Source organism: Parapedobacter koreensis (assembly GCF_900109365.1).
Taxonomy (GTDB): domain Bacteria; phylum Bacteroidota; class Bacteroidia; order Sphingobacteriales; family Sphingobacteriaceae; genus Parapedobacter; species Parapedobacter koreensis.
Map to the genome: position 1 here is coordinate 115343 of NZ_FNZR01000006.1, position 57671 is coordinate 173013.

At 46.7% G+C, this 57671-nt stretch carries 48 protein-coding genes (2 of these 48 running past the window's edge); 33 read left to right on the plus strand and 15 right to left on the minus strand.

Features of this window, described 5'->3' with window-relative positions; genetic code table 11:
* From BMW65_RS15260 to BMW65_RS15275, 4 genes are all read right to left on the minus strand, one after another.
* On the minus strand, positions 1-160 hold the beginning of the coding sequence (locus BMW65_RS15260; RefSeq protein WP_090606650.1) for a LytR/AlgR family response regulator transcription factor. Its footprint begins 602 nt before the window's first position; 160 of the gene's 762 nt are visible here — the first part of the coding sequence; the start codon lies at positions 158-160; its stop codon lies beyond the left edge, outside the window.
* Positions 157-1224, minus strand: coding sequence for a sensor histidine kinase (locus BMW65_RS15265; RefSeq protein ID WP_143053898.1), 1068 nt, complete (start codon positions 1222-1224; stop codon positions 157-159). Before BMW65_RS15265 ends, BMW65_RS15260 begins: the two co-directional genes overlap by 4 nt.
* Before the next feature lie 114 nt (positions 1225-1338).
* A complete protein-coding gene (locus BMW65_RS15270; protein WP_090606653.1) occupies positions 1339-2121 on the minus strand; it encodes an NIPSNAP family protein in 783 nt (260 codons plus the stop codon).
* Between the two features lie 69 nt (positions 2122-2190).
* A complete protein-coding gene (locus BMW65_RS15275; RefSeq protein ID WP_090606655.1) occupies positions 2191-2547 on the minus strand; it encodes a winged helix-turn-helix transcriptional regulator in 357 nt (118 codons plus the stop codon).
* Positions 2548-2693: 146 nt separating this feature from the next.
* Between BMW65_RS15275 and BMW65_RS15280 the strand changes: the two genes are divergently transcribed.
* The 3 genes from BMW65_RS15280 to BMW65_RS15290 all read left to right on the plus strand — a co-directional run bounded on the left by BMW65_RS15280 (position 2694) and on the right by BMW65_RS15290 (position 8661).
* Positions 2694-3692 carry an aldo/keto reductase gene (locus BMW65_RS15280; RefSeq protein WP_090606657.1) on the plus strand — a complete coding sequence of 333 codons (999 nt, stop codon included), beginning with the start codon at positions 2694-2696 and terminating at the stop codon, positions 3690-3692.
* A gap of 288 nt (positions 3693-3980) precedes the next feature.
* On the plus strand, positions 3981-6092 hold the full coding sequence (locus BMW65_RS15285; protein WP_090606659.1) for a M3 family metallopeptidase: 2112 nt from the start codon (positions 3981-3983) through the stop codon (positions 6090-6092).
* A 97-nt stretch (positions 6093-6189) separates the two neighbouring features.
* Positions 6190-8661 (plus strand): YfhO family protein, encoded by a 2472-nt coding sequence (locus BMW65_RS15290; RefSeq protein ID WP_090606661.1) that lies wholly within the window; start codon positions 6190-6192, stop codon positions 8659-8661.
* Here the strand turns inward: BMW65_RS15290 and BMW65_RS15295 are convergent.
* Positions 8648-9244, minus strand: coding sequence for a ribonuclease HII (locus BMW65_RS15295; RefSeq protein WP_090606904.1), 597 nt, complete (start codon positions 9242-9244; stop codon positions 8648-8650). The genes BMW65_RS15290 and BMW65_RS15295 overlap by 14 nt on opposite strands.
* Before the next feature lie 192 nt (positions 9245-9436).
* Between BMW65_RS15295 and BMW65_RS15300 the strand changes: the two genes are divergently transcribed.
* The 4 genes from BMW65_RS15300 to fabD all read left to right on the plus strand — a co-directional run bounded on the left by BMW65_RS15300 (position 9437) and on the right by fabD (position 15343).
* Positions 9437-10174, plus strand: a complete 738-nt coding sequence (locus tag BMW65_RS15300) for a hypothetical protein (protein ID WP_143053899.1) — start codon at positions 9437-9439, stop codon at positions 10172-10174.
* 67 nt (positions 10175-10241) lie between these two features.
* Positions 10242-13103, plus strand: coding sequence for an outer membrane beta-barrel protein (locus BMW65_RS15305; RefSeq protein ID WP_177181151.1), 2862 nt, complete (start codon positions 10242-10244; stop codon positions 13101-13103).
* Between the two features lie 55 nt (positions 13104-13158).
* Positions 13159-14385: a M16 family metallopeptidase gene (locus BMW65_RS15310; protein WP_090606665.1), complete on the plus strand. Its 1227-nt coding sequence runs from the start codon at positions 13159-13161 to the stop codon at positions 14383-14385.
* A 73-nt stretch (positions 14386-14458) separates the two neighbouring features.
* Positions 14459-15343, plus strand: coding sequence for an ACP S-malonyltransferase (fabD, locus tag BMW65_RS15315; protein WP_090606666.1), 885 nt, complete (start codon positions 14459-14461; stop codon positions 15341-15343).
* Here fabD and metK read toward each other — a convergent pair.
* On the minus strand, positions 15338-16591 hold the full coding sequence (gene metK / locus BMW65_RS15320; protein ID WP_090606668.1) for a methionine adenosyltransferase: 1254 nt from the start codon (positions 16589-16591) through the stop codon (positions 15338-15340). The two genes, fabD and metK, sit on opposite strands and share 6 nt — an antisense overlap.
* A gap of 302 nt (positions 16592-16893) precedes the next feature.
* Here metK and BMW65_RS15325 point away from each other — a divergent pair, with 302 nt between their 5' ends.
* The gene (locus BMW65_RS15325; protein WP_090606905.1) at positions 16894-17772 is read left to right on the plus strand and encodes a diacylglycerol/lipid kinase family protein; all 879 of its coding nucleotides are present in this window, start codon (positions 16894-16896) and stop codon (positions 17770-17772) included.
* 61 nt (positions 17773-17833) lie between these two features.
* Positions 17834-18178, plus strand: coding sequence for a translation initiation factor (locus tag BMW65_RS15330; RefSeq protein ID WP_090606669.1), 345 nt, complete (start codon positions 17834-17836; stop codon positions 18176-18178).
* Positions 18179-18578: 400 nt separating this feature from the next.
* On the opposite strand, the gene BMW65_RS24590 is transcribed toward BMW65_RS15330, so the two are convergent.
* Positions 18579-18719 (minus strand): hypothetical protein, encoded by a 141-nt coding sequence (locus BMW65_RS24590; protein WP_245747660.1) that lies wholly within the window; start codon positions 18717-18719, stop codon positions 18579-18581.
* A 28-nt stretch (positions 18720-18747) separates the two neighbouring features.
* Here BMW65_RS24590 and BMW65_RS15335 point away from each other — a divergent pair, with 28 nt between their 5' ends.
* From BMW65_RS15335 to BMW65_RS15455, 24 genes are all read left to right on the plus strand, one after another.
* Positions 18748-19455 (plus strand): MotA/TolQ/ExbB proton channel family protein, encoded by a 708-nt coding sequence (locus tag BMW65_RS15335; protein ID WP_245747661.1) that lies wholly within the window; start codon positions 18748-18750, stop codon positions 19453-19455.
* Positions 19456-19535: 80 nt separating this feature from the next.
* Entirely contained in the window at positions 19536-20165 is a 630-nt protein-coding gene (locus BMW65_RS15340) for an ExbD/TolR family protein (RefSeq protein ID WP_090606672.1), read from the plus strand.
* Positions 20166-20201: 36 nt separating this feature from the next.
* Positions 20202-20714, plus strand: coding sequence for an ExbD/TolR family protein (locus tag BMW65_RS15345; RefSeq protein WP_090606674.1), 513 nt, complete (start codon positions 20202-20204; stop codon positions 20712-20714).
* A gap of 25 nt (positions 20715-20739) precedes the next feature.
* A complete protein-coding gene (locus tag BMW65_RS15350) occupies positions 20740-21573 on the plus strand; it encodes an energy transducer TonB (RefSeq protein WP_090606675.1) in 834 nt (277 codons plus the stop codon).
* A gap of 284 nt (positions 21574-21857) precedes the next feature.
* Positions 21858-22766, plus strand: a complete 909-nt coding sequence (locus BMW65_RS15360; protein ID WP_090606678.1) for a PstS family phosphate ABC transporter substrate-binding protein — start codon at positions 21858-21860, stop codon at positions 22764-22766.
* 32 nt (positions 22767-22798) lie between these two features.
* Positions 22799-24532 (plus strand): tetratricopeptide repeat protein, encoded by a 1734-nt coding sequence (locus BMW65_RS15365; RefSeq protein ID WP_143053900.1) that lies wholly within the window; start codon positions 22799-22801, stop codon positions 24530-24532.
* A 104-nt stretch (positions 24533-24636) separates the two neighbouring features.
* On the plus strand, positions 24637-25014 hold the full coding sequence (locus BMW65_RS15370; RefSeq protein WP_090606908.1) for an NADH-quinone oxidoreductase subunit A: 378 nt from the start codon (positions 24637-24639) through the stop codon (positions 25012-25014).
* 840 nt (positions 25015-25854) lie between these two features.
* Positions 25855-26079 carry a hypothetical protein gene (locus BMW65_RS15375; RefSeq protein ID WP_090606681.1) on the plus strand — a complete coding sequence of 75 codons (225 nt, stop codon included), beginning with the start codon at positions 25855-25857 and terminating at the stop codon, positions 26077-26079.
* A gap of 76 nt (positions 26080-26155) precedes the next feature.
* Positions 26156-26722, plus strand: a complete 567-nt coding sequence (locus BMW65_RS15380) for a hypothetical protein (protein WP_090606682.1) — start codon at positions 26156-26158, stop codon at positions 26720-26722.
* A 1-nt stretch (position 26723) separates the two neighbouring features.
* Positions 26724-27596, plus strand: coding sequence for a hypothetical protein (locus BMW65_RS15385; RefSeq protein ID WP_090606684.1), 873 nt, complete (start codon positions 26724-26726; stop codon positions 27594-27596).
* A gap of 205 nt (positions 27597-27801) precedes the next feature.
* Entirely contained in the window at positions 27802-29106 is a 1305-nt protein-coding gene (locus BMW65_RS15390; protein ID WP_177181152.1) for a S41 family peptidase, read from the plus strand.
* A 156-nt stretch (positions 29107-29262) separates the two neighbouring features.
* Positions 29263-29814 carry an NADH-quinone oxidoreductase subunit B gene (locus BMW65_RS15395; RefSeq protein ID WP_090606686.1) on the plus strand — a complete coding sequence of 184 codons (552 nt, stop codon included), beginning with the start codon at positions 29263-29265 and terminating at the stop codon, positions 29812-29814.
* Positions 29807-30310, plus strand: coding sequence for an NADH-quinone oxidoreductase subunit C (locus BMW65_RS15400; RefSeq protein ID WP_090606687.1), 504 nt, complete (start codon positions 29807-29809; stop codon positions 30308-30310). Before BMW65_RS15395 ends, BMW65_RS15400 begins: the two co-directional genes overlap by 8 nt.
* 11 nt (positions 30311-30321) lie before the next feature.
* A complete protein-coding gene (locus BMW65_RS15405) occupies positions 30322-31563 on the plus strand; it encodes an NADH-quinone oxidoreductase subunit D (RefSeq protein ID WP_090606689.1) in 1242 nt (413 codons plus the stop codon).
* Positions 31556-32077: an NADH-quinone oxidoreductase subunit NuoE family protein gene (locus BMW65_RS15410; RefSeq protein ID WP_090606690.1), complete on the plus strand. Its 522-nt coding sequence runs from the start codon at positions 31556-31558 to the stop codon at positions 32075-32077. Before BMW65_RS15405 ends, BMW65_RS15410 begins: the two co-directional genes overlap by 8 nt.
* Positions 32078-32089: 12 nt before the next feature.
* A complete protein-coding gene (gene nuoF / locus BMW65_RS15415; RefSeq protein WP_090606691.1) occupies positions 32090-33445 on the plus strand; it encodes an NADH-quinone oxidoreductase subunit NuoF in 1356 nt (451 codons plus the stop codon).
* Positions 33446-33473: 28 nt separating this feature from the next.
* Complete coding sequence (locus tag BMW65_RS15420; protein WP_090606693.1) at positions 33474-34487, plus strand: NADH-quinone oxidoreductase subunit G; 1014 nt, start codon at positions 33474-33476, stop codon at positions 34485-34487.
* An 11-nt stretch (positions 34488-34498) separates the two neighbouring features.
* The gene (nuoH, locus tag BMW65_RS15425; protein WP_090606695.1) at positions 34499-35536 is read left to right on the plus strand and encodes an NADH-quinone oxidoreductase subunit NuoH; all 1038 of its coding nucleotides are present in this window, start codon (positions 34499-34501) and stop codon (positions 35534-35536) included.
* A 20-nt stretch (positions 35537-35556) separates the two neighbouring features.
* Entirely contained in the window at positions 35557-36078 is a 522-nt protein-coding gene (locus tag BMW65_RS15430) for a NuoI/complex I 23 kDa subunit family protein (protein ID WP_090606696.1), read from the plus strand.
* Positions 36079-36105: 27 nt separating this feature from the next.
* On the plus strand, positions 36106-36603 hold the full coding sequence (locus BMW65_RS15435) for an NADH-quinone oxidoreductase subunit J family protein (protein WP_090606698.1): 498 nt from the start codon (positions 36106-36108) through the stop codon (positions 36601-36603).
* On the plus strand, positions 36604-36933 hold the full coding sequence (nuoK, locus tag BMW65_RS15440) for an NADH-quinone oxidoreductase subunit NuoK (protein WP_090606699.1): 330 nt from the start codon (positions 36604-36606) through the stop codon (positions 36931-36933).
* Between the two features lie 42 nt (positions 36934-36975).
* On the plus strand, positions 36976-38895 hold the full coding sequence (gene nuoL, locus BMW65_RS15445) for an NADH-quinone oxidoreductase subunit L (RefSeq protein ID WP_090606701.1): 1920 nt from the start codon (positions 36976-36978) through the stop codon (positions 38893-38895).
* A 24-nt stretch (positions 38896-38919) separates the two neighbouring features.
* Positions 38920-40377 carry a complex I subunit 4 family protein gene (locus tag BMW65_RS15450; RefSeq protein WP_090606703.1) on the plus strand — a complete coding sequence of 486 codons (1458 nt, stop codon included), beginning with the start codon at positions 38920-38922 and terminating at the stop codon, positions 40375-40377.
* A 21-nt stretch (positions 40378-40398) separates the two neighbouring features.
* Positions 40399-41778 carry an NADH-quinone oxidoreductase subunit N gene (locus BMW65_RS15455; RefSeq protein WP_090606704.1) on the plus strand — a complete coding sequence of 460 codons (1380 nt, stop codon included), beginning with the start codon at positions 40399-40401 and terminating at the stop codon, positions 41776-41778.
* A gap of 3 nt (positions 41779-41781) precedes the next feature.
* On the opposite strand, the gene BMW65_RS15460 is transcribed toward BMW65_RS15455, so the two are convergent.
* The 8 genes from BMW65_RS15460 to BMW65_RS15495 form a co-directional block, all read right to left on the minus strand.
* A complete protein-coding gene (locus BMW65_RS15460) occupies positions 41782-42726 on the minus strand; it encodes a transglutaminase family protein (protein WP_090606706.1) in 945 nt (314 codons plus the stop codon).
* 18 nt (positions 42727-42744) lie between these two features.
* Complete coding sequence (locus tag BMW65_RS15465; protein WP_090606707.1) at positions 42745-43683, minus strand: alpha-E domain-containing protein; 939 nt, start codon at positions 43681-43683, stop codon at positions 42745-42747.
* Between the two features lie 27 nt (positions 43684-43710).
* Entirely contained in the window at positions 43711-45165 is a 1455-nt protein-coding gene (locus tag BMW65_RS15470; RefSeq protein ID WP_090606709.1) for a circularly permuted type 2 ATP-grasp protein, read from the minus strand.
* A 203-nt stretch (positions 45166-45368) separates the two neighbouring features.
* Positions 45369-48632: a S41 family peptidase gene (locus BMW65_RS15475; protein ID WP_090606711.1), complete on the minus strand. Its 3264-nt coding sequence runs from the start codon at positions 48630-48632 to the stop codon at positions 45369-45371.
* A gap of 293 nt (positions 48633-48925) precedes the next feature.
* Positions 48926-50431, minus strand: a complete 1506-nt coding sequence (locus tag BMW65_RS15480) for a PAS domain-containing sensor histidine kinase (protein WP_177181153.1) — start codon at positions 50429-50431, stop codon at positions 48926-48928.
* A 117-nt stretch (positions 50432-50548) separates the two neighbouring features.
* Complete coding sequence (locus BMW65_RS15485; protein ID WP_090606714.1) at positions 50549-53020, minus strand: ABC transporter permease; 2472 nt, start codon at positions 53018-53020, stop codon at positions 50549-50551.
* A 65-nt stretch (positions 53021-53085) separates the two neighbouring features.
* Positions 53086-55509: an ABC transporter permease gene (locus BMW65_RS15490; protein WP_090606715.1), complete on the minus strand. Its 2424-nt coding sequence runs from the start codon at positions 55507-55509 to the stop codon at positions 53086-53088.
* Positions 55510-55629: 120 nt separating this feature from the next.
* Positions 55630-57671 carry the 3' portion of an ABC transporter permease gene (locus BMW65_RS15495; RefSeq protein WP_090606717.1) on the minus strand. 373 nt of this gene lie beyond the right edge of the window, so 2042 of the gene's 2415 nt are visible here — the last part of the coding sequence; its start codon lies off the right edge, out of view — the gene reads right to left on this strand; the stop codon is at positions 55630-55632.

Genomic DNA, 57671 nt, shown 5'->3' on the forward strand with positions numbered 1-57671 from the left:
GCAAATCAGGCTTAAGCGCTTCAATCCGTGCGAGGCCTTCCTCGCCATTGCTGGCCTCGCCTACCACGTGGATGGCCGGATAAGGCACCAGCAATTGGCGGAGCCGTTGCCGGGCAAGTGGCTCGTCATCGATAATCAGGGCGTTATACGTTGTCGTCATGCTTCAAGGGGTATGCTGATGGTCAATTGTTTATGCGGTGAATTAAGCAGGCTGACCTGATAGTCTTCACCATAGAGCAGTTGCAATTTGTCATAAGTGCTTTGCAGGCCATAGCCCGCTTTCAGTTCATCGGGAAAGGGCTGCCCGTTGTCCGATACGACGATGAGCAGTCGTCCACCCTGCCGTTTGAGCTGCACGTCGAGCAGGCCATTTTCTGTGACATCCTTCAGCCCATGTTTGAGTGCATTCTCCACCAAAGGCTGGATGAGGAATCGCGGCATGCGAACGGCCTCTAACCCTTCTTCCACTGCCACAGAAAAGCGGATACGTTCCCCGAACCGCACTCGCTCGATGTCGATATACGTATTGACGATATCCAACTCGCTGGCCACCGTGCCCCAATGTCCTTGTTCCTGATTAATGCTCTGCCGGAATAGGTTAGACAGCTTCACGGTCATCTCTTCGGCTTTAGCCGGATTGGATGGAATGAGGCTGGCGATGGAATTGAGCGCGTTATACAGGAAATGCGGGTTGATTTTGGATTGCAGCGCCGCCAGTTCCGCCTCGGTTTTGAGCTTGCCCATCCGCATGATGTCCATTTCCTTTTGCTGTAATACCGCCTTTTGGCGTTCCTTCATGCTGAAATAGATGTAGATGATTGTGCAGATTATCAAACAGATAATCGCGTTGAATTGCAGGTCTGCCAAGTGGAAAAACCGGAAAGGGATGTCAAACAGCCAAGCGGCCAATAAGTAGGTGAGCTCCACGCCCACGACCATGCCCGCTAAGCTCACGCCGTAGTAGACTAGCAAGAATCCCCAGCCGTAAGTGGCCTTCCGTTTACTGAAAAGACCTATTATGTGAATACTGTTGGCGATGCAGAGGCTAATGATAATGCCAAACATCAAGCTGATGAGCATGCTTCTGGATGAGGGCCAGCTTCCGCGCACCAGCGCGACACAGGTGGATATGATGAATGAAATCAATATACCCAAGAGGATGGACGCCAGATTGAGTCCCAGCCAGTAATAACGGCTTTTTGTGAAGTCTGTTGCAGTTTTCATAATCTGTTGGTGTTCATATTTTTCATGCAGCAAAGATGAACACCTTGGATAGTCCGATAAAGGAATCTCCGACGAGCGGTAGGATGAGTCGAATGAATGGTCTACATCATCGACTTAAAGATCGGAATAATCAGCCGGGTATAAAAAGATTTGCTGATTCCGGGATACGTTATGCTGGTATTCTGGCTTCGCGGATAGTTCTTTCCAATAAGCATCCTTGCTAAACGCTTCCCAATGTTCGTCGCGGGCCTGCTTATTTTCAAACGTGGTGAGGTACATCAAATTGGGCATGCGGCTTCCGGCGATCACTTCACCGTAGAAAACGGCGTTGAACCCTAAGCGCTTGAACAGTCCGACTTCATCGCCCTTATTGAACATCTCCACCTTATTACGGTAGTACGCCTCTGTAGCGCCTTCATAACTTCTTAGCTCATATACGCGCTCCGACTTGGGCGATGTGAGGTTGGGTGCCTCGAAATGTAGACTTCCCTCGAAAGCGTTTAAGAGGATAGTCTCCATCCGATCATAAGGTGGGTTGTCATACGGTGCAAGCAGGTAGGCTTTACCAGCTTCCTGATAGGCCTGATCGTGTTGCAATGTGGCATCCAACCCTGCAAATTGCTTGTAAGCCTTGAATGGGACAAACACATAAATCAGCGATTCATTTGCGGCATCGGCTGTTGCATCAGCAATGGGCTTGAATACACCAACCTTGCTTATCCCCGCCCGATGCAAAGCAGGAAGGTACGCTTTTTCAAGGAAATCATCTAACTGCGCTACCTGCTGGGCAGTCTTGAGGTGATAAATTTTCAATTGATAGAAATCGCGGTTTGCTGCTCCGGCAGCATAGGATAAGAAAGCCAACGCGGCAATGATGAGTAGTGTTTTAGTCCTCATGTTCGAAATTTAGTAATAACTGATTATACAAAGTAAATGTATTAGATTGATATTGCGTAATGCACGTAGCTAATCTGGGAAAACCATCTGGCCTTCTGCGAATTTGCAAAGGTGATCCAGGAGCTCACTGAGCTGATCGCCCGTGCCGGTAAGTGCATATTCGACCCGTACGGGCACGCTGTCAGCGTCTTCATGGCGCGTGATGAGTCCGTAATGTTCAAGCAGCTTAAGCCGATCGGCTAGGATATTGTCACTGATATACTTCAAATCTTCTTTTACACTCGAAAACCGCGTATTGCCTTCTTCGATGCTGAATAACACATCGGTGAGCCAACGTTTGCTTAATAGGTGGATGAGCTCATTCAACGCGCACTTGTCTTCGAGGTAAAGTTGGTTGTAATAATTGGTGGACGTCAATTTTCTCATGATATCGTTGTTTGTTGGTGTGTCTATCAATAACTCATTATTTCAGTAGTTATTGCCATTGCTTGGGCATATGCGTTATTTTGCAGCTGCTGTAAGGCCGTTTCTTACAGGCTAAGATACAAGTTATAGTTAAAAAATTAATCATTATGCTGTACAGAAAATTAGCTGGAACAGAATTAGACCTGTCTGTGATTACCTTTGGTGCCTGGGCTGCCGGAGGCTGGATGTGGGGTGGATCCGAGCGAAAGGATGCCGTCGAAGCCATTAAAGCATCGTATGATTTAGGCGTGAATACCATTGATACGGCACCCATTTATGGCCAAGGTACCAGCGAAGAAATCGTGGGTGAAGCCATCAAGGATATGGCACGTGATAAGGTATACATCCTTACCAAATACGGGATGCGCTGGGATTTGGCCAAAGGTGATTTTGGGTTCCATAGCAAAGACAATTCAGGCAAAGCAATCGACATCTACAAATATGCGGGCAAGGAAAGCATTATTAAGGAATGTGAAGACAGCCTGCGCCGATTGGGTACCGATTACATTGATCTGTATCAAATCCATTGGCCAGACAGAACCACGACTATTCAGGAATCCATGGAAGCCGTAGCCCAGCTTATCCAACAAGGTAAAGTGAGGTATGCGGGAGTATGCAACTACAGCGCTGACCAGCTGGCGGAAGCCACTAACTATGTGGATGTGGTCTCCAACCAAGTGCCTTATAGCATGGTCAAGCGTGGCATTGAGACCGAAGTTGTTCCTTATTGCCTGGCACATGGAAAATCCATTCTGGCTTACAGCCCCATGGAACGCGGATTGCTCACCGGCAAGCTAAAGGCGGACCATGCATTTGGTGAGGGCGACCATCGTGCAGGGCTTTATTTCTTCACCAATGAGAATATTCAACGCACAAATGCTTTCTTAGATCGCATCAAACCCATAGCGGATAGCAAAGGTATTTCCCTGGGGCAGCTGGTATTGCTGTGGACGTTGGCGCAGCCCGGCATCACGATTGCACTGGTAGGAGCGCGAAATACCGAACAGGCCATCCAAAATGCAAAAACAACAGCAGCCAACCTGAGTGCCGAAGAAGAGGCGATCATCTCGGCCGAACTACAGCAATTGGAATTGGTAAAGGCGTAACCGCCCCGGTATTGGTTCGTGATTGCTTCGTGACATTGTCGCAATTAAGGCAGGATTGATAAGTATGAAACAAAGGGTTGATGGGGGGTTAATAAAGGTCTAACCTTTGTCAACCCCCCATTAACCCCTTACTAAACCTCTATCAAACCCTTATCAATAGTGAATAGGATACGGCAATGGTCATAAGGAATTCCCTCCATGGGGTAGATACCGCCGCTATTTCTCCTTTTATGCTGGGTTTTCAAAAATAGCACGTACATTTGGCCGCAAAAAACGTATCAAACAACCATGAATAGCAAGCAAATTATACCTTTACTAATGATTTCAACCGCATTCATTGTATCCTGCGAAAACAATAAAACAACTTCGGAAAATCCGTTTTTAACCGCCTACGACACACCATTCGGCGTTCCGCCGTTTGATAAAATCAACATTGAGCACTTCAAGCCGGCGCTTGAGACCGGAATGCAACAGCATGAAGCAGAAATTGCAGCCATCGTTGATAACGCCGAGGCACCTACTTTTGAGAATACCATTCTCACACTGGAAAACGCTGGCGAGTTGCTTAGCCGGGTAAACACCGTGCTAAGCAACCTGAATTCGGCAAATACCAACGACTCGATTCAAGCCATTGTGAAGGAGATGGCCCCTGTGCTTTCCGCGCATCAGGACAACATTCGGTTGAATGAACAGCTTTTTTCACGTGTTAAAACCCTTTGGGACAGTAAGGAAGCCTTGGGTTTGAACCCCGAACAACTCAAATTGTTGGAAGATAATTATAAAGGTTTTGTGCGCGGCGGTGCAAACCTGCAAGGCGCAGATAAGGACAAACTCCGTAAAATCAATGAAGAGCTTGCCATATTGAGCGTCGAATTCAACCAAAATTTACTGGCGGAGACCAATGCGTACGAATTGGTCATCGAGCAGGAAAGCAACCTCGCGGGGCTTCCGGAGGGGCTGGTGGCCGCGGCAGCGGAAACTGCAAAGGAACGGGGCAAAGATGGAAAATGGGTATTTACGCTTTCCAACCCCAGTGTGATGCCATTTTTGCAATACGCGGACAACCGTGACTTGCGCAAGCAAATCTGGGAAGCCTATAAAAACCGGGGCGACAAGAACAATACACATGACAACAAGGAAATTCTGGTAAACATCGCGAACCTCCGCTTGCAACGGGCCAATTTATTGGGATATCCTACCCACGCGCATTACGTGCTGGAAGAAGCCATGGCCGAAAATCCGGACAACGTATATCAATTGCTCAATGACCTGTGGCGTCCAGCGTTGGCTAAAGCACAAACGGAAGCGGCAGACATCAAGCAGGAAATCGCAGCGACGGGCCAATCCTTTATCCCCGCGCCTTATGACTGGCGTTATTATACCGAGAAAATCCGCCAACAACGTTATGCATTGAACGAAGACGAGATCAAACCGTATTTCAGCTTGAAGCAGGTTCGTGAGGGTGCATTTAACGTCGCCAACCGCTTATATGGGCTTACATTCCATGCATTGGACGATGTACCGGTATACCATCCCGAGGTGGAAGTTTATGAGGTGTTTGACGCCGACGGTAGCCATTTGGGCATCCTCTATGCCGATTTCTTCCCCCGCCAATCCAAACGTGTGGGAGCCTGGATGACTTCGTATCGCAAGCAGAAGACCGCGGATGGCGAGCGTGTGGCACCTGTCGTTTCCATCGTATGCAACTTTACCAAGCCGGTGGGCGATAAGCCTGCCCTGCTCACGTTTGAAGAGGCCAGCACCTTGTTCCATGAGTTTGGGCATGCCTTGCACGGCTTATTGTCAAACGTCACCTATGAAAGTCTTTCAGGCACATCGGTATCACGAGATTTCGTGGAGCTCCCTTCACAAATTATGGAAAACTGGGCGGCGGATCCAGCGGTACTCAAGCTGTACGCACATCATTATGAAACCGGAGAACCTATCCCTGATGAGTTGATTGCCAAGCTGGAGCGAGCTGGTACGTTTGACCAAGGGTTTGCTACGGTAGAGTATTTGGCAGCATCATTGCTTGATATGGACTACCATACGCTGACCACGGCGATCACCGGTGGTGCAACCGCTTTTGAAAGTGCTTCCATGGCGAAGTATGGCCTCATTGACGAAATCATTCCCCGGTACCGGAGTACGTATTTCCAACATATCTTCAGCGGGGGGTACTCAGCTGGCTATTATAGCTATATTTGGGCCGAAGTGCTGGATTCGGACGCTTTTGCCGCATTCAAAGCGAAAAGCTTGTTTGATAAGGAGACTGCTGCCTCATTTCGTAAAAACGTACTCGAACGGGGGGGCACGGAAAAACCCGCGGTACTATATCGTGCTTTCCGGGGTACCGATCCCAATCCAGCGCATTTGATGAAGAAAAGGGGGCTGGATTGACGGGGCTATGGCCGATAAATTTTATTGAGCCGGAGTTCGTGAATGCCAAGCAATTTAGCTATGTTTGGCACTTTGTTATTACAACCATAGCGATTAAATGAAGACCTGGTTCAACAACAATTCGACCCACCTTGTAGTAATTGGCGTTTTTATTGCCATCTGTTTTCTCTATTTTACACCTGCTTGGCAGGGGAAGGTATTGTATCAGCAAGATGTGTTGCTTGCTCAGGCCGGGCAAAAAGAGATCTTGGATATCAAAGCACGCGACGGCGATATGCCGCTATGGACAAACTCCATGTTTGGCGGTATGCCATCGTATCAGGTGCTGATGGAGCTGCCGAGCAACCTGACGACTTATTTATTGAGAGGCTTCAAAGCGGTGTTTCCGCATCCAGTTGATGTGGTGTTGTTGTATTTGCTTGGAGCTTATCTGTTGTTCAGTGTATTAAAAGTAAAGCCGTGGCTGGCAGCTATGGGCGCTATTGCGTTTGCTTTTTCTTCCTACAATTTCATCTATATCGAAGCGGGCCATGCCAATAAAACCTATGCCATCGCGTTCATGGCACCTATATTAGCTGGCATACTGCTGGTATTCCGTGGCAAGCACCTATGGGGTGCTGTATTGCTGGCGCTTGGTATGGCGCTTGAAATCCGGGTGAACCACATTCAAGTGACGTATTACCTGTTTCTTGCGGTGTTGATTTTGGTAGGGATTGAATTGTATTTTGCTATCAGAGAAAAGCGGGTGCTGGAATTCGGTAAAGCCGTCGGCTACCAGGCTATCGCTGTCATCGTAGCATTGGCGGTAAATGCCTCGTTGCTATGGCCAACGTATGAGTACAGCAAAGAAACATTGCGGGGGAAAGCCAACCTCAAAACTGAAAATGTCCAGCGGGCGGATAATGGCGTAAGCAGGGAATACGCCTATCAATGGAGCCAAGGGGTGGGCGAAAGCCTGACGTTTTTGATCCCGAATGCGTATGGTGGCGGCATGTCGACCCAGCTGGATGAAACGTCGAATGTGGCTAAGGTATTGACTAACCATTCCTATTCACCAGAGGCTGCCGTCAATTTCGCTACGTATTGGGGCGAAAAGGAGTTTACGTCAGGACCTTGGTATTTCGGATCCGGGGTGGTCTTCTTATTTGTGCTGGGGCTTTTCGTTGTGAAGGGCAGGCTGAAGTGGTGGCTTTTTGCGACCACTGCCTTGGTTTTGCTATTGTCATTTGGTCGGCATTTTCCATTGGTATCCGATTTGTTCTTCAACTATTTCCCGATGTATAATAAGTTTCGGGCAGTTGAATCGATTTTGATTATCGCTACGCTATTAATCCCCATCCTGGCTATTTTGACGGTGAATGAAATCACCGTTCAGGGGGATAAGATCAAAAAACTGGATAAAAAGCTATTGTATGTGTTGTATGGTGTGGGGGGTATTGTTTTGCTTATTGCGCTGTTGCCCGACGTGTTCCTTAGCTTTAAGAGTTCCAATCACCAGGCGCTGATTCAACAGTATGCCCAGCAGCTCCGGGACAATACGTTTGCCAATGAGCTCATGGCTGCGCTGGTAAAAGACCGGGCGGCCTTGGCGAGGGCAGATGCCTTCCGCTCGCTGCTATTTATTATCATCACGTTTGGACTGATATGGTTGCTGGTGAAAAATAAACTGAAGGCACAGCCGGTCATCGTGCTGCTGGGACTTGTTACACTGATTGATTTATGGAGCGTGGATAAGCGCTATTTAAATGCCGATCGGTTTGTGGACAAACTGCAGCTAAACCGCCAGTTTATCCAGGAGCGTGAAGTGGATAGGCTTATCCTGATGGATAAAGACCCGAATTACCGCGTGTTTGACTTGACGACAAATCCTTTTGCCGACTCCCGGACTTCGTATTTCCACAAATCCATCGGAGGGTATCACGCGGCGAAGCTCATGCGTTACCAGGAAGTCATTGAAAGGCAGTTTTCAGGCGCTATCAATGAAGACGTGCTGGATATGCTCAACACCCGCTATATCATCACGCGTGATAATAACCAGAACAGTGAACGTATCCAACGCCGCAATTCGGCGGCGGGCAACGCGTGGTTTGTGGAGAAAGTCACGCTGGTGAAGGACAACGAGGAAGAGATGCAGGCCATCAATGGGTTTGATCCCCACAGTGAGGCATTTGTCCATGAAGAATTTAAACCGCTTTTGGACGAAAAGCGGCTGGGGCGCCCCGTAAATGCCACCATCGAACTTACAGCTTATCGGCCTGATCGACTGGTATACGAATATTCCACGCCCAATGATGCGTTGGCGGTATTTTCAGAAATATGGTATGACAAAGGCTGGAAGGCTTTCGTAGACGGGAAGGAACTCCCGATTTTGCGGGCAAACTACCTTTTGCGCGCATTGCAGCTGCCCGGAGGCAACCACAAGGTGGAGTTTAAATTCGAACCGCAATCCTACCATCTCGGGGAAACAATTTCATTGGTTGGCTCCATTATCTTGGTGCTCGGCATAGGGCTGGCCGTTTGGCTGGAAGTAAAAAAGAAAGCGGAGCCGAAGTTGGTTAAAAAAGCTTAAGCTGCGGATCCGTGACCCGGAATGTGCGGCGGTGATGGGGCGTAAACCCATGCTGCAAGATGGCGTTCCTGTGGTGGATGGTTGGATAGCCCTTATTTTGATGCCAGCCGTATTGGGGAAATTCTGCCGCGAGGTTTTCCATGTATTCGTCGCGGTATGTCTTGGCAAGTATGGATGCTGCGGCAATGGAGAGGTACTTGCCATCGCCCTTTATAATGCAGCAATGTGGGATTTGCTGGTAGGGGATAAACCGGTTGCCATCAACAATGATATACGCTGCCTTCAAAGTCAACATATCAAGCGCCCGATGCATCGCTAAATAGGAAGCGTTGTGAATATTAATCCGATCAATTTCTTCTGCAGTCACACTCGCGACAGCAAAAGCCAATGCGTTTGATTCGATGATGGGACGCAATTCGTGGCGTTGGGTGGCGGAGAGCTGTTTGGAATCCGTAAGTACCTCATGTGCGAAATCCTGTGAGAAGATTACGGCAGCAGCAAATACCGGCCCGGCTAAGCAGCCCCGGCCTGCCTCATCACAACCTGCTTCAATAAATGTATCTTGATACCTGGACAGTAGCATTATGCCAAACAGTTTCGTTAATCCGGGGGCAAACTTAGGTAAAAATATACTTTTGTCCGTATAAAAGGGTTTAATGCCCCTGTTGTAATAATTCTTATACAATTAAACTAATCAATTATGGCGGTGTCAAAATCACACATTACAGTACAAATGACTAGGAATACTTGTACGCTTTTGTTATTCATGCTTGCTTTGGCAAATCCGATCGCTGCGCAGCGAAATAAGGGTAATGTCCAACAATCGTTGGATCGGGCTACGGCGATCGTTATTGATGGAAAGCTTGATGAATGGGGGGATACACTAGTCTATGAACATGCCACACAAAAGTTTCGTTACCATATCAAAAACGACGACAAAAATCTTTACATCGCCATGCGGGTGGTTGACAAGGATCGGCAGATGCAGATTTTTGCGCAAGGGCTTGCCTTTATGACCAATACCAAAGGCAAGAAAAGGGAGGGGCCCACGGTATATTTCCCTGTTGCGGATCGATTGGCTTTTCGTTCGATCATGTCGGCAGATAATGATAATCGTCCTGACGATATGCGAAAAGGCGCACTTGCGGCCATACGTGCTATTTACGTGATGCGATTTGAAGATGTGCTCGATGGGCAAATTTCGTTGGAAAACACCTATGGGATCCATGCCCAAGCCACGTTGGATACCGCAGATGCGCTGTGTGTCGAGATGGCGGTTCCGCTTGAGCGCTTGCGGGTGTCTGTCCAGGACGGCGATGAGCTGGCGTTCAATGTAAAGATTAATGGCGTGATGATACCCGGCAGCGGCAGCTCGGCGAGCACTATGAGACGGGGTTATGGCTATCCCTATGGTTATGGCTACGGCTATCCTTATGGTTATGGGCAGGCGATGCCGTCAAAGCCAAGAGAAGAACCCGGTGTATGGGTGGTGGCACCTTTAGCTAAAGAATAATTTTTATTTATCAATAATGACAATCATCAATCAATCAGGTATTAGACAAACAATTACAGTAGGTCTTTTGAGCATACTATTTACGTCGCTCAGCATTGTGGGGTTTTCCCAAACCAATAAACGGGTACTAGGTACATTAGGTAACCAGAATGGAGAACCCATCGTGGGTGCATCCATCAAGCTGGTGTCAGACCTTGATTCCGTGCAAACAAGTTCCGGTGTCGGCGGATTGTTTACCTTTAACAATATCAAGGGTGAACGTTTCACGCTCACGGTGACCAGCTTGGGTTTTGATACATTGCAACGGAGCTTTGCTTTTGAAGGCAAAAATGAATTGAAGACGCCCGTAAGCCTCAACGAATCGAGCCAAATGCTTGCGGAAGTATCCGTGACCGGTGTGGCACCCATCACGGTAAAAGAAGATACTTTGGAATACGCCACAAAAGATTTGCGGCTACGGGAAGGCGCGTTGGTAGAGGATGCCTTGAAAAAGTTGGACGGCGTAGAAGTAGATAAAGATGGCAACGTGACGGCACAAGGAGAGACCGTGACCCGCGCCCGCATCAATGGAAAGGACTTTTTCGGAGGGGATATCAAGGCAGCTATCCAGAACCTGCCTGCCGAGATCATTGAAAAGATACAGATTGTGGATGATTATGGCGATATGGCCAATGTTACCGGAAACCGTACGGGTGATCCGGAACGGGTATTGAACTTGGAAATAGCCCCTGAACGGAACAATGGTGATTTCGGTAATTTCCGTGTAGGCGGAGGTACGGAAGACCGCTACCAAGCAACAGGATCGTATGGCATGTTTAAGGAGGGGGTGCAACTGTCCGTACTGGGCAACCTGAATAACGTGAATGCCAACTTATTTGATTTCAATATCCGTAGCGGTGGTGCCCGGCGCGCTCCGGGTGGCGGTAGTTTTGGCCGTGGCTTTGGCGGCGGCGCCGGAATGGGCTTTGGCGGCCCGGGGTTTGGCGGAAACAACGGCCTCACCAATACCCAGTCAATCGGGCTGAATTACAGGCAGGACTTTAATGACAAACTCACCATGTATGGGGAATACAGCTTTGGCCATACCGACAATGCGACGTTGAGCAACGAACTTAGGGAAATCATCAGCCCGGACGCGAGTACGTATACGACAAGTAACATGGACAACGGCAGTATTGGCAATGATCATCGTTTTAGCTGGAATATCGAATATAAACCGGATGACAAGAATTATATTAAATTTTCACCGAACTTCACCTACCGGCAGAACCGTGCAAATAACCTGTCATTAAGCACCAATAGCCGGGGGCAATCGCTGATAAACGACCTGACCAATAGGCAGCTGGATAAATCGTATACGCCAAACTATGGTGCCAGCGGTTTATACAACCGGCGGTTGAGCGAAAAGGGGCGGAATATCTTCATCAACTTTTCATTAAATACGGCAAGCACAGAACAGGATCAGGAACGGATACTGAACACGTTGGTGTATGAAACAGCGGTAGAGGATTTGGAAAGTGTATACCAGCAGCACTTGATCAACCTGGATAACAAGAACCTGAATGGTGGTACGACGCTGTCTTATATCGAGCCGTTGGGCCAATACAGCAATTTGGAGGTGAGTTACGACTTCAATTTTGCATCGTATGATAATAACCGCCAAGCCAATGCGTACGATGCGACAGGGATAATTATCGACAATCCTAATTATAACAATAATCGGGCATATGATTACACGTTTTACACCCATCGGGGATCGCTTACCTACCGCTATCGCAACGATAAGTGGAATTACTCATTAGGTGTGGCAGCACAGCCCAATTTATTACGCGGAGGTGCAAACATCGACGGGCAGGCCATTCCCATCAATAGAAATGGATTCAACTGGATGCCCGTTGCCCGGGTAGAGTATGAAATGTCACGTACCAAACGATTCAATATTAATTACTCAGGGCGTGCCAATGAACCCGGTGTGACGCAGATACAACCCTTCACCGATTATTCCAATGCGAATGCGCCGGTAACGGGAAATCCGAATCTGTCTGCTGAATTTACGCATGAACTGCGCATTAACTACCGGAATTTCAATATCGGCGAGGGCAATTCCTTTTTTGTGGGCTTGACGGGTTCATTGGCTGAGGATAAGATTGTGACCAACCGGACTACCTTTTTGGATGATTCCATTGGCGTGGTGCAGGCCACGGAATACCTCAATACCAATGGATTCTACAATACGAGGGGCTTTTATAATTTTTCAAAACCCTTTGCAAACCGCACCTATACCTTATCGTTCAATGGTATGGTAGCGTACAACAACAACGTATCGTATACGACCTCGGAGCTAAATGACAATACAGGAGAGCCCTATTTCAATACAGCGCGGAATATTGCAAAAAACTGGGTGCTTTCGCAAGGTATTAATTTCAGGTACAACCCCAAAGAGACCATAGAAGTCACTCCGGGTGTAAGGTACACTTACAACACAACGCGTAATACGGTCACTTCGGGGAGCAACCGCGATGTGTCTACCTGGGCACTCACGTTGAATGGTTCGGCAAACCTTACGCCTACCTGGATATTCGGCGCCGATCTGGCAAAAACGAGCAATAATGGCTATACCAGTTCGGTGGGTGCCAATCCGATGATTATCAATGCGTATGTTGAGAAGCAGTTTTTCAAAGGGAGGAACGGTGCTATCCGTTTCCAGGCGTTTGACCTGCTCAACGAGCAGACCAGCATATCACGTAATGTCACGGAAAATATGATTGTGGATAGCCGGAGCAACCGGTTGGCCCGTTACTTCATGCTTTCGCTCACCTATCGATTCTCCAACTTCGCCGGAGGCAACATGTTTGACCGTCAGGGTGGCCCAGGAGGTCCGGGCGGGCCAGGTGGATGGGGCGGCGACCGGAGGTCCGGAGGCTTCTAAAAAACCTGCCGGGTTTTTAAAAACCCGGCAGGTTTTTTTATTATCTTGCGTGGCAATGGAATATGAGCTCATTCATCTGCCAAATGGCATCCGGGTAATCCTGCATCATGCTGCTTCTCCGGTATCCCATGTATGCATGATCATCAACGCTGGGGCACGGGATGAGGGAGAAGGCCACTACGGATTGGCTCACCTCATCGAACACCTCCTGTTTAAGCAAACGGAAAAACGCAATACGACACAGATATTGAATAGGTTGGAAGCTGTGGGCGGGGATCTCAATGCCTATACGACGAAAGAGTATACCTGCGTCCACGCGTCTTTCCTGTCGCCGTATTTGGCACGCGCGCTGGATCTTTTTGAAGATTTGTTTTTCCATTCTGTTTTTCCGGAAAATGAGCTGGAAAAGGAAAAAGGGGTGATCCTGGATGAGATGGCCTCGTATTGGGATAGCCCTGAAGAAGCTATCATGGATGATTTCGAGGATCAGCTTTTTCGGGGGCATGCATTGGGACATAACATCTTAGGTACGGTAGATGACCTCAAGCGGCTTGCCAAGGCGGACATTGTTGCATTCATCCAGCAGCATTATAATACGCATGAGACGATAATCGGTATCAGCGGTGATTATACCTGGAAAGAAACCAACGGTATCGTCACCCGGATCTTGGGTAAGATTCCGGAAAACCAACGCCGAAAAAGAAAATCATCTCCTGCCGAGCATGAAAATACCCATGTTGTCATTAAAAAACCCATTAATCAATCCCACTACGTCATGGGTGGCCTGGCCTATGACAACCATCACGAATATAAAACCGGGCTATTGCTGCTCAACAATATCTTAGGCGGGATGGGCATGAGCTCCCGGCTCAATCTCATTATACGCGAGAAACATGGGATCGCATATACCATCGAATCCAACTATACGCCGTTTTCGGATACGGGCTTGTTCCATGTCTATTTTGGAACGGATGAGGAAAAAGTGGACAAGGCTGCGCGGTTGGTGACGCGTGAACTGAAAAAAATGCGTGACCAGAAACTAGGGGTAATGCAACTTTACCAAGCAAAGAAGAAATTCAAAGGCCAAATTGCACTGGGGGAAGAAAACAGGCTTAATCTGATTATCACATTGGCCAAAAGTCTGCTGGATTACAGCCAAGTACAAACCTTGGCGGAGGTTTTTGCGAAAATCGACGCGGTAACGGCCGATCAATTGCTGGCTATTGCCAATGAGATATTTGCTGATGGGCATCTTTCCAGCTTGCGCTTTGTCCCGGAATAAGCAAGGACTTCATGCGGTTTTTTGATATCTTTGCCGATATTTTGTCACCTATATTAATTAAACTGAACAACAAATGAAGCACGCGTATATATTCCCCGGACAAGGAGCTCAATTCGTAGGGATGGGCAGCGATCTGTATAACCATAGTGAAGAAACAAGGTTTCTGTTTGAACAGGCCAATGAAATTTTGGGTTTCCGCATTACGGATGTAATGTTTGAAGGCACGGACGAGGATCTGAAACAAACCCGCGTGACCCAACCGGCGATTTTCCTGCATTCGGTTATCTTGGCGAACGTATTGGGCCGGGCATTTAATCCGGATATGGTGGCCGGACACTCATTGGGTGAATTTTCGGCCTTGGTGGCTGCGGGAGCATTGGGCTTCGAAGACGGCCTGCGGCTGGTCGCTGCGCGTGCGAATGCCATGCAAAAGGCCACCGAAATCCAACCTTCTACGATGGCTGCCATCCTGGGACTTGATGATTTCACCGTAGAAGACATTTGCCAGCGGGTGAGCGACGTGGTGGTGCCTGCTAACTACAACTGTCCGGGGCAACTGGTGATTTCAGGAACGATTGAAGGGGTGGATAAAGCTTGTGAACTGCTGCTGGAGGCAGGTGCGAAGCGCGCCCTGAAACTCAATGTAGGGGGGGCATTCCATTCTCCATTGATGGAAGCTGCTAAGGTAGAATTGCAGACAGCTATAGAGGCCACGACGATCAATGAACCGGTGTGCCCGGTATATCAGAACATCGATGCCAAGCCCTATAGGGATCCGGCGGCCATAAAGCGCAATTTGATCGAACAGCTTACAGGGCCGGTACGTTGGACGCAAACGGTCCTGCATATGATTGAAGATGGCGCTGCTTCATTTACGGAAGTAGGGCCTGGCAACGTATTGCAGGGATTGGTGAAAAAAATAAACCGCCAAGTGGAGACAGCCGCTGCGACCTTATAGGTCGAAAGCGGCTTTCACGTTGTCTACATAATCTAATTTTTCCCACGTAAACAGCTCCACATCCAGCGAAGTGGTTTCCCCATTGCTGTTTTCGAAGGTTTTGGTCACGGTTCGCGGTTCGCGTCCCATATGGCCATATGCTGCTGTTTCTGAATAAATCGGGCTGCGGAGCTTGAGCCGTGTTTCGATACCATAGGGTGTCATGTCAAACAGCTCCTGGATTTTAGCGGCAATTTCGCCATCTGACAGCCCCACTTTAGCTGTGCCATAGGTATTGACGTATATACCAATGGGGTCTTTTACACCGATGGCGTAGGAGATTTGGACTAAAAGTTCGTCAGCCACGCCTGCAGCCACTAAATTTTTGGCGATATGCCGGGTTGCATATGCCGCAGAGCGGTCTACTTTGGAAGGATCCTTACCAGAGAAGGCACCACCACCATGGCCACCTTTGCCACCATACGTATCGACAATGATCTTCCTGCCAGTCAGCCCGGTATCACCATGCGGTCCGCCGATTACGAATTTGCCGGTCGGATTGATGTGATATTTGATGCTGTCGGTGAAAAGCTGCTGCAGCTCCGGCTTCAATTGTGATTTTACCCTGGGCATGAGAATGTCAATGATATCCCGTTTGATTTTCTCAAGCATGGCAGCTTCGCTGTCAAACTCGTCATGTTGGGTGGATACGACAATGGCATCAATGCGGGTAGGTCGGTGATTATCGTCGTATTCAAGGGTTACCTGCGCCTTTGAGTCGGGCCTCAGGTATTTTATTTCGTCATTTTCACGGCGCAGTGCGGCAAGTTCGTAGAGCAACCTGTGTGCAAGGTCAAGGGCCAAAGGCATTAGATTTTCGGTTTCATTGTTTGCATAGCCAAACATGATCCCTTGATCCCCTGCACCTTGCTCCTGCTTTTCTTTACGGTCTACGCCTTGGTTGATATCCGGGGACTGCTCATGGATGGCAGAAAGGATTCCGCAGGAGTTGGCCTCAAACATGTATTCAGATTTGGTGTACCCGATGCGTTCGATCACTGAGCGCGCGATTTTGGGTACATCCAAGTATATTTTGGATTTAACTTCACCGGCAAGCACCACTTGTCCGGTGGTGACCAATGTTTCAATGGCAACGCGCGAATCCGGATCCCACGCCAGGAAGTTGTCAATAAGCGCATCTGAAATCTGATCAGCTATCTTATCTGGATGTCCTTCGGAAACGGATTCTGAAGTGAATAAATAAGGCATACCGTTATTGTTTTCTAATAATAAATAATATAATATTTAAATGGTTGAAATGGGGGAAAGCATGTTTTTAGCACTTTTTTACCGTGGTTGCAATCCTATGAAGGCTCTGGAGGGCTATCATATGCAAATCAATCCACATTTCACGCTGCAAAGCTACAATACTTTTGTTGTTTTCAAAATGGCGAGTTGCTAGATTCATCATTCGGGACAGGATGGTATTAAGTTTTTATAAATTGTTGCCATACCCAATAGAATATATCATTATTGCTGATACATTTGTGCTAATAAACACGCCAAATAGCATGGTGGAGAAGAAGCGTATTTTATTTATTATTAATCCGATATCGGGCGGTAAGAAGAAAAAAGGGGTCGAGAAGGTCGTGCTGGAAGATCTTGATTTAGCACAATATGATCCTGAATTTGTCTTTACGGAATGTGTAGGCCATGCTAACGAGCTGGCGGCAAAGGCTGTAGCTGACGAGCTGGATGTCGTGGTAGCGGTGGGCGGAGACGGTACAATCAATGAAATTGCATCTGCCCTGAACGGTACCGGTACCGCATTGGGCGTGATTCCAGAAGGATCGGGCAATGGCTTGGCGCTATACTTGGGTATACCGCTCAATGAACGGGCAGCCGTGCGGCGATTGAATCGGTTTGAGCCGATGAAGATTGACAGCGGTGTCATCAATGGCTTGCCCTTTTTCAATATGGCCGGTATCGGGTTCGATGCTTCGGTAAGTGATCGGTTTGCCAATGACTCGCTTCGGGGGCCTATCGGATACTTAAAGGCGGTATTAGCCGAAATAAGTACCTATAAACCAGCGCGATGTGTGTTGGATATTGATGGAAAAATAGTTGAACGCGAGGCCTTTATGATAAGTGTTGCTAATTCGCCGCAGTATGGCAATAATGCATATGTTGCCCCGCAGGCATCCGTGACCGATGGCATATTGGATGTATGCATCGTCCATAAATTCCCGTTATATACGATTCCCATGATGGTGTTTCACCTGTTTAACAAGACGGCTGACCAATCGGAGTACGTAGAAATCATCCCCGGTCGGCAGATCCGTATCGAACGGGAATGTGCAGGGGCTGTACATGTGGATGGCGAACCGAAGGAAATGGGAGCCGTATTGGATATTGCTGTGAATCCTGGGTCATTGATTATCCTTTGTTGAGCCACCGTATCAATTTTGACGTTAAACGTAATTTATTCATAAAATAATCGTTTACTAAAGCATGAAGAAGAAACAGCGGTATAGCGGTGTGGTATATTCCACGGATGAAACATTCGCATACCACGTAGAAGAGGAATTTAAAGAAGAATCGACACCACCCAAGAGTAAGCAGAATCTGCGCGTTATGCTGGATAAGAAGATGCGGGGCGGGAAGATGGTGACACTTGTCAAAGGCTTCGTAGGTACATCGGAAGATTTGGAAGTGTTGGGTAAATTGCTAAAGCAGAAATGCGGCGTAGGAGGGAGCACCAAAGAGGGCGAAATCATCATTCAGGGTGATTTTAGGCAACGTATATTGCAGTTGCTGACGGATGAAGGGTATCGCGCTAAATTGGCAGGTGGGTGACGGCAACCTAATCGGAAGTAACAAAAAAAATATAATTGAGATTAAAAGCAGGTAGGCGTATCTTGGTTAACTTGTTTATAACTAATCACTTGTGGGTTGATCGACCGAAAGATTAAGGAGCCCATCAATGTTTGAACGCTGTTATACACTACCCAATCACTATTTATTTGAATGTTTAATTTGCAATTACAAAAAAAAATAGTTTTCATTGTAAAAAAATTGCTTTTGGATTACAGAAGTGATGTTTGTTTAGGGTGTGTTGATGCTGCTGCTGCGCACTCCTGGTAAGTAAAGAAGTTTAACTAAACAATTATTGACAAAGATTTTGTTTTTAGTATAAAACACTATATTTGCTTTGACCATTTTGATGGTTAATAAAGCATTAAATTGCACAATTTACTTAAAAATCATATTTAACAACGTTAAAATCTAAAAATTCAAAAAAAATGGCAAACGCACCAAAAACAAGTACAGCAAAAAAGGAAAAGAGCAATTCAACATCCAATGTTTTTGCAAGTCTAGCAATTATCTTTTGTTTCATTATCGGCGCATTGGTTTGGAGATTCATTATGGGAGATCCGAATAACTTCGTGGATGGCAACCCTGAAAACCGTCCTGTAGAAGGTAACTACCTTGGGATGGTATACCATGCTGGATTTGTAGTACCGGTATTGTTGGGATTATTCCTGATGGTATGGGTGTTCGCAGTTGAGCGTTTCATCGTGATCAGCCGGGCTTCTGGAAAAGGCAATGTGGGTAACTTCGTGCGGAAAATCCAATCGCTTATCGGCGGAGGCAACATTGATTCGGCTATCTCAGAATGCGACAAGCAACAAGGATCGGTAGCAAACGTGATTAAAGCAGGCTTGTTGAAATACAAGGATGTATCGGCAAATCCTGGCCTTGATACAGAACAAGCTACCGTGGCTATCCAAAAGGAAATCGAAGAAGCTACTGCGCTGGAAATGCCGATGCTTGAAAAAAACCTGACTATCATGGCTACCTTGGTATCCATCGGTACATTGACGGGGCTGTTGGGTACGGTAACCGGGATGATCAAGGCCTTCTCCGCATTGGCAACAGGTGGTGCTCCGGATTCAGCTCAATTGGCAAACGGTATCTCTGAAGCACTTATCAATACGGCAACGGGTATCGCAACATCGGCAATTGCCATCGTTTTCTACAATATCTTCACTTCTAAGATCGATACGTTGACTTATTCGATTGATGAGGCTGGTTTCTCTATTGTACAGACTTACGCAGCTACGCACAAATAGTAAAAAATTTCATCCGGTTTATGGAATACCGGATGGAAGTGCATCTTATCAATAAGTAAGCAATTAAAATTACACTAATTATGCCAAGGGTAAAAGTTAAAAGAGCAAGTACGACGATAGACATGACGGCAATGTGCGATGTGTCATTCCTACTGCTTACGTTTTTTATATTGACGGCCACAGCCCGGCAGCCCGAACCATTGCAGGTGGATACACCCGCTTCGGTGACACAGGTAAAACTGCCAGACGATGATTTGGGATTGATCACTATAGGTGACGGGGGCAAAGTTTTCTTTGGCGTGGTAAATAGGAATGCACGTGGCAGGATGCTCGAACTCATGTCAGAAAAGTATGCTATCCCGTTTACTCCAGAGGAAAAGGCTGAATTTTCGACGATGGAAAGTTTTGGTGTACCAATAGGTAGCCTGAAACAGCTCATCAATCTCGGCCCCAACGACCGGGTAAGGCCCGGACTGCAGCCAGGTATTCCCGTTGACTCTACTGATGCGCTCGGCAATGAGTTGTACCACTGGATTTATTCGGCCCGTGTAGCAACAAAGGAGTTGAAGAATGCCGAGATGAGGGTGTCAATAAAAGGGGATGCTGAAGAGAAGTACCCCGAGATCAAGAAGGTAATCGATGTATTGCAAAGCCAAAAGGTGAATAAGTTTAGCTTGATCACCAGTCTCCGCGCCGGAGAAGAATTGTAGGCAATACGGTTTTAATAGCATAAAGGATATAAAAAAATGGCAGAATTAAATACCGGTGGTAAGCAGCAGCCGAGAGTGGACTTGACAGCCATGGTGGACTTGGCGTTTCTCTTGATCACGTTTTTCATGCTTACCACTTCCATCAACAAACCCAATGCCATGGACGTGGCTATGCCAGATAAGAACGATGAAGATCCGGAAGATAGGCTTGAGGTCGCCGATACCCGAACATTGACGTTGTTGCTCGGTAGCAATAATAAGGTTGAGTGGTATCATGGCGATTATAGCAACCCGATTGAAGGACCTGAAATCGTAGATTATGGCAAAGATGGGATTCGGCCTGTCTTGATGAAGAAGATGGAGCAAATAAGTCAGCAGACCGGGAAGGATCTGATTATTGTGATACGTCCCAGTGAAAAGTCCACACACCGCAATTTGGTGGATATCTTGGATGAAATGAATATCATCAAAGCGCCGATTTATATGATTGGTACCATCAGTGATCCGGAGATAGAAGTGTTGCAGCGGGATAATTTGTATAATGATTGATGAATAACCACATAATACGATAGCTATGATAGGTTCAAAATTAGATATTTTTAAGAAAGAATGGCTCGATGTGGTATTTGACGGTCGGAACAAGACTTACGGTGCATACGATCTCCGTAAGTTGTCACCGAGGGCTACCAATATCGGGTTGTTTTCGGCTTCCGTTGCGTTTGTACTTCTACTCATGTCACCGGCTATTGCCCGGTGGATAGGAATAGACTTAGGTGGGAGCGAACCAACGGAGCAAATCATTGAGACCGAGGTGGTGCTCTCTGAGCCACCACCGGTGAACGAGGAGGAACCTCCTCCCCCTCCACCGGTAGAGCCTCCTCCTCCTCGCGTGGATCAGGTACGGATGCCCGAACCAAAGGTTGTCCCTGCCGAACAAGTACAGGATGAAGAGCCACCCACGGTTGAACAGCTTAAGTTGGCTGATCCCGGGTCAAAAACAATTGAAGGCGATCCGAATGCCGAAATCCGAATCGATTTGCCGGTGGGCGAAGGTGAGATAGATGCAGAGGTGACGGAATCGAGCAGTGACCAGATCTTCCAGTCGGTGGAGATTAACCCGGAACCACCGGGGGGATTGAAATCGTTCATGGAGTGGGTAGGTAAAAACTATGATTACCCACAGGCAGCTATTGAAGCTGGCGTGAATGGACAAGTTCAGATTTCGTTCGTAGTAGAACGCGACGGAAGCCTGACGGATATCCGGGTGGTAAGGGATTTGAAATACGGCACTGGAGAAGCAGCGTTGAAGTTGCTGCAGAAGGCACCTAAGTGGAGCCCGGGTATTCAGAATGGGCGGCCGGTGCGTGTCGCTTATACATTGCCCATCCGACTTAATCTTCAACAGTAGATAAACGCTGGTGTCAAGATACTACAGGGATAATAATGGCAGACAGAAATCGCCCACCAAGCGGTTTCTGTCTGTTTTGGGGCTATTTATGTTTGGTTTTTACTTTGCATTGGGCCTGATAATCATTTTTTGGAAGGATTTTCCGCTTGAATTAAGTAGTACCGTGCGTACACTGTTTGGAATATTATTGGTGGTCTATTCTTTTTTTCGTTTTGTCCGGCTTTTGCAAAATCGATAGGCAGGAACAATTAGTTTTAAAAAAAACGTGATATTTTTTCATAACAATGAAAAAATTTGTATTATTACCCCTCATTTCTTGCATTCTTGCTTTATTATGGGCATGCGGGGGTCGTCAGTCCGATGAAAAGCGGACGATAGTGAGTGGACGATTGCAGGTTTTGACAGATGAGACGTTGCTTCCTATTATGGAGGAGCAAGTGGCCGTGTTTGAGCATCTGTACGACCGAACAGAAGTAGCCTTGGCGAGTGCACAGGAAAACCAGATCGTCAGCAAGCTTTTGAACAAAGAAGTGGAGGTGGTCGTTTTAACAAGACTGTTGACTGAAGAAGAAAATGCGTTCTTTAAAGCGCGGAAATTTGCGCCCCGGATATACAAATTTGCAACAGATGCCGTGACCTTTGTGGTCAATAAGCAGGTCTCCGACTCTACCATTACGGTGGATCGTATCACGGAGATTATGAAAGGCAACGCGGGTGATGGACCGTTAAACAGGTTGGTATTTGACAATCCCAATTCAAGTACCGTGCGGCTGCTGAAAGAACTGGCTGGTGTGGATACGTTGCCTGCGACGGGTGTTTATGCATTGAAATCAAATGCTGACGTGCTCAAATATGTATACGAAACGCCGCAATCTGTGGGAGTGGTGGGGATTAATTGGGTGGTAAGGCCTGATAGCAGCACAAGGAAGTATGTCGAAGGGATTAAAGTCTTGGCTGTGAAAGGTCAGGAAGGTAAGATCGGTAGCGGAGGCTATTATAAACCCTCCCAAACAAACTTGGCGGATAGTCTATACGCGCTTGCTCGCCCGGTTTACATCATCAATGCAGAGCCACGGAAAAGTTTAGGCATGGGCTTTGCAGCTTTTTTGACAGGAGAGTCTGGTCAGCGGGTGATTTTGAAGTCCGGATTGATGCCGGATAGTGTACCGCCCAGGGAATTGATTATCAGATAGTAAATAAAGGTTGAACACTAAATAAAATGAAAATGATGAAAAAAGCAATGATATGGGGTATATCCCTTGCTTTTGTGGTTACGGGAGTACGTGCGCAGAGCTTGGACGATGCGAAGAAGGCGATTGATGCCGAGCAATTTGCCCAGGCCAAAGGAATGTTAGAGACACTTGTAAGTAACAAGCCCAAGGATGGAGTGAATTACTTTTATTTAGGGCTTGTGTATATACACAATGAGCACTTGGATTCCGCGTTGAACGTTTTTAATCAAGGTTTAACAGCGGATCCTAAAGGTAATTTGAACAAAGTGGGGCAGGGAATTGTGGACTTATACAAAGAAAATGGTAGTGCGGCTGCTACCAAGTTTGCAGAGGCCACTGCGGGATTGAAACGGAAAGACTATCTGGAGCTTTACCACATTGGACGTGCCTATATTGATGCACCGCAACCCGATTACCAAAAGGCTGTGGAATACCTTGACCAAGCTAAAGCCAAAAACAGCGAGGATCCGTTGGTTCCGCTGGCACTGGGCGACGCTTATTTTGGATTGGAAAACCCCAGCCAGGCTTATGTAAATTACCGTAATGCTACGGTACTTGATAATACGCTTACGCGTGCACGTGTACAGATGCAAGTTATCACGAGAGGTTCACATGCTTGGCAGGAAGCTATCGATGGATTGAAACAGATCGCCACCGAGGTTCCTGACTATGCACCAACCTATCGCGAATTGGCAGAGACCTATCATGCTTGGGCTAATACGGCTACTGCGATAGATGACTACAATGCCCGCAACAAGGAAGCCGTTGAGTTTTACAAGCAATACATGGATAAAACGGATTACACTGTGGAATCTCGTATTCGCTATGCGGACTTTTTGGTTTACGTGAAAGATTATACGGAATTGCAAGCGCAAGCTGCTGAATTGGCGCAATTAGAAGATGTAAATCCAAAGGTATTGCGTTATTTGGGCTATTCAGCTTATGAGAACAAACAATATCAGGAAAGCAAAGAAGCGTTGGACAAATTGTTTACCCGCATGGAGGCTGAGCGGATCATTCCACTCGATTATTTGCATCTCGGATTGACTGATGTGAATATTGCAACTGCTAACGATGCCGTTGATGAAGCGGTCTTTAATGACGGTATTGCGCAGCTAAAAAAGGCAGTAGAGTTGGATTCTTCCATTGCGGATGACCTACATGAAGTAGGCATGGATCTTGTTACCAATAAAAAGAAGTATGCATTGGCAGCTAAGGTGTTTGAAATACCTGCCGCTACGCCTACTTCCCGGAATTATGTCTTTGACAATTTCTATGTTGGCTTTGCTACCTATTATGGTGTGGCAACCAAACAGTTGGCCGAAGAGCCAGCCCGCACCGAATGGCTGCAGAAAGCTGATACAGCGCTCGGACTGGTTATCGAAAAGGCACCGACTACTCAGGATGCTTACCTGTTCAGGGCGAATGTAAATAACCTGTTGGATGATCCTGAAAACCCGAAAGGGCTTGCCGAACCCTATTTCTTGAAATACATCGAAATGGTGAAGGAAAAAGGGGATAGCGAAGTTCAGAAGAATAAAAATAGGCTGGTTGACGCGTACAGCACCATCGCTGTAGTGAGCGTAAAAAGAGGGGAATACCAGAAGGGAAGAGACCTGATCGGTGAAATCCTGAAGCTTGACCCTGAGAACGCTTGGGCGAAACAAACATTGCAATACTTGGAGCAGGAGTCAGCTGCTTCAACGGGTGGTACCACTGGCCAATAAGGCTGCCAGCTGTTTACGCTTAATAAAAAAAATGTTATAAAGCGCTAATTTTTAAAATTAGCGCTTTATTTTTTAGCTTTGTCGCATCTTAAATGATACAAGATATGGAACCAGCAATACAAAATATGCCCAACGATTACCTCCCCATTTTAATCCAATTTGGCGTGGCCACCTTATTTTCCGTTGGTGTGATTCTATTGACCCATTTCATCGGGCCAAAGGTGAAAACGGAGACCAAACTCGGTTCATTTGAGTCTGGTATAGAGGTCGTCGGGAATGCAAGGCAACCTTTTTCAATCAAGTACTTTATTGTGGCCATTTTGTTTGTAATTTTTGACATCGAGGTTATCTTTATGTACCCATGGGCGGTGAATTTCCGCGAATTTGGCTTGTCCGGTTTGATTGAAATGTTTGTGTTTATGGCATTGCTTCTTCTGGGCTTTATCTATGTGCTGAAAAAACGTGTATTGGATTGGGAATAGTAGCTTTTAGATGTTCTAAATAATATAATTGACCTTTTAAAAGGGCAAGATATTGTAGAATTGTACCCATCAGTGTGTAAACTGATGGTTTTTTTTGTATTAAAAAGGTAAGGGGTTAGCAATGAGTGATATAAAAATGGCGAAAGTTCCTCTCCGACGTCATCGAATCAGCCCACCGAACGATCATCCAAAAGAAACTTAGCAGGTCCAGCAGCGTTGACAGTCAAGGATGCTTATGACGTGCTGAATATCAGATCGATTAATATCGGTTGAGATTGGAACAAAATTATCTAACTCATTAAAGACCCTGCAAGGCCGATAAGGAACATGTCGCCATGGCAAAATGATAGCCCACCGTGAAAGGTTGGTGTACTCCTTGTCCAAAAGATAGATGAGAATCTGGTCACGTCCCAATACCGGTATGAGGTGTAAAAAACATCTTGTAAATAAAAAAATATTATAATATTTTTTTATTTACAAGATGTTTTGCTTACTTTAGTTGAGTTATCTCATGCATAAACAAATAAAAACCTAATTGTGTCTGTTGTTTTAGATATTTTTTATTTATAATAACTAAAATATCCGCAATTTACTGGCCGACTGTCGAATGTAGGACTACATCTGCATGATTATCCAAATACAATAACTAAAAATCAGGAAAATCGCGGGAATGTAAGGATCTATGGTTTTTTACGTTATCCCAAGCAATAATAACGGTTGGCTATTGTCTTTAAATTAAGGTATGTTGTTCTAATAACAATAACGGGAAGTGCTTTCGTCGGACAAACCGAAACAGCGACGTTAAACTACTGAAAGTAAGTGTAATCTTAATTAAATGTCATGAAAAAAAAAGTCTTATTTTACAGTGTACTCGGGCTAATTTTAGCGGGCTCGGTTTCTTTAGCAACAGTGGAAAACGCTCAAGTTTCTGATGTTATAGCAGTAGCATCATCTGATAACTCTAGTGAAATGTATCCCAACTCGGATGAAAGATTGAGGGAAATTGCCGAGCATGGAGAGGAGACGGGTGAAGAGGTTTTACCTGAAGAGGCTTTTCCATATTAAAAAGTGACTGCCATATTAATAGCTGTAGATTTTTCTGCAGCTATTTTTGTTTACAAAACAACCAGGGGGCACATCGTTGAAAATAGCAGAAAAATACTTGATATGTATTATATTGGTTATTGTAGCATTAATCCAATTATATCACTCACAGTTTGATAGGTTAACCCCATGGAAAGGTGGGGGATTTGGAATGTTTTCCACCAATAAAAGGGCAAATATCACTGTCGTTGGATACGCTTCTAACGGTGATTCTTTGATAATAAAAGTAGTTGCGAGTAACCTTGATGTACCTATTTCCAAAAGTTTTCTCAGTTCTACTAATAATTTTCCAACGAAAAGAAAATTAGAAAAACTAGGCCATTTGATCGTTAATTCACATCTTAGCCCTGTAAAATTAGAAATTCCCAATAATATTGATAGCACAAGTGCAGCCATTATACAAAGAAATCAAAGATTTTACGATACGATATATTTGCCAAAATACTATCAGAGCCCAGAAATTGCTAAGTCGGAAAACGCAATCAAAGTTGATAGCGTAAAAATTACACTATATGAAACAGATTTTTTTGAAGAAGGCTTCCTGTTTAAGAAGCGATTTTTGGATGAAATACAAGCGGCAAAATTGGTTGATAAGTTAAAATAATATGGCATATAGGATACTCTCATTGGTTAAGTTTAATGTAACTCCCAATTCTTCATTTGAAGATTTAATTCTAAAATTTTCTTTAATACTCTTGGTTCTGGATGGGAGTACTGGTTGGGGATTAGATGTTTTTATGAGAATAATATGCGTGTTAATGTTAGCTTTTAACAAGTATACTTCAAACAAGTTCCTTTGGCTATTAATAGCGATTCTATTACTTTTTTTTAACAGTCTCCAGTTTTATAATATCGACAACCATAAAATACTATTCGTTTATTGGGTTTTATTAATAACAGTTTATTTGTGGACAAACAAAGACATCGAATATCTTAGACTGAATTCAAAGTTGTTGATAGGCTTGGTCATGTTTTTTGCAGCTTTTCAGAAAATTATTAATGAATTTACTGTTCCGGGATTTTTACATGGTTCCTTCCTTATCGATGGAAGGTTTATGTTAATTACCCACTTTATTACAGATGTCCCATATCAAGAACTTCTTAACAATAGAAATTCTACTGCGACATTGAGTTATTTACCAATAAACAATAGTAATGTAACTCTTACTTCTTCTACTTATATGGGTAATTTACTTTATACTTTTCAAATTTTTGGCTTAATATATGAGGGGCTAGTTGCATCACTTTTTTTGTTCAGCAAAAAAGAGAGTGTAATCAAAGATATAGCATTAGTAACATTTTGCGTTGGAACTTACTTTATCTTTCCTGTTATAGGCTTCAGTTCAATACTTTTAATATTAGGCATTTCTCAAAGCAATGTGAAATTCAGAAAATACTACATTTTTACATTCATACTTCTCCAGTTTATAATCGTTCCATGGCAAGAACTAATATTTTATTTTAAAAACTCATTTTAGAATGAGCGTTAGAGCTTTTTTTTTTATGATCACTTTCAGTATTATCATTTTATTCTTTGGATGTAATACAAGAGTAAGTTCGTGTTCTTTGACAAATGATGAGGCCATTAGTGAAATAGGAAAGATTAAAAGACTTTTAAGCGAACGGTCACCTTTTATGAACATTAACAAGGTAAGGGTATTGGATTCCTTAGATTCCCTAATCATGAACCTCCAAAAGATCGACAAAATTGACAAATATGAATTCTCATTTAAATTGAAAGGAGTTTTTGCTGAACTGGGAGATAGGCATTTTTGGCTTGAATATATTGGAGAATGTGAGAACGAAAATAAATATCATTTACCTTTTTCCTTGGCTCCTTGGAAAGATAGTGCAGCAATAGCACTCGTTAAGAAAAACAAAATAGCTTATTCTTTTTTTCTAAAGAACTTTCCTTTTTTAACAAGGATCAATAGTCAAAAAATAAAAGAATTTATTGATCAAAATGATTTAGAGAATAAGTATGCGCCCAAATTTTCAAAACAAACATTAGGTGTAGAGAAATTAAATGAATTCTACAAAATCAAGCAAGGATTAAATGTTGATGATCAAATGAAATTTACATTTACCAGTTGGGACTTTAAATCTGACACTGTTTTATTTTTAAACTTAGTCAAATCGAGGAACAAATGGCAAGATATTGATAGCTATTTATCTTTTGATAAAGATGATGATAGAATAAAAAAAATGTTATTTAGACGATATAAAGATCGAATAGCTTATATTAAAGTACCCGAAATGTATAGCTATTTGAAGGATAAGGAATATTTTCAATGGCTTAAGCAGATCTTGGATATAGCCAGAACGACTAATGCTTTGATTATTGATATTAGGAATAATCGTGGAGGTAATAGGGATTTAATTGATTTTTTTTCCGATTATTTAATTGCACCAAAGAAATTCAGGGTTGCAAATTTAGCGAGGTATAGAGGTGAAATATCAGATGATACGAAAAAGGATTTAAATTCTAGAAAATTATTTCCCTATAGCTATTTTAAAGATCCCGAATCTAAACAAGCGATAGATAGTTATATGGAAAATTTCCATCCTTTAGTCGAAACTTCTGAAACACTTTATAGCGAATATCACTATATGGTCATAAATAGTAAAAAAAATACCGATTCTTATTATTATGGTAACCCTGTTTACATATTAACAAATGAAATGACTTTTAGTGCTGCGAGTGTTTTTGCTTCCTCGTTCAAAGGATTGAAAAATGTTAAAATTGCAGGAATTTGCGCCGACGGATCGAGCGGTATGTCTAAAACCTATGAATTGAAGAATTCTGAAATAAAAGTGACCTTCTCTCACATGCTTTCGTATCAAAAAAATGGAGAGTTATTTGATGGTATCGGCATTTCACCTGATATTGAAATACATAGATCTATAAATCAAATACTCGGCTATGAAGATCATCAACTAGAGACATTGCTTGAAAACATAAATAGACATTCTTCAATAGAAAACTAGATGCTGAAAAAGCGTGTATTGGACTGGGAATAATAGCTTTTAGAACGTTTCTAAATAATATAATTAGCCTTTTAAAAGGGCAAGATATCGTAGATTTGTACTCATCAGTGTAGAAACTGATGGGTTTTTTTGTATTAGAAAGGTAAGGGGTTAGCAATGAGTGATATAAAAATGGCGGAAGCTCCTCCCGGTATTCAAGGATCTGGTTTTTTCGCAACTTCGTTGGATAAAGCTATTGGATTGGCGCGGGCTAATTCATTATGGCCGTTGCCATTTGCGACATCGTGCTGTGGCATTGAGTTTATGGCTACCATGGCGGCTACGTATGATGCAGGGCGTTTTGGGATGGAGCGTAATAGCTTTTCTCCGCGCCAGGCGGATATGTTGATGGTCATGGGCACCATTGCTAAAAAGATGGCTCCCGTGCTTCGGCAGGTCTATTCGCAAATGGCGGAACCGCGGTGGGTAATTGCTGTTGGTGCGTGTGCATCCAGCGGTGGGATATTTGATACGTATTCCGTATTGCAGGGTATTGATGAAATCATCCCGGTAGACGTGTATGTACCGGGTTGCCCGCCTAGGCCAGAAGCTATCCTCGATGGGGTAATGCGGTTGCAGGAGATTGTAAAGAATGAACCACTAAACAGAAGGCAGACGCCTGAATATAAGGCGCTGTTGGAGAAATACGGATTCCATACGAATGGCTAAACTTAGCAATGACAGCATTATCGGACGGCTCAACACCCGTTTTGAGGGACGGTTCGATCAAATCGAAGCGTCTTATGGGTTGCTCACCATTGAGACCGGAAAAGAAGATATCTTGGATGTACTGGAATTCCTAAAGACCGATGGGGAACTGCAATTCGGTTATCTTACGGACATCACCGCTGTGCATTATCCGGACTTAGCGAAGGAATTTGCGGTAGTCTATCACTTGCATAGCTTGGTGAACAACGTGCGGATTCGTATTAAGGTATTTTTAGATGGTGCATATCCGGCAATCCCCACTGCCACGGTATTGTGGAATGGGGCCAATTGGATGGAGCGTGAGACGTATGATTTCTTCGGAATCCAATTTATAGGACACCCTGACCTGCGCAGGATATTGAACGTGGATGATATGGAGGCGTTTCCTATGCGCAAAGAGTATCCATTGGAAGATCCCAACCGGATGGATAAGAAGGACTATTTTTTCGGTAGATAAACGGTTACGATATGAGCGATTCTGTCAGCAAAATCAAACTAACAAGTAATAAGCCGATTTATATCGACAATGATCCGCAGGATGAGCTTTTCACGCTCAACCTCGGGCCTACGCACCCTGCTACACATGGTGTATTCCAGAACGTGTTGCAAGTAGATGGGGAACGGATCGTTAGCGGGGTATCGACCATTGGTTATATCCACCGTGCTTTTGAGAAAATCGCGGAGCGCCGTGCATACTATCAGATTACGACATTGACCGATCGGCTCAACTACTGCTCGTCACCCATCAACAATATGGGGTGGCACATGACGGTGGAAAAGTTGTTGGAAATAGAACTCCCCAAGCGGGTGCAGTATATGCGCGTGATCATCATGGAGCTCTCGCGGATTGCTGATCACATCATCTGCAACGGCATCTTGGGTGTGGATACGGGTACGTTTGCTGGATTTATCCCTATGATGGTGAAACGCGAGTTTATCTATGAAATATTTGAAGAGATATGCGGTGCGCGGCTGACGACCAATATCGGCCGGATAGGCGGGTTCGAGCGAGACTTCAATGAAGTGGCTTTTGCTAAAATCAGGCAGTTTGTCAAGGAATTTCCTGCGGTATTAAAGGAGTTTGAGGCGCTGTTGGATCGTAACCGTATTTTTATTGACCGGACATCCGGCGTAGCGGCGGTGGATCCAGAGACGGCGCTCAGTTACAGTTGGAGCGGCCCTATCCTGCGTGCTACCGGCGTGGACTATGACGTAAGGGCCAATGAGCCATATTCTTCTTATGAAGAATTTGATTTTGAAGTACCCGTAGGTACAAACGGTGATGTTTACGATCGGTTTTTGGTGCGCAACCACGAAATGTGGCAGAGCTTGCGAATCATTGAACAAGCATTGGCTAAAATAGAAAAGGAACCTAAAGGGGTATTCCATGCCGATGTCCCCGACTTCTATCTTCCACCGAAAGAGCAAGTCTACAATAATATGGAAGCGTTGATTTACCATTTCAAGATTGTCATGGGTGAAATCGATGCGCCGAAAAAAGAACTGTACCATAGTGTTGAAGGCGCTAACGGCGAATTGGGCTTTTACCTGATTAGCGATGGTGGCCGCTCACCTTACCGCTTGCATTTCCGCAGGCCTTCATTTATCAATTACCAAATGTATGCGCCCATGAGCAGTGGGATGTTGCTTTCTGATGCTATCATCAACATGAGTAGTCTAAACGTAATAGCGGGAGAACTCGATGCTTAGTGTAAAACATAATGAACCCGTGGAATTCACGGAAGAGACGCTCAGCAAGTTTGCTGAGATCGTGGCCCGCTACCCCGAAGGGAAACAGAAATCAGCGTTGTTGCCCGTGTTACATGAAGTACAGGCAACGTATGGTTGGCTGAGCGCACCGGCCATGGATAGTGTAGCCGCTTATCTAAACATAGAACCTATCGAGGTGTATGAAGTGGCGACATTTTATACCATGTTTTTCCTGCAACCGCAAGGGAAATACGCATTGGAGGTATGCCGCACGGGACCGTGTTGTTTGGTAGGTGCCGAACGCATCATGAAACATATCGAAAAGAGGCTGGGTGTGAAAGAAGGTGAAGTAACACCTGATGGGCTGTTTAGCTGGCGGGGGGTTGAGTGTTTGGCGGCTTGTGGTTATGGGCCGGTACTGCAAATCGGTCCGGAGTATACATTCTATGAAAACCTCACCGAAGAAAGCGTAGACAAACTGATTGAAGAATTAACGGAAAAAGCCAAGAGCTGAAAGCTGATTGTTATGGCACGTAAGTTATTATTGACACATATCGATGTTCCGGGCATCAATACCTTTGAGGTATACCGTCAAAAAGGCGGGTATCGTGCCGTGGAAAAAGCCTTGAAAACGCTTACTCCCGACGAAGTGGTGGAGGAGGTGAAAAAATCGGGTTTGCGGGGCCGTGGTGGGGCAGGTTTTCCCACGGGAATGAAATGGAGCTTCCTGGCTAAGCCGGAGGGTGTACCCCGTTATTTGGTGTGCAATGCCGACGAATCGGAGCCGGGAACCTTCAAGGATCGCTATTTAATGACCCATATCCCGCATGCATTGATCGAAGGGATGATCATAGCAAGCTACGCACTGGGGGCAAATACGTCCTATATCTATGTACGGGGCGAGATGATGCCACAGGTACGTATCCTTGAAAGAGCAATCGCTGAAGCCAAAAATGCAGGGTTCTTGGGTAAGAATATTTTGGGCCGCGGGTATGATCTGGAATTATACGTACAGCCTGGCGGCGGCGCTTATATCTGTGGCGAAGAGACCGCTTTGCTGGAATCGCTGGAAGGCAAGCGGGGCAATCCCCGGATAAAACCGCCATTCCCGGCGGTTTCCGGATTGTATAATTGCCCTACCGTAGTAAACAACGTGGAGTCCATTGCGGCTACCGTGCCTATCATCAATGAGGGTGCAGAGGAATACGCAAAGATAGGGATAGAACGCAGCACCGGTACCAAATTGATTTCAGCCAGTGGCAACTTAAATAAGCCGGGAGTTTATGAAATCGAACTGGGGTTGCCTGTTGAGGAATTTATTTATTCGGACGAATATTGCGGCGGCATTGCCAATGGCAAACGCCTGAAGGCGGTGGTAGCCGGGGGATCTTCGGTGCCGATATTGCCAGCAAACCTGATCTTGAAAACGTTGAAGGGGGAATCCCGGTTGATGACCTATGAGTCATTGGCCGACGGAGGATTCCAGAGCGGCACGATGATGGGTTCTGGCGGGTTTATCGCTTTTGATGAAGATCAGTGTGTCGTGCGCAATACCTGGAACTTCACACGGTTTTACCATCATGAAAGTTGTGGCCAGTGTTCGCCCTGCCGTGAAGGTACAGGCTGGATGGAAAAGGTGCTTCACCGGATTGAGTTTGGCCATGGTTCATTCAGCGACATTGACCTGCTGGTGGATGTGTCCAAAAAAATTGAGGGCAATACCATATGTCCGTTGGGAGATGCAGCTGCTTGGCCGGTGGCCAGTGCCATCCGCCATTTCAGGGATGAGTTTGAATGGCATATTACGAGCGGACAGGAAGCGCAGCGGCGTAATTACGGACTGGCGCATTATGCCGATCCGCTGGAGCCGGTGGCTTCATGAACTATTGGCGTACGAAATTAGAAATAAAATGGCTGAAGACGTAAAATTCAAGGTAAGCATAGACGGTATTCCGGTGGAAGTAGCTCCGGGGACGACCATATTGAATGCCGCCCGACTGATTGGAGGCGATATTGTGCCCCCGGCCATGTGCTATTATTCTAAATTACAGGGTAGTGGAGGCAAGTGCCGTACATGCCTTGTAAAAGTAAGCAAAGGGTCAGAAAAGGATCCGCGCCCGATGCCGAAGTTGGTGGCTTCATGCCGCACTACGGTGATGGATGGCATGGAGGTACAGAACATCACTTCCCCCGAAGTAATCGAGGCCAGAAAGGGCGTGGTGGAGATGCTGCTCATCAACCATCCGTTGGATTGCCCCATCTGTGACCAAGCGGGCGAATGCCACTTGCAGGATTTGGGTTATGAGCATGGCCTGGCCAATACGCGCTATGAATTTGAGCGACGGACCTTTGATAAAATTGATATCGGCGACAAGGTGCAATTGCACATGACACGCTGTATCCTTTGTTACCGTTGTGTGTTTGTGGCCGACCAGCTTACCCCGCGGCGTGTACACGGTGTACTGGGCCGCGGTGATGCGGCTGAGATTTCGACGTATATCGAAAAGGCAATAGACAATGAGTTTTCGGGTAATGTGATTGATGTATGTCCAGTAGGGGCGCTGACCGATAAGACCTTCCGGTTTAAAAACCGCGTGTGGTTTACCAAACCGGTGGAAGCACACCGCGATTGCCCGACATGCAGCGGGAAGGTAACTCTGTGGTACAAAGGGGAAGAGGTGCTCCGTGTGACGGCACGTAAGGATGAATACGGCGAAGTGGAGGAGTTTATCTGCAATACCTGCAGGTTTGAAACGAAATCGACGTCGGATTGGGTAATTGAAGGGCCGCGCAACGTGAAACGTACTTCGGTCATCTCGCTCAACCACTATGCGGAGCTGAACCCCCCGGCCGTGGTCAAGAAAAACCTGGCATTGCAGGAAACGAACAAGGAACAATTCGAACGGGCTAAGGAATTGCTGTAATATTTAGGACTATGGAATCTGCTTTATTGGTAGAAAAAACAATTTTAGTTGTGGCCGTGTTTGCCATCACATTGTTTATAGCCATGTATTCCACATTGGTGGAACGCAAGGTGGCTGGTTTTATGCAGGCACGCTTCGGGCCTGATAGGGCGGGCCCTTTTGGTATACTGCAACCGCTTTGCGATGGTGGTAAGTTTTTCTTCAAGGAAGAGATTATCCCTGCGGGTGCCCATAAGTTTTTGTTCATTATGGGGCCTACGGTGGCGATGTTCACGGCATGTATTAGCAGTGCTGTGATTCCCTGGGGGCAGGAACTGACCATCGGTGAGCGCGTCATTAGGCTACAGGTAGCCGATATCAACGTTGGTGTCCTCTATATGTTTGGCGTGGTGGCATTGGGTGTATACGGCATCATGATTGGCGGATGGGCTTCTAACAATAAATATTCGCTGATGGGCGCTGTACGTGCCGCTTCACAAAGCATCAGCTATGAAATCGGCATGGGGCTTTCGTTGATTGCGCTGTTGATGGTGACCGGCAGCCTCTCACTCCGGGAAATCGTCGCTCAGCAGGAAGGCTTTGTCAATTGGAACATTTGGGTGCAACCATTGGGCTTTTTGATTTTCTTGGTTTGTGCGTTTGCCGAATGTAACCGTGTGCCTTTTGACCTTGCCGAATGTGAGACTGAGCTGATAGGGGGCTACAACGTTGAGTACTCGTCCATGAAACTGGCTTTTTACATGTTTGCTGAATACATCAACATGTTTGTGTCTTCTTCATTGATGGCTGCGCTCTACTTCGGAGGGTACAATTTCCCGTTCATGTATGATTTGGGGTTGTCCCAAAACTGGATTACCATCATCGGTGTGCTGGTGTTTTTTGCCAAGATACTTGCTTTTATCTTTTTCTTCATGTGGATCAGGTGGACAGTACCGCGCTTCCGCTATGATCAGCTGATGAATTTGGGGTGGAAGGTTTTGATACCGCTTGCCGTCGTTAATATTGTATTGACAGGGATCGTCACCATCGTGAAAGACACCTATTTTTAATGAATTGAAAGGAAGAAACGATGCAATCACTAAGTAATAGGAAGAAAGTACTGGATCAGAAGCCCCTGAATTTTTGGGAGCGGATGTACCTGCCAGCCATTGCCAGGGGCCTTGGTATTACGATTAGGCATTTTTTTAAGCCTAAGGCAACGTATAAATATCCAGAGGTAGAGCGCCCTTATTCCAAGAATTTCAGGGGCCAGCACTCGCTTAAGCGGGATGAAGCGGGGCGGGAGCGGTGTACAGCTTGTGGACTATGTGCACTTTCCTGTCCTGCGGAAGCGATTACCATGATTTCAGCTGAACGGAAGAAGGGAGAGGAGCATCTCTATCGTGAAGAAAAGTATGCGGCTGTGTATGAAATAAACATGTTGCGCTGCATATTCTGTGGGCTCTGCGAAGAGGCTTGCCCAAAAGAGGCGATTTTTTTGGATGGGTCACATGTACCGCCTGAGCAATTGCGCAAAGATTTTATTTATGGTAAAGACAAGTTGGTGGAACCACGGTTCGAATATAAAAAAGAAAAAGAAATCACAGCCTAATCAGCTGAAAAACCTTAAAAAAGCAGCATGAGCGTTTTTTATTTTGTAGCCTTCCTATCGATATTCTTTGCACTGATGACCATCTTTGCTAAGAATCCGGTGCATAGTGTGCTATATCTGGTTGTCACATTTTTTACGTTTACGGTGCATTATATTTTATTGAATGCACAGTTCCTTGCCGTGGTCAACTTCATTGTGTACATGGGAGCGATCATGGTGCTCTTCCTGTTCGTGTTGATGTTGCTTAATCTCAATAAGGACACCGAGCCGATGAAATCCAACTTGGTGAAATTCATGGGCGTAATTGCGGGTATGTGCTTAGTGGCCACGTTGGCCGGTTCATTCAGGGTGTTGGCGTCATCGGAGCCGATTGTGCTTAAAAACCCCGATATCGGTTTAGTAGGCAATTTGGGTAGGGTGCTGTTCAGCGAATTTCTTCTCCCTTTTGAAATTTCCTCGATCTTATTGTTGACCGCCATGGTAGGCGCGGTATTGTTGGCTAAAAACGATCCAAAAAAAGCTTAAATGGAGACTGTCGTTCAAAATATGCAGGGTGTTCCGCTTAACCATTATATCCTGTTTTGTAGTGTTATTTTTGCCATTGGTGTCATTGGCGTGTTGATCCGCCGCAATGTGATTATCATCATGATGTCCGTAGAGTTGATGCTCAACTCGGTGAACCTCTTGTTGACGGCTTTTTCGGCTTATAGCGGTGATCCGTCGGGGCAGGTATTCGTATTTTTCATCATGGCTTTGGCCGCAGCGGAGGTAGCCGTGGGATTGGCGATTATCGTGATGGTGTACCGGAATACCCGATCGGTGGATATCAATGCGTTGAACCGCTTGCGGGGCTGACAGTGTTTGGAATTTTAGAACAGAACTATTTACATAAGAAGCATGATAGCGTTAATTTGGTTGATTCCACTACTCCCTTTGTTGGGTTTTTTGATCAACGGGCTTGGCAGGAATGTATTGCCAAAATCGTTGGTCGGAATTATCGGTAGTGGTGTAGTATTGGTGTCGTTTCTGTTGAGCTGTGGGGTGTTTTCAGTGGTATATGGAGCGCGCCAAGCGGGGGAAGCGGCAACATTCACACAATCGATTTTTGATTGGATTAGTGCTGGCGATTTACATGTTTCCCTTTCGTTTTTGGTGGATCCGTTGAGTGCCATTATGTTGCTTATCGTCACGGGCATCGGTTTTCTCATCCACGTCTATTCGACTGGCTATATGAAACACGATGCGGGATTCGCGAAGTTCTTTGCTTTCCTCAACCTGTTTATCTTTTTCATGTTGCTGTTGGTGCTTGGCTCCAATTATATCGTCATGTTTATCGGTTGGGAAGGTGTAGGGCTTTGTTCGTACCTGCTGATTGGTTTCTGGTTCAAAAATTCGGCTTATGCCAGTGCCGCTAAGAAAGCGTTTGTCATGAACCGGATAGGCGATTTGGGCTTCCTCATTGCCGTGTTTCTGATTTTTACCACGTTTGGAACACTGGAATTTGCGGGAATATTCCCGAAAGCGGCCGACATGCCAATAGGCGATACGACCTTGTTGTTGATTACGTTGCTGTTGTTTGTGGCTGCCACAGGTAAGTCTGCCCAAATTCCGTTGTTTACCTGGTTGCCGGATGCGATGGCTGGCCCGACACCTGTATCGGCATTGATACACGCGGCTACAATGGTTACGGCAGGCATCTACATGATTGCCCGTTCCAATATTTTGTTTACACTTTCTCCCATCACCCTCCAAGTGGTGGCTGCCATTGGCATTTGTACCGCGCTGTTGGCAGCGGTTATCGCCGTCACACAAAATGACATCAAGAAAGTATTGGCTTATTCCACGGTTTCGCAACTGGGCTACATGTTCCTGGGCTTAGGCGTGGGGGCATTCACCGGTGCCTTTTTCCACGTCATTACCCATGCGTTTTTCAAAGCATTGTTGTTTTTGGGCGCAGGTTCCGTAATTCATGCAATGAGCGACGAACAGGACATGCGGAGCATGGGCGGGCTAAAAAAGCACCTGCCAGTGACCTACGTGACCATGCTCATCGGCACAATCGCCATTGCCGGCATCCCGCCACTGTCGGGCTTTTTCTCTAAAGATGAGATCTTGGCCTATGCATTTGCCGACAATCCGTTGCTGTGGGGCCTTGGGTTTATCGGTGCGCTGTTTACCGCATTTTATATGTTCAGGATGTTGTTCCTGACATTTTTCGGTCAGTTCAGGGGTACGGTTGAGCAAGCCGCTCATTTGCATGAGTCGCCCGCTTCGATGACCATTCCACTGATAGTCCTGGCGGGGCTGGCAGCTATCGGCGGGCTTATCAACGTGCCTTCCGCCCTGGGTGGCAGCCATGCGTTGGCCGAGTTCCTCTCCCCGGTATTTGCGGATTCTGCTGCCAAGGCAGGGGCATTTCATTTGGAACACAGCACAGAGTACATCCTGATGGGGGTGTCAGCGCTGGCCGCTGTCATCATGGCCATCGCGGCTTACCGGCAATACGTAAGTAAGGCCACGGTACCCGTTGCGGACGATGCCCCCCGTGGTGTATTGGCGAGGCTTTCTTACCGTAAATTCTACGTGGATGAGGTGTATGATGCATTGATCGTACGCCCATTGAATGCCTTGTCAGTATTTTTATACCGTATGGTCGACAAATCGGGTATTGATGGGGTGGTCAATGGTCTTGCCAGGAGCGTCGGAGAATCTGGTAAGGGAATCCGCTTGCTACAAAGCGGGAATGTCGGGTTTTATATCTTTATGATGGTCATCGCCGTAGTGGTGCTCTTGGCCTATGGGCTTTTTAACGGTTAATCGAGACGAAGTTATATCGCGTACATGGACAATCTATTTATACTTTTATTACTTCCGATCCTTGGAGCATTGGTGCTTGCCTTTGTACAGCAGGTGAAAACCGCTAAACAATTGGCGTTGCTGGTGTCATTGGTGTCATTGGTGCTTACGATTCCATTTTTGGTCAACTTCGTGCCCGATGCCAGTATGCAGTTCCAGCAGCGGTTTGCGTGGATCCCGTCTCTTGGCATCCATTTCCACATTGGTATTGATGGGATTAGCTTGCCATTGGTACTGCTAACGAATGGATTGGTGCCGCTGATTATCCTGGGGGCATTCAGCTACGATTACAAAGGCAGCTTTTATGCACTGGTACTGTTTATGCAGGCAGGGCTGCTATTGGTATTCACTGCGTTGGATGCTTTTGCCTTTTATATTGGGTGGGAGGTTGCATTAATACCGATTTATTTTATCTGCGCGATATGGGGCGGCGAAAACCGTATCCGTGTAAACCTTAAGTTTTTTATTTACACGTTTTTGGGAAGCTTGCTCATGCTGGCAGCGATTATTTACCTGCATTTGCAGGTACCATCAGCTGATTATGAGCTCACTTCGTTTTATCAACTGGCTTTGGATGCCAGTACGCAACGGTGGATTTTCTGGGCATTTTTTCTGGCATTCGCCATCAAGATGCCTATCTTTCCATTCCACACTTGGCAGCCCGATACGTATACCGAGGCTCCCACGGCAGGCACCATGCTCTTGGCGGGGATCATGCTCAAGATGGGGGTATATGGTGTCATCCGCTGGCTGATCCCCGTAGCGCCGCTCGGTGTGGCAGCATATGGGCAATTTGCTTTGATCTTGTGTATCATAGGGGTGGTGTATGCCTCCATTATTGCCTTTAAACAGCGTGATGCGAAGCGGTTGGTAGCCTATTCATCGATTGCCCACGTCGGCCTCATCGGTGCAGGTATTTTTGCATGGAATGTGCAGGGAGTACAAGGCGCTATTATCCAGATGGTCAACCACGGTATCAGTGTAGTCGGGCTATTCTTCGTGCTGGATATCGTTGCCCGCAGGTTGGGCACACGGGATTTGGCTGCCATGGGGGGAATTGCTAAACCTGCCCCGGTATTGGCGATTGTTTTTTTGGCGATTGTCATGGGGGCAGTGGGGCTTCCACTTACTAATGGCTTTGTCGGCGAATTTTTACTATTGATGGGGGTATACGAATATGGTATTTGGTATGCTGTCTTCGGGGGGCTGACCTTGATTCTGGGCGCTGTCTACATGCTGAGCATGTATCAAAAGGTCATGTTGGGTAATGTGAATGTGCAAACGGAGACTTTTGCTGATATTAAAGGTTCTGAATGGTTGGTGCTGGGGATCATTGTCATACTGGTCATTGGCATTGGCGTGTATCCCAAACCGCTGCTGAATATTTCGGAAGCGGCGGTGATTGAGCTGGTTGATAAAGTGGGACTAATAGGTAAAAACTAAAATAGAGATAATTAACAACATATGAGTGCGATTATTACGCTGTCTTTATTAGCCATATTGGTGCTGTATTTGGGATTGTTCAAGGCGGGGAGAGCGCTTTTACCTATTTCCCTCTTGGGGCTTTTTGCCACGCTGGTGCTGTATATCACGCAATGGGGCGTAGATGCGGAGCCCTTATATAGCGGCATGGTACTTTTTGACCACTATGCCATCGCATTTTCCGTATTGTGCATTTTCGTAACCATGCTGGTGATGTTGTTATCAAAAGATTATTTTGATGCAGCCAGCAGCCATGTGGCCGAGTATTACGCGCTTATCCTTTTTTCATTGACGGGAGCCTTGCTGGTCGCTTCTTTCCATAATTTGGCGATGCTGTTCATCGGTATCGAGATCATGTCAGTGGCGTTGTATATCCTTGCAGGTATCCGGAAAAAAGATTTTGCTTCCAATGAGGCGGCACTTAAATATTTCTTGATGGGAGCTTTTTCCACGGGCTTCCTGTTATTTGGCATCACCCTACTGTACGGAGCCAGCGGTTCCTTTGACTTGGCAGCAATTAAGGATTACGTGGTGGCCAATCCGCAGGGCGTATCCCCTTTGTTTTATGCCGGCATCCTATTGTTAATCGTGGGGCTGGGCTTTAAAGTAGGTGCTGCACCTTTTCACTTTTGGACACCCGATGTGTATGACGGTGCGCCCATATTGATTACGACATTCATGAGTACCGTTGTCAAGACGGCTGCTTTTGCTGGATTCCTGCGATTGTTTTACTTCTGTTTTGTACCGCTGCACGACTTTTGGGAACCGGTTTTATTGGTGATAACCATCATTACCTTGTTCGTCGGAAACATCACGGCAATCGTGCAGCAAAGCTTTAAACGGATGCTTGCCTATTCAAGCATTTCGCACGCCGGGTACATGCTGTTTGCCATTGTAGCCATTGGCCCCGCCGCCGCAGGCTCGGTACTGGTATATGCCGGAGCATATTCACTGGCCTCGGTCGTTGCGTTTGGTATACTCATTTTGGTGAAGCGTGCTTCGGGAAGCGACCATTTTGAGGCATTTAACGGTTTGTCCCAAAAGAATCCCTACCTTTCCGCAGCACTTGCCATTGCGATGCTCTCCTTGGCGGGAATTCCACTTACGGCTGGCTTCATCGGAAAATTTATGATGTTCAGTGGCGCTTTGGCTGATTATCAGGTATTGTTGGTGGTGCTTGCGGCCATCAATGCCGCAATGGGCATCTTCTATTACTTCCGTGTGATTGTATCCATGTATTTCAAACCGATGGATCGCGAGCAAGTGATGATGACAGCGCAGTATAAAACGGCAATATTCGTGGCGGTACTGCTCACCCTGGTGTTGGGCGTATACCCCGCACTGCTGGTGGGGCTTATCTAATCCCTATTGCTGCTGGGTGCTGATGTGCGCTGAAGCCTCAACAGGCTGGGGGGCGTCGAGTGCAGGTTCTTGTTTTACGGCATTGGTATCTTCGAATACGTGGCCATCTTCGTAACCCACCGATACGTATACAGACAAGTGTTGTTTTGTGTTGCCCCTGAAGGTGCCTTTTACCGGGCTGCAGTCGTTGAAATTGCGGCCTACGGCCAGCTTGACGTGCGTATTGGTCACCCATACATTGTTGGTTGGGTCAATGCCTGCCCAACCATAGCCGGGTATATACGCTTCTACCCAGGCATGGGTAGCCCCTTGGCCCCTCATGCCGTTTTTATTTGGGCAGATGTATCCGCTGACATAACGGCTTGGAATACCCATACTGCGCAAAATTTGGAGCATCAGGTGGGCGAAATCCTGGCAGACACCTGATTTATGTTCCAAAATCTCATCTACCGTAGTTTCAATCGTCGTAATGCCTTTTACATACTTAAACCGTTTGAAGATGTATTCTCCACATCTTTCGATGACAGCTGCCACGCTTCCACCGGCTTTGATAAGCTGGTCCACGATACGGTCGATTGCCTTTTGGTTGCTAATCATGTCCGGATAGGTCAATTCAACAAGGCTGAGGTTGTCTGCTACTTCCGTGCGGAGCTGACTGAAATCGCTATGGAAATCAATTTGCAATTGGCTGGATAGTGTGGTACGTATGATAGCCTTGCTCTCAATTACCAATGCTTTATGCGGAGCCATGATCGAAAATTGACCGCATTTATTGCCCCAATAGTCTTGAAATAGGTACACATCCGGTGCCTGCGAAATATTCAACTCCAATTGTAAAAGCTCTTGTTCGGCACAGGCGTAAGGAAAGACCCGGATTTCATTGACACTATCCACTACTGGACTGTCGTATTCGTACTTGGTAATATGGTGGATTTTGAAAATTGCCATCTGTCAATTCTTTGAGCACTAATAGGAAAAAAAGACTTTTTCCAATTGGTTATGAAATACTAACAACTCATTGCGCAATTCCTTGAAAAAGGCCTGTGAGTCCATAACCCCCAAACGCTCAGGATCCATATATTTGACTTTGCTGTATAAACGGCCAAATGTACGCATTAGCGCTAATTTTTCGTTTGACTCATTATCTTTGATTACATCCCGCAGGTAGCGGCTTATCCGCGTGAGCGAAAAGATTACGGAATGGGGGTAATCTTCATTGAGCAACATTTGATGCAGAATATCATTGTTGTGCTTAAACGTCCGATACGTTTTTAGGTATACTTCATATCCAGCAAGCGACATCAGGAGGAACCGCCATTGCGTAAGGTCCCGTTCTTGCTGCATGTCATATTCAAATAGCTGGCATTGTTTATCGGTAATGACAACCGTTTCCATGCTTCGTTCAAGGTATTTGCCAAGCTTCATAAAGTCCCAGCCGATTCCACGCGGCATGGTGATGTCGGCAATGCCGGCATACAGCACACTTTGTTGCATAAGCTGGTCTACGACCTCCAATGCTTCAGGCCCGGATAACTTTTGGTTGAGATGGGGTTTATTGGTCAAATGATACATGGAATTGACCGCTTCCCACAATTCTTTGGTGATGTGGTTCTGTACACCACGCGCATTCTCCCTGGCGCGGGCCACGATTGTTTTAATGGAATTGGTGTTGTTGGATTCGGTCAGTATTTTTTTCAATACAGCATCGGGTTTTTTTTCAATCTGCGCGATTTCGGAATCGGAAAGCTGCGTAAATATTTCCAAGATAGGCCGCCATGTTGTACTTCCAATGGAGTCGTTGTCCAATGAGATGATATAGTGACTGCGTACAACCCGGAGAATACTTTGTGTACGTTCCATATACCGATTTAACCAAAAAAGTGAATCCGCTATTCTACTTAGCATATTATTGTCTCTATACAGATTTTAGGATTACTCGTCTACAATCCATGTGTCTTTGCTGCCGCCGCCTTGGGAAGAGTTGACTACCAAGGAACCTTCTTTAAGCGCTACGCGTGTAAGCCCGCCGGGAACCAGCTTGATACCCCTTGGACCATAAAGCGCGTAGGGCCTGAGATCGACGTGCCGGGGCGCTATTTTGCCGTTAATAAAGCAGGGCACGGTAGATAATTGCACAATGGGTTGAGCAATGTAATTGCGGGGGTTATTTTCAATGATAACCTTTGCTTTCAGCCATTCTTTTTCACTGATGGTATTGCCCATCACCATGCCATACCCCCCGGACTGGTTGGTGTTTTTGATGACCATATTTTGGTAGTTTTTCAGTACATGGTGCATAGCATCCGGATTGCTTAGCTGGTAAGTAGGGACATTTTGCAAAATCGGGTCTTCATTGAGGTAGTACTTAATCATCTCGGGAACATAGGCGTATACAGCCTTGTCGTCTGCCACCCCATTGCCTAAGGCATTGACGATGGCAATATTGCCTTTTCGATAAGCGCCAATAAGTCCGGGTACGCCCAATACGCTGTTTTTCATGAAGATCAAGGGATCTAAGTACTCGTCGTCTAAGCGCCTGTAAATGACATGCACCTGTTCTAATCCTTTCGTGGTCTTCATATACACCTTATGGTTGTCTACTACCAAATCCCTGCCTTCGACGAGGTCAATGCCCATCTGCCGCGCGAGGAAAGAATGTTCATAATATGCTGAATTATAAATACCGGGTGTAAGCAATACCACGCGCGGGTTTGATACTTGGGTGGAGGCCAGTTCAAGCAATATTTCATGGAGGAGTACGGGATAGTGGCTGATCCGGCGTACATTGTTTGAAGCCAGCATGTCGGGAAAAATCCGTTTGGTGACTTCCCTGTTTTCCAGCATGTAGCTTACGCCGGAAGGGGTACGTAGGTTGTCTTCCAGTACATAAAATTGCCCGTCACTACCCCGGATCAGATCAATGCCGGAGATATGTACATAAATGTCATAGGGTACCTTGATGCCAAAGACCTCCCGTTTATAATGCGGACAGGAAGCGATGAGGCTGGCGGGGATGATCTGATCCTGTATGATTTGTTGTTCATTATAGATGTCTTTGAGAAAAAGGTTGAGCGCTTTCAGGCGTTGGGCGATACCTTGTTCAATGCGTTGCCACTCTGTGCCGGTGATGATACGGGGAATGATATCGAACGGGAAGATGCGTTCGATACCTTCATCGTTGTCATATACCGTGAATGTAATGCCCTGGTTCATGAAAAGCTCACTGGCGATATTATGTTTGCTGAGCAGGCTGTCGGTATCCAGTTGTTGAAGATTGGCAAAAACCGACGAATATTGCTTTCTCACGGCTTTTGAATCATACATTTCGTCCCAATTGTTGGCTTTGTATGTGTAATCTTTTAAAAAATGTTCCGTTTTTGCTGCCATAGCTATTGGTATAAGAAATGAAAGTGATATTTAATTATCAGTTTAATGATAATTTTCTATAAAAATATATTTTTTATTAAATATTTCATGATTTTTTATTGATTTTTATGTTTAATTGGTATTGTTTGGTTTGAGCGGCGAGCGGTTGGTATAAAAAAAGAGGTTATCTGTTTTGTCAGATAACCTCTTTCAGTTCCGGGTTCTTATTTTGACTTATTAGGGAATGGTGGTATTTTGGGAACACCCGTGGTGCCGCCTTCCGCTAATTTTTCCAATAATACGGTAATACCTCGGGTCAACTGGGCGTCGGTACCTTGGTATTCTTCATAAGGATCATTTACGACTTCAATATCAGGATGTACGCCTTCGCCCTCGATAATGAATGATGAGCCATCTGCTGCAAAGTGAGCAAATTCAGGTTTGCGCATATCGCCGCCGTCAATGAAAGGCAATGTGCCGCTGATGCCCACTACGCCTCCCCATGTGCGCTGGCCAATGAGCGGACCAATCCCGTAATATTTAAATTGCCAAGGGAACAGGTCTCCGTCTGATGCCGAATATTGGTCAATGAGGCATACCTTGGGGCCTATATGGACATCAGGTTTGATGGAGGCTGTTTTGCTATTGCGCCGCATGGTGCCTAAGCCGGGTTTGCGGAGCAATCTTTCAATGATCATCGGTGAGACGTTGCCGCCGCCATTTCCGCGATCATCAATGATCAGTGCTTCTTTGTCCAGCTGCGGATAGAAGTAGCGGGCAAATTGATTGAGCCCATCGGGCCCCATATCCGGGATATGCACATAGCCAATCCGTCCATTGCTCGCAGCGTTTACTTTTGCGATATTCTGTTGCACCCATTCGTGGTAATAGAGGGCAGATTCATCAGCGATGGGTTTCACCAGTACCTTGCGGGCACCTTGCGGCGTGGGCGTACTGTTGATTTCAATTTCTATCAGTTGGTCAGCCTTACCGATAAGTGTTTGGTAGAGGTTGTCTACATCGTTCATGGAGGTGCCATTGATGGCGATGATGTATTCGCCTACTTTGGCTCCTACGGCGGGTGCCCGGAGCGGCGATACGAGTGTTTTGTTCCAGCTTTGGCCAGAAAGGATGCTGTCTATGCGGTAATAGCCGCTCTTGTCACGACTGAATGTAGCGCCCAATAACCCCATGGGTATACGTTCGATTGCTGGGCGGTCGCCGCTGTTTACGTATGCATGCCCTACATTGAGTTCGGCTATCAGTTCGCCGATGAGGTAAGTGAGGTCATCCCGATGGTTGACATAGGGTAGCAGCAGCGCGTACTTGTCATGCATGGCTTTCCAATCCACCCCATGCATATTGGGGTCATAGAAATAGTCACGCATCTGCCGCCAGCTTTCATCATAAACCTGTTTCCATTCGGCTTTTAAATCTACTGCAATTTTCAACCCTGTTAAATCCAGCTTATTGGTGGGTGTAATTTTTGATTTGGTGAGATTCTCAATAAAGAAACCTTCGCCACTGCGGATTAAGATTTTTTTCCTATCGGGACTTACGGCGTAGCTTCCGAAATTTCCGATTTCCGATTCTTTTTTGTCGCTGAGGTTAAAAAACTTGAATCCCCGGCCGCCACCGCCGGCACTGGAATAATAGAGTCCGTCTTCTGTGGCAACAAGGCCGAAGTATGAGCCGGGCGACACGGGTAGGCTCTCCATCCGATCGGCCAGGCCTTCTTCATCTACGGTGATGGTAATGCCGATCTTTCCGGTACTTTCGGTTTTCTTGTCGTCATTTTCCTTTTTCCCGTCGTCACTGGCATCGGTTTTTACCGTTACTTCATCGCTTTCTTCGGTAAATGGCGACTTGGTTGCAGCGCTAAGCCGGACGAGGTAAGGACGACTCATGTCATTATAAACATGGTTCCACTCTGTGCTGCCGTAAGTTGGATTGAAATCACGTTGGGATACGAAGTACAGGAATTTGCCATCTGAACTGAATTCCGGTTGGCTGCTGTTGTACCATGTGTCGGTCACGGTAATGGTTTTTTTGCTCTCCACGTTGTGCAGGTTAATGACCGTAAATTCGCGGGCCTTTCCCGGCATGGTATAAGCAATCCATTTGCTATCGGGACCGAATGTATAGGAACCGATGGTACTTTCATCGGAATGAGCTGCCAATATTTTGGTGCCAGACAGTATGTCTACGGCATATAAATCCTGGTTGCGATCGCCATACAGCAAATATTTGCTATCGGGGCTCCAAATAGGGTTGAACTTGTAAGCTCCGCCGCCTTTGGTAAGCTGTTTGGCGGGCTCGGTACCATCCTGTTTTTGGATATACAATTCGTCTTCGCCTGTTCGATCAGAAATAAAACTTATCCATTGGCCATCTGGGCTCCAGCTTACATTGCGATCATGCGTGCCGCTGCTCTGGGTGAGGTTCCTTATCACGCCCGTTTTCGCAGGGACGGTAAACACATCGCCCCTTGCCCCGAAAACCACCCGCTTTCCATCTGGTGATAAGTCAGCGCTATAAATGAATTTCGAGGCGTCAATTTGTTTAGTGCGTCCCGAAGCGAAATCCTCGGCAATGGTAATGCTGATCTTTTGGGTCTGTCCGTTAAGGAGATCGTGGCGGTAAATGTAGCCGCCGTTTTCAAATACGATGGCATCACCGCCCAACGAGGGAAATTTCACGTCGTATTCCTTAAAATCCGTTACTTTTTGCGTTTGCTTGGTTTGCGTATCGTATACAAATAGGTTTGCGATGCGGTCACGATCACTGACGAAGAAGATTTTATCTTTGTAATACATCGGAAAGACATCCTGCGCAAGGTTGTTGGTGATGTTTTCCGCTGCACCGGATTGCGGGTCGGTCAGCCAAATATCATCGGCCATGCCACCGCGGTAGTATTTCCATGTCCTGAATTCGCGAAATACACGGTTCATGGCCAATTTAGAGCCGTCGGCATTATACGAGGCCCAAGAAGCTACTGAAAAGGGCAATTCTTGGCTGAGGTCCCCATTAAGTGGTGCCAAATAAAGCTTGCCTTTGAATGCATTGAATGAAGTGCCCCGACTGCGGTAAACAACATGTTGGTTGTCCGGTGTCCAGCCCATCACAATATTGTTTGGGCCCATGCGGTCGGCGATGTCATCCCGCCCAAGTGTAGGCGTATACGTGATGCGTTTGGGTTCACCGCCATTGGCCGGAATAACAAATACCTCCGTATTACCGTCATATTGGCCTGTAAATGCGATATGTTTGCCGTCAAGGCTGAACCGGGCAAACATTTCATAACCTGGGTGGCTGGTGATTCTACGGGCTACCCCTCCGCTCGTAGCTACCACATAAAGGTCGCCTGCATAAGTAAAAACAACCTGATTGCCATGGATGGCAGGGAAGCGTAATAGACGTGCTTCCTCCTGTGCCGCTGTGACCAAAATACTGCACAGCATAACGATGATTGTAACCATTTTCTTCATGAGATGCAATTAATTTAATTAAATGGATGGGCTAAGTTAAGGAAATCATCGCCAAAACAGTTGCTTTAGTGCAACATCGAAAATAAAAAGCCGTCCCGGTATGAACCGGAACGGCCGCCCCAATGGGGTTAGGGGCTATCAACCTAAACCTACCCTTCATTAGCGAAAAGAGTGCCAACTTTTTAAGTTGGCCATCAATTTTTATATTTTTTTTATTAGCGGTGCATTCTTGAAAATCGAAGAGGGTAGTTAGCGTGGGCTACAAGATGGATTTCAAGATGGATAAGTATCAATCATTCATAAGGCAATGTAAAAGAAAAGACCGCTCCACCACTGTCGGGTTTGTTATCAACAGTAATTGTGCCCCCATGGTATTTAATAATCTGGGCAGTGATGTATAACCCAAGTCCCATACCGGGATAAGTGGGCATATTGGCGCTACTGACGCGAAAAAAGCGATCGAATACCTTATTCAAAGAAGCAGCAGGAACGCTGACGCCAACGCCATGGTCTTCAACGCTTATTTTCAATTGTTTGGCATCGACATCGCTGGTGCTGACCGTGATCTTCCCTGTTGGTGGCGAGTACTTTATTGCATTGGTTATCAGGTTGCCCAAGGCTTGTCCAATGCGTTGGCGGTCAGCCAAAATCGGCTTGACGGGTGTGGTGTCCAACACAATCTGATAATATTGATTGAGTAATCTGAATTCGTTTACACGTTCGGCAACTAAGTCGTTGATGTCGAAATGTTCCTTGATAAACGAGAGTGCACCTTTGGTTATTTTGGACGTATCTAACAAATTGTTGATCAGGTTGGCCATCCGGTTTACATGATGATTAAGCTTTTGGGCTAATGTCGTATTTTTTTTGTCTCCCGCTTTCTGTAGTTCCCGTGCCAGCAACTGGGTATAAGCCTTGATCCCCGTGAGCGGTGTGTTGAGTTCATGGCTGGCTGTACTAATAAAATCGTCTTTGACGTGTTCCGTTTTTTTTCGCTCGGTGATATCCTTGAACAATATGGCTACCTGCCGTTGTCCGGCCGTACCCATGCGAAACGCATAGACCTCATACCAGCGGTGCAATTGCTCGGCGTGATTTTCAAAACGTATAGATTCACCGGTTAGCGCCACATTGCCATAAATTTCAAACCAATGATTTTCGTGCAGCGGAGCGATTTCGCGCATGGTGCGGCCAACTGCATTTTCGATGTCAGTTTGCTGTCTGAAAGCCTCATTGGTTTCCAGGAAACGGTAATCATAGGGATGGTTGTACGCATCAAACAAGACTTCTACCAAACAGAAGCCTTCGTCAATCGAATTGAACAGGGTGCGGTACTTTTGTTCTGATGTATATACGGACAACTTTTCAAAAGGTACCGATTTTGAATGGTGCTGCACAGTGGTATCAATACCTTCCGCTGTGGGCGTGATGCTCACACGATACCACCCCAAAAAAGCGGGGATATAATCTACAAGGATACGAGACATGCCGTCTTGCATGGAGCGTCTATAGATGTCGCCCAGGGCCGAAGCCTCCAGATCCGGAAATACCTTCCAGATTTGGTTGCCTACGAGATCTTGGGATTCCTTCCCCAAAAGGCGAAGGAAATTTCTATTGGCATAGACGCATCGCCAATTTTTGTCAAGTGTAAATATGCCCTCTGCTGTACTTTCATAGCGGTAAGACGTTCCTTCTGCCAGTGGGTAGTGGATTTTTTCGGGATACCGTGGGAAAAGAAAAGGAACAGGTATGGGATCTTTATAAAAAAGGGCCGTATTGTCAATAAGTTGTTGTCTCATATCTATGTTAGTTAGTATGGCGTGCCAAAACGGGAACACGCGCAACTTCATAGAGAACAATGGCCTATTGCATTTGTTTTTGCGGGGTGAAAATTTATGACATATGGATATATACCGCTATTCATCGCGCAGGCTATCAACCGGTTTGGCTATAGCTGCCCGGATGGCCTGCCATCCTACGGTCAACAAAGCAATCGTTATTGCTGTCAGTCCTGCCAGGGCAAACATCCACCATTCCATATTGATGCGGTAGGCAAAGTCTTGCAGCCATTCATACATGGCCCACCAAGCCAGGGGCGTGGCAATAAGGAGCGCAATCGCAACCAACTTCAGGAAACCCGTGGACAATAGGGCCACGATGCCCATTACGGATGCACCTAATACTTTTCGGATGCCGATTTCTTTGGTGCGTTGGAAAGCCGTAAGGGTAGCTAGCCCGAAGAGGCCGAAGCAACTGATAAGGATGGTGATGATCGTAGCCAAGTTAATGAGCTTACCGATTTGTCGCTCCTGCTTATACATCGCTTCCAATGTTTCGTCGTAAAAATGGTATTGGTAGGTATCTGAAGGATAAAACATGGCCCATTTTTGACCGATTGCTTTTAACGTCGCCTGCCATTGGGCAGGGCTATTGCTATCCAGTTTGATGTTGAAGGAAGAGAGGTTTCTTTTATAAGTTGATAATACCGTCGGTGTGATCGGTGTATAAAAATCCTGGGTGTGGAAGTCCCTGATGACGCCAACGATGGGGTAATTGTTAGTCCCCCGTTGCCCGATGAACTGCCCGATAGCCGCTTCTGGGGTGGCGAATCCGAAGGCTTTGGCGGCGGTTTCATTGATGATAAATTCGGAAGTGGTGTCCGAGGCATGGATGTTCCGGCCTGCCAGCAGTTCCATCTGGTATAACGTCAGGTAAGCGGTATCGATTGTTTTTTTGAAACTGATGATTTCCACGGGATCTTTCCCTTCGGGCGCGTATCCAAACGGGCTGGACGAATAGCCTGACGACAGCGGAGCGGTACCCATGGCCACTTGATCAACCCCTGGCAAGTTGCGGAGTTCGCCAAGTAGCGCAAACTGCTTATCTTGGTAACGGGGATCGGAAAGGTATTTCCAGGGTACATTCACCAATACGATGGCGTCTTTGTTGAACCCCATATCGGCTTTTAGCGTATGGCGCAATTGCGCCCCCACGATGATGGTGCTAATGATAAATACAAGGGCGATGGTGAATTGGAAAACGATGAGCACCTTTTGCAAGCTGAATCGGCGTTTCGTAGACGACGTCGCAAAAAAGTTCTTGAAAACATTGACGGTTTTTACTTTCGTAATCAGCCAGCCCGGATAAAGCCCCGCCAATAGCGTGATGAGCACGACCAAGCTGAGCATGAAGCCAATGAGCAGGAAGATGTCATCTTCCGGGGTGACACCCACGGGGATGATATCATCCAAAATCCAGAAGGCCAATCGGCCGAGACTGAAGGCCAAGACCGATGCCACCAAAGCCGTCAGGAGCGTTTCGCTCAGAAACTGGCCGATCAGCTGCCAGGTACCTCCGCCGAGGGTTTTCCGCACGCCGATTTCCTTGCCCCGCTGCGGAATTTGTGCGACGCTCATGTTGATGTAATTGATGCAGGCAAGGATGAGCAGGAAAATGCCGATACCAATCAGTCCATACAATACGGGCTTGCTCGTTTTGCTTGCGTTTGCACCATCAGACACAGTGGTAGCGAAATGGGCGTCGCGGATAGGAAGCAGTTCATAAGATCGGACGCGCGATAGCGCATTGGTATTCCCTGCGTTTTTCAATTTTTCTTCAAAGGCTTTCCAGTGGCGGGCATCCAGTTCGTTGATCTGGCCCAGTTTAGCGCTGACATCCGTCCCGTTCTGAAATTGCAGGTAAAGCTTGTCGCTGCCGTTGGTATTCGTCCACATATTTGCTTCGTATGCTGTTTTTGGCAAGACGAAAAACTCCTGTGCTGTAAATTCCGACGGCGTATAATAGTCGGCCACGATTCCCGTTACCGTCCGCGTCACGGTATCCTGTCCGTAATAGGTAATAGTTCGTTGGAGCATATCTGCCGATTTGGCACCCGGGAAATATATCCCAGCCCGGCTTTCGGTAAGCACCACGCTTTCCGGAGCGTTGAGGGCGGTCCGTTTGTCTCCGGCCAGCCACGTGTATGGAAGCATGCTAAAGTAAGTCGCATTGGTGGCCACAATGTGAATGGGGTCTTCCTGAATAAAGGGGGCTTGGTTTTCCCGTTTGATTTCGAGGGTGTTAACCCATTGCCCGTATACCGGCACCACAGATTCCACTCCTGTAATCTCTTCTTCGATACCTTGATACAGCGGGGCCGATACCCCGCCCATCCTGGATTCCTTGCCTTCCCGGTTGAATGCACTGATGACCTTGTAGATGCGTTCGCTGTTGGGCAATTGGGCATCGTAGCTGAATTCAAAGTCGATGATGCGGTAGATGACCCAACAGGCACTGATGCCGATGGCCAGACCGAGGATATTCAGCGCGGTGAAAAGGCGATTGCGCCACAGGTGGCGAAGGGTGGTTTTGAAGTAGTTCTTTATCATTTTTTAGCTAATAGAGATTAGACAACAGGCCTTTCTATGCCCTTAGTGTCTCGTTATTATGCGATTTACTCATCACGCAAAGCGTCTACGGGGTTCGCGCTAGCCGCCTGTACGGTACGGATACAAAGTACCGCCACTGCGACAGCTACCATGCCGAGGGCTGCACCTGCAAAAATCCACCAATTCAGTTCCGTATGAAAGGCAAAGTCCTCCAGCCATTTATTCATGAAATACCAAGCGATGGGAAATGCGATCAAACATGCAATGATGACGAGCGCTACAAGATTACGCAGCAAAAGCACCACAATTTGAGTTACCGTTGCACCCAATACCTTACGGATTCCGATTTCTTTCGTCCGTTGGTTGGTCGTAAAGATGGCCAGTCCAAACAGGCCAAGGCAGGCGATGAATATGGAGAGCCCCATGGCCCAGCTAAGCAATTGGGACAATCGGATGTCCTGCAAATAGAAGTTCTCCACGGTCTTGTCAAGGAACGTATAGTCGAAGTCATTTTCAGGATATAATTCTTTGAAGATTCCGGTCATCTTTTCGATGGCCGTTTTCCACGCCTCGGCATGGTCGGGGTGGAGCGCCACGTGCACCACATAACCAAAGGTTTTTTCACCCCAATACATCGTGGGCTGTATCGGTGTCCGTACGGAGGCAATATTGAAATCTTTCATCACCCCCACGATGGTATACTGCCCTTTGCCAAACGTTTTGCCTAAGGCTTCTTCTGGATGAGTAAGCCCCAAGAGGCCAACCATCTTCTCGTTGATGAGCGCCTCATGCGTGGAGTCAAGCAGCCGGATGTTGCGTCCGGCCACCAACGGAATTTCATAGACGTCTAAATAAGCGTCGTCCCCGCTCCTGCCATTGAATGTCACCCGTTCGGTGTCCTCGCCCTTGTCAAAACTCATGGTATTGGTCATGGATCCATTGAATGCCGGCGATTGGTTGCCTAAGCTGGCGGCCTTTATTTCCGGAATCTGCTTTAGTTTGTCCAGCAATACGAATTTTTTGCCGTCTGTCCAATTGGTGAAGTTCGGGATATAAAAATTGACAATGGCATCCTTTCGGAATCCCATATCCTTGATGGTTGCGAAACGGATTTGTTTGCCCACCACGAGTACGCAAATCAAGAAAACCTGGGCAATGGCAAATTGTGATATCGTGAGGCTTTTACGTATCCAGGCGCTTCTCGAAAAATTAGTGTTCTTATGCGCTTGGTTCTTTAATGCCAATGCGGGTTGGTAACCCGTCATTACCCATGCGGGGTAGCATCCTGCAAGCAGGGTGATAACCACCAACTGGATGGCGAGGAAAGCGAGAATATGCAGCTGGCCCAAGCCTTCGTATGCCAACCCTTTGGGCAGAAAGCCCTGGAAAGCATGGAAAAGGAGCGGAGCTAACAGCATAGACAGCAACGTCGCTCCCAGTGATAAGACAAAGGTTTCCGAGAGAAACTGCAACACCAAAGCGACCTTGCCGCTACCGAGGCTTTTGCGGATGCCAATCTCCTTGGCCCGCTCAATGGATTGAGCTGTGGAAAGATTGATGAAATTGATAGCCCCAAGCAGCAGCAAAAAGATGGCGAGTAGTGCCAAATTGCGTAATGTGGATGGTTTTGCTGCCGAATAGTTGTAATCAGCATTGAAGTGGATATCGCTGAGTGGTTGCAAGGAAAATTGCTCAGGTTTTTCGCCCGGTTCGGATTTCTTGTGTTTTTGGATAAGCGATGCAATGCCTGATTCGACGGTTTTTGCACTTGTTCCGGTTCCGAGCAGCAGCAGGCATTGGTAGGAATCGTTCAAATTATTCCATGCTTCCCAATTGTAAAGTTCTTTAAGGCTTTCGCCCGTGGGGATAGTCGCCGTGGAAATGAAGACATGGTTGTCAAAGTCTGTATTGGCTGCGATATCAGCCACTACGCCCCCCACTTCCAGCAGTACGGTATCATGCACCAAGAGCGTTTTGCCCAGTACAGTCTCCGGTGTGTTATCCGGGAAATATTGGGCCAACTTACTTGCTGTAATCACGACCCGGCTGGGGGCATCGAGGGATTGGGCATTACCCGATAGCCAATGGTACGGGAAGATGCTGAAATAATCGGGGTCGGTAAAAACGATGCCACGTTGTTTTTTGTGGATGCTGTTATCGCCACGGTTATCGTGCGGGACAATTACCGTCGGGTCGTTGGTGTTTAGCTGATACACAGGTGCCACGGCTTCCAAACCGGCAAGCTCTTCGTCGACGGCACGGACTAAGGGTACCAGTACGCTGGCCGACTTCCATTCGCCGCTGCTGACTACCCGATATACCCGGTCGCCTTCGGGAATGTGCTTGTCAAAGCTGTAATCGTACCGAATCATGAGGTAGATAACCAAGGTGGCGCTGATGCCGATGGCCAAGCCCAACACGTTGATGACGGTAATCAATTTGTGTTTCCAGAAGTGGCGCAGTGCGATTTTGATGTAGTTCTTTATCATTTTTTAGACATTAGACAACAGACTTGCCCATCCTTGTTCTTTGCTCTTTTCATCCTTGTTCTTTATTCGTCGCGCAGCGAGTCCATCCCGATATGCATCGGGATCTCGCTATTACGCGATTTACTCATCGCGTAAAGACTCGACCGGATTGGCCAGTGCAGCCCGCAACGACTGTGTGATCACCGTGGCGAGGGCAACCAGCAGTACGATGGCGCCCCCAAGGATCAACAGCCCCGCATTGACGTCTATGCGGTAGGCGAAGCTCTCCAGCCACTTATTGGCTGCCCACCAAGCTACCGGTGCACCGATGACGAAGGCAATGCCCACCATCTTGATGAAATCACGCGATAGCAACACGATGATGCCCGCTACGCTGGCTCCCAGCACCTTGCGCACACCGATTTCCTTCACCCTCCGGTTGATGGACAGCAGCGCGATGGCAAACAGCCCCATGCAGGAGATGAGGATGGCCAGGGTAGCACCGCTGATGATGATGTTAGTAAAACGTTGGTCACGTCGGTACTGATTGTCCGTATTTTCATCGAGGTACGAGGCTCCATCTGTGGCTCGCGGGTTTACCTTCTTCCATACGGCTTCCACGGCGGCGAGCGACGTAGCCAGGTTTTCCGGCCTTACCTTTACGAAGAGGTATTCCAGTGGAAATTCATTGGGATTAATAAACATCGTCAGTGGCTCAATCTGTTGCCGTAAGTCCTTGAAGTTGTAATCTTTCACCACACCGATGACCTGCATGCCGTCATTGACGGGGATAGTTTGCCCTAAGATTTTATCGATGCCACCCAATTGGGCAGCCATCTGTTCGTTGATGAGCACGGCATTCGTATCCGTGGCAAAATCACGGGAGAAATCCCTGCCAGCCACCAGTTGGAGATCCAATGTGCTGAGGTAATCATAATCTACACGCAGCCAATGCGTACGGATGGTACGGTCTTCATAGCCAAAGCCAACGCGCGAGGTGGCTGCCCCGCCATCGCTGCCCCGGCCGATATTGATGTCCGAGCCGCTCAGGCTTTCTACCTGCGGGAGGGAAGCCAATTCCGCCCGCATGCGTTTCAGCGCGGTTTCCTTATCGATCTCGTCGCCTATAGGAATGCTGATGACCTCCGTTTTATTGAACCCCAGCGGGCGGGTGTGGAGGTAATGCAGTTGGCTGCTCATCACCAAGGTGCCGATGATGAGCACCACGGCGATGGCAAATTGCACTACAGTGAGCGCGCTGCGCAGGCCACCACCCGCGTTGAGCTGCAATTTGCCTTTCAGTGTTTGGATAGTGTTGATACGAGCCATCAACCAAGCGGGGTATCCTCCCGAGATGGCTGTAAGGAACAGGAACGTCGCGAGAAATAGGGGGAGGTTCCATCCGGCAAACAGTTGGCTGATGGCCAGCGAGTAATTCATATTCGCGTTGTATTGCGGCAGCAGCGCCCATGCCAATAATCCACCCAGGGTCAAGGCGAAGAGACATACCAGCAGCGATTCGCCCCACAGTTGGGCCATCAGCTGCCAAGGGCGGCCGCCCAATGTCTTACGCATGCCGATTTCCCGGCTGCGGGTGAAGGAACCAGCCAAAGAGAGGTTTACGAAGTTGGATCCGGCGATAAAGAGGATAAGGGTGGCAATGAGTAGCAGCATCCAGGGGAACATCGGTGGTCCGCCGCCACCGATGCCCAGGCTGTTTAAGTGATATTCTCCCATGGGCAGTACGTGCAGCGCCAGGTATTCTCCGTGTTCATCGGGGGAAGCCCCATCGCGTTTCAGGTTCGCAATTTCCCCTTCGTAGTGTGTGGCCATGAAGGGCCTTGCCTGTCTATTGAAAGCCACGGGATCGAGTTTATCGCCCGCCCATTGGATGAATACGCTGTGGTTGGCATGGCCCCAATTGTCCAGGTAACCCTGGTAATCCGGCATCATATGCTCAAAGCGCAGGAGCGTATTGAACGTGAGGCTGGAGTTTTGGGGGAGGATGGTCGTTACTGCCGTGACCACCTTGCTCTGCCATTGCCCATTTATTTGGGCTTCAATGGATTCCCCAATCACGTCTGTATGGCCGAAAAGGTTTTTGGCCATGGTCTCGCTGATAACGATGTTGTCCAGTGCATCCAGGGCGGAGGCATTGCCGTGTTGCAGCGAGAAGCTAAACA

Bases quoted from the DNA above. Each gene is read 5' to 3' on its own strand.
- BMW65_RS15265 (WP_143053898.1), bottom strand. From the start codon at position 1,224: ATGAAAACTGCAACAGACTTCACAAAAAGCCGTTATTACTGGCTGGGA.
- BMW65_RS15270 (WP_090606653.1), bottom strand. From the start codon at position 2,121: ATGAGGACTAAAACACTACTCATCATTGCCGCGTTGGCTTTCTTATCC.
- BMW65_RS15275 (WP_090606655.1), bottom strand. From the start codon at position 2,547: ATGAGAAAATTGACGTCCACCAATTATTACAACCAACTTTACCTCGAA.
- BMW65_RS15280 (WP_090606657.1), top strand. From the start codon at position 2,694: ATGCTGTACAGAAAATTAGCTGGAACAGAATTAGACCTGTCTGTGATT.
- BMW65_RS15285 (WP_090606659.1), top strand. From the start codon at position 3,981: ATGAATAGCAAGCAAATTATACCTTTACTAATGATTTCAACCGCATTC.
- BMW65_RS15290 (WP_090606661.1), top strand. From the start codon at position 6,190: ATGAAGACCTGGTTCAACAACAATTCGACCCACCTTGTAGTAATTGGC.
- BMW65_RS15295 (WP_090606904.1), bottom strand. From the start codon at position 9,244: ATGCTACTGTCCAGGTATCAAGATACATTTATTGAAGCAGGTTGTGAT.
- BMW65_RS15310 (WP_090606665.1), top strand. From the start codon at position 13,159: ATGGAATATGAGCTCATTCATCTGCCAAATGGCATCCGGGTAATCCTG.
- fabD (WP_090606666.1), top strand. From the start codon at position 14,459: ATGAAGCACGCGTATATATTCCCCGGACAAGGAGCTCAATTCGTAGGG.
- metK (WP_090606668.1), bottom strand. From the start codon at position 16,591: ATGCCTTATTTATTCACTTCAGAATCCGTTTCCGAAGGACATCCAGAT.
- BMW65_RS15325 (WP_090606905.1), top strand. From the start codon at position 16,894: ATGGTGGAGAAGAAGCGTATTTTATTTATTATTAATCCGATATCGGGC.
- BMW65_RS15330 (WP_090606669.1), top strand. From the start codon at position 17,834: ATGAAGAAGAAACAGCGGTATAGCGGTGTGGTATATTCCACGGATGAA.
- BMW65_RS24590 (WP_245747660.1), bottom strand. From the start codon at position 18,719: ATGAAACAAAAGATAATTGCTAGACTTGCAAAAACATTGGATGTTGAA.
- BMW65_RS15335 (WP_245747661.1), top strand. From the start codon at position 18,748: ATGGGAGATCCGAATAACTTCGTGGATGGCAACCCTGAAAACCGTCCT.
- BMW65_RS15340 (WP_090606672.1), top strand. From the start codon at position 19,536: ATGCCAAGGGTAAAAGTTAAAAGAGCAAGTACGACGATAGACATGACG.
- BMW65_RS15345 (WP_090606674.1), top strand. From the start codon at position 20,202: ATGGCAGAATTAAATACCGGTGGTAAGCAGCAGCCGAGAGTGGACTTG.
- BMW65_RS15350 (WP_090606675.1), top strand. From the start codon at position 20,740: ATGATAGGTTCAAAATTAGATATTTTTAAGAAAGAATGGCTCGATGTG.
- BMW65_RS15360 (WP_090606678.1), top strand. From the start codon at position 21,858: ATGAAAAAATTTGTATTATTACCCCTCATTTCTTGCATTCTTGCTTTA.
- BMW65_RS15365 (WP_143053900.1), top strand. From the start codon at position 22,799: ATGATGAAAAAAGCAATGATATGGGGTATATCCCTTGCTTTTGTGGTT.
- BMW65_RS15370 (WP_090606908.1), top strand. From the start codon at position 24,637: ATGGAACCAGCAATACAAAATATGCCCAACGATTACCTCCCCATTTTA.
- BMW65_RS15375 (WP_090606681.1), top strand. From the start codon at position 25,855: ATGAAAAAAAAAGTCTTATTTTACAGTGTACTCGGGCTAATTTTAGCG.
- BMW65_RS15385 (WP_090606684.1), top strand. From the start codon at position 26,724: ATGGCATATAGGATACTCTCATTGGTTAAGTTTAATGTAACTCCCAAT.
- BMW65_RS15390 (WP_177181152.1), top strand. From the start codon at position 27,802: ATGAACCTCCAAAAGATCGACAAAATTGACAAATATGAATTCTCATTT.
- BMW65_RS15395 (WP_090606686.1), top strand. From the start codon at position 29,263: ATGAGTGATATAAAAATGGCGGAAGCTCCTCCCGGTATTCAAGGATCT.
- BMW65_RS15400 (WP_090606687.1), top strand. From the start codon at position 29,807: ATGGCTAAACTTAGCAATGACAGCATTATCGGACGGCTCAACACCCGT.
- BMW65_RS15405 (WP_090606689.1), top strand. From the start codon at position 30,322: ATGAGCGATTCTGTCAGCAAAATCAAACTAACAAGTAATAAGCCGATT.
- BMW65_RS15410 (WP_090606690.1), top strand. From the start codon at position 31,556: ATGCTTAGTGTAAAACATAATGAACCCGTGGAATTCACGGAAGAGACG.
- nuoF (WP_090606691.1), top strand. From the start codon at position 32,090: ATGGCACGTAAGTTATTATTGACACATATCGATGTTCCGGGCATCAAT.
- BMW65_RS15420 (WP_090606693.1), top strand. From the start codon at position 33,474: ATGGCTGAAGACGTAAAATTCAAGGTAAGCATAGACGGTATTCCGGTG.
- nuoH (WP_090606695.1), top strand. From the start codon at position 34,499: ATGGAATCTGCTTTATTGGTAGAAAAAACAATTTTAGTTGTGGCCGTG.
- BMW65_RS15430 (WP_090606696.1), top strand. From the start codon at position 35,557: ATGCAATCACTAAGTAATAGGAAGAAAGTACTGGATCAGAAGCCCCTG.
- BMW65_RS15435 (WP_090606698.1), top strand. From the start codon at position 36,106: ATGAGCGTTTTTTATTTTGTAGCCTTCCTATCGATATTCTTTGCACTG.
- nuoK (WP_090606699.1), top strand. From the start codon at position 36,604: ATGGAGACTGTCGTTCAAAATATGCAGGGTGTTCCGCTTAACCATTAT.
- nuoL (WP_090606701.1), top strand. From the start codon at position 36,976: ATGATAGCGTTAATTTGGTTGATTCCACTACTCCCTTTGTTGGGTTTT.
- BMW65_RS15450 (WP_090606703.1), top strand. From the start codon at position 38,920: ATGGACAATCTATTTATACTTTTATTACTTCCGATCCTTGGAGCATTG.
- BMW65_RS15455 (WP_090606704.1), top strand. From the start codon at position 40,399: ATGAGTGCGATTATTACGCTGTCTTTATTAGCCATATTGGTGCTGTAT.
- BMW65_RS15460 (WP_090606706.1), bottom strand. From the start codon at position 42,726: ATGGCAATTTTCAAAATCCACCATATTACCAAGTACGAATACGACAGT.
- BMW65_RS15465 (WP_090606707.1), bottom strand. From the start codon at position 43,683: ATGCTAAGTAGAATAGCGGATTCACTTTTTTGGTTAAATCGGTATATG.
- BMW65_RS15470 (WP_090606709.1), bottom strand. From the start codon at position 45,165: ATGGCAGCAAAAACGGAACATTTTTTAAAAGATTACACATACAAAGCC.
- BMW65_RS15475 (WP_090606711.1), bottom strand. From the start codon at position 48,632: ATGAAGAAAATGGTTACAATCATCGTTATGCTGTGCAGTATTTTGGTC.
- BMW65_RS15480 (WP_177181153.1), bottom strand. From the start codon at position 50,431: ATGAGACAACAACTTATTGACAATACGGCCCTTTTTTATAAAGATCCC.
- BMW65_RS15485 (WP_090606714.1), bottom strand. From the start codon at position 53,020: ATGATAAAGAACTACTTCAAAACCACCCTTCGCCACCTGTGGCGCAAT.
- BMW65_RS15490 (WP_090606715.1), bottom strand. From the start codon at position 55,509: ATGATAAAGAACTACATCAAAATCGCACTGCGCCACTTCTGGAAACAC.